Raw genomic sequence first — 57,671 nt, 5'->3', positions numbered from 1 at the left:
TCGCAAGGCCTAACATGTTCAAGGCCTTTTGCTTATCCATTACTAAAGAGCTCTTTTCTGGCTTTTTGGTGTTTCACATAATCAAGTAATTCTTGATAAAATTCATCACTTAAGTCGGTCTCTAACGTACGGTCTAAGATTTTCTTTTTCCAAGCCGTTTCTACTTCCGTAGGCTCCAACGCTACATAAGCGCCACGTCCAGGTTTCTTACCAGAAGGATCAATCGAAACTTCGCCTTCTTTTGACTTAGCAATACGGATCAAATCTTTTTTAGGGAACATTTCACCGGAAACGACCGATTTACGCAAAGGAACTTTTCGCTTTTTCATTTGCTTGTCCTCCAATACCTATTCTTCTGAATCAGAAACATTTGTTTGGACATCATCTGCTACGACTGTTTCTTCGACAGCGTCAGTTGTTGCCTCATCTTTTACTTCTGTTTCTTTTACTTCTTCGACAGCTGACTCATCATAGTTAGCATAAAATTCTTCCATATCAGATTCAGATTTGATGTCGATTTTGTGAGCAGTTAATTTTGCAGCTAAACGGGCATTTTGTCCACGTTTACCAATTGCTAGTGATAATTGATAGTCAGGTACGACTACTGTACAGAATTTTGTATTACGGACATCAAAGATAACATCTTCGACTTGAGCAGGGTTTAAAGAATTCGCAATGAATACTGCAGGATCTTCATTCCACTCAACGATATCCATATTTTCGCCTTTTAGCTCATTAACGATTGCTTGTACACGTTGTCCTTTTGGTCCCACACATGTTCCAACAGGATCAATGTTAGGATCAGTAGAACGAACAGCAACTTTTGCACGGTCTCCCGCTTCACGAGCAATGCTGACGATTTCGACGATTCCATCATAGACTTCAGGAATTTCTTGTTCAAATAAACGACGTAATAAATCTGGATGACTACGGCTCACAAAAACTTGTGGGCCTTTTGATGTGTTTTCTACACGAGAAACATATACTTTGATGCGATCATGTGGTTTGTAATGTTCATTAGGAATTTGATCTTGTTTTGAAAGAACTGCTTCAATCTTTCCTAAGTTTACATAGATGTAGCGATTGTCTTGGCGTTCTACTACACCTTGCATAATATCATTTTCATAGGCACTGTATTCGTTATAAATGATATTACGTTCAGCTTCACGTACACGTTGTAAAATGACTTGTTTCGCTGTTTGAGCAGCAATCCGACCAAAGTCTTTTGGTGTCACTTCAAAACGAATAGTATCTCCAATTTCATATGCAGGGTTGATTAACATTGCATCTTTTAGTGATACTTCTAATTGTGAGTCCATGACTTCTTCCGTCACTTCTTTTACAGCGTATACGTGGATATCGCCTTTTTTCTCGTTGAAATCCACTTCAACATTTTGTGATTGTCCATAATGACGTTTATAAGCAGATACTAAAGCTGCCTCTAATGCGTCGATCACGATTTCTTTTGAAATACCTTTTTCTGCTTCTAGAGTATCAAGCGCATTAAGCATTTCTTTACTCATTGTTTACTTCCTCCTAGTTCAAATTAACACATCATTAAAATGACCGTTAACATTTAAAATTCAATTGCAAAACGCGCTTTCGCAATGTTTTTACGATCAAAAACAATGTCTTTCGTACGTGTCTTGATCTTAACAGTTAATGTTAATTCATCTTCTGTTAGTTCTTTCAAGAAACCTTGATATTGTTTTTCACCATCGACATTTTGATAAAGCGAAACATTGATGTACTGTCCCATCGCTTTTTGATAATCCGTTTCTTTCTTCAATGGGCGTTCTGCTCCAGGTGAAGACACCTCAAAGAAATACGCCTGCGGAATTGGATCAGGATCAATCGAATCTAATTTGTCGCTAAGCTTTTCACTAACGAAGGCACATTCTTCAATATCAATACCGCCTTCTTTATCAATAAATACTCTCAAAAACCAACTTTTTCCTTCTTTGACGAATTCCACTTCGACCAACTCAAAATTTTGTTCATCTAAAATTGGTGTTACTAAGTCAGTCACTGTTTCGACTACACTGCTCAAACTGTCAGCCTCCTTTTATTCCATTAAAAAGAGTGAGCGAAAATTCCGCTCACTCACCATCTGTCTATGATTACTTATTTATAGTAGCATAAATTTTTTGAAAATTCAACCGTGTCATTTTCAAAACCAAGCTTTCTTTCATTTCAAACTTGAATTTATCTTTTTCTTTACATATCAAATAATGACAATTGATTTTCATCAGGTAAATCTTTTAACACTCCATGGGTATCCATGTACTCAATCAACGTCTTGGAAACTTTCCCTCGTGAAGCAAGATCTTCTTTTGATAAGAAAATACCATCTTTACGTGCTTCAACGATTTGTTTGGCTACGTTCAAGCCAAGACCAGGAACCGCTCGGAAAGGCGCGATTAATGTATCGCCATCGATCACAAAGTCTTGGGCATCCGATTTGTATAGATCAATCATCCCAAAATGGAAATCCCGTTCCAACATCTCATTACATAATTCTAAAACAGTCAATTGATTTTTTTCTTTCGTCGAAGCGTCCATGCCTTTATCAGTGATGGCTTTCATCGATGCTTTAACGGCATCTTTACCTTTAGCCATTGCTACTAAATCAAAATCATCCGCCCGGACAGAAAAGTAGGCACAATAATAAAGAATCGGGAAATAGACTTTAAAGTAAGCCACCCGCAAGGCCATCAATACATACGCTGCTGCATGGGCTTTCGGGAACATGTATTTGATTTTTGAACACGAATCGATATACCAATCAGGAACATTGTTTTCTTTCATCGCTGAAAGATATGTTTCGCGTAATTCATCAGGGATTTTATTCCATTGACCTTTACGGACGGTTTCCATGATTTTAAAAGCCATTCCGCTATCCAGTCCCGCATGGATCAAGTAGACCATGATATCATCCCGACAACCAATTACTTCTGCAAGATTGGCCTCGCCACGACTGATCAATTCTTCAGCATTCCCTAACCAAACATCCGTACCGTGAGAAAGACCTGAGATTTGTAATAATTCTGCAAAAGTCGTAGGTGCTGTCTCTTCTAACATTCCGCGAACAAAACGCGTTCCAAATTCAGGGATTCCTAATGTTCCGGTTTTTGAATAAATCTGATCAGGTTCGACATTCAATACTTGTGGACCCGAAAAAATTTTCATAACTTCTGGATCATCTGTTGGGATCGTTTTAGGATCAACACCGGATAATTCTTGCAACATCCGAATCACTGTGGGATCATCATGTCCCAAAATATCTAGTTTTAATACATTGTCATGAATCGAGTGAAAATCAAAGTGCGTGGTTTTCCATTCTGAGTTTCGATCATCCGCTGGATATTGGATCGGTGTAAAATCATAAACATCCATATAATCAGGAATAACAATGATCCCACCCGGGTGTTGTCCAGTTGTACGTTTTACTCCTGTAGCCCCTTTAACTAATCGATCCACTTCGGCATTTCGAAAATTCAAATTATGATCCCGTTCATATCCTTTAACAAAACCGTAAGCTGTTTTTTCGGCAACTGTACCGATCGTTCCAGCGCGATAAACATACTCTTCGCCGAATAATACTTTTGTATAGTTGTGGGCTTCCGCTTGGTAATCACCTGAGAAGTTCAAATCGATATCGGGAACTTTATCTCCATGGAAACCTAAGAACGTTTCGAAGGGAATATCATGTCCGTCCTTATTCAGACGTGCGCCACAATTAGGGCACGCTTTTTCTGGCATATCAAAACCAGAACCATAAGAACCGTCTTCAAAAAATTCTGAGTATTGACACTCTGGACAATAATAATGCGGTGGTAAAGGATTTACTTCCGTGATCCCGGTCATTGTTGCAACGAAACTTGAACCAACTGATCCACGTGAACCAACTAAATAACCGTCCGCATTACTTTTATGAACGAGCTTTTGAGCAATCAAATAGATAACCGAGAAACCATTCCCGATGATCGAAGTCAATTCTTTTTCAAGTCGTTTTTCGATAATATCTGGTAAAGGATCACCGTACAATTCACGTGCGCGATCGTAACTTAACTTTTTGATTTCCTCCTCTGAGCCAGGAATCTTAGGTGTATATAAATCATCCTTCACTGGAACGATTTCTTCACACGTATCAACGATCGTATTCGGTCCATCGATCACGATTTCTTTGGCTAATTCAGGCCCTAAGAAACTAAATGCTTGCAGCATTTCATCTGTCGTCCGGAAATGAACCTCCGGAAGACTGTGGCGATTCAATGGATTTGCTCCGCCCATGGAACTAATCAAAATTTTACGATAAATCGCATCTTCTTTGTTTAAGTAGTGAACATCACCTGTTGCAACAACTGTTTTATTCAATTCTTTCCCGATTTGAATCAAGTTACGTAAAATATCTTCCAAATCCGCTTCATTTTTGACCAATTCTTGTTCAATCAAAGGAGCATACACAGCTTTAGGCATGACTTCGATGTAATCATAAAAAGTCGCGCGATTCTTCGCTTCTTCTACCCCTTTTTGCATCATTGCTTCAAAAATCTCACCTTGAGAACAAGCAGATCCGATCAATAAATTCTCACGCATTTTATTTAACTGTGAACGAGGAATCCGAGGGACACGTTCGAAATAATCAATATTTGACATTGAAATTAATTTGAATAAGTCTTTTAGACCTGCTTGATTTTTCGCTAGAATCGTTGCATGGAATGGTCGAGCCCGCTTGTAAGAATCACCTTCACCTACATGATCGTTCAATTGATCATGGTAATTCATTTCGTGCTTTTCAATTGCCTCTTTAACAAAAATCCAAGCTAAATGGCCCGTTGCTTCTGCATCGTAGACAGCTCGGTGATGTTGTTCCAAGTTGATCCCAAATTTTTTCGTTAATACGCCTAATCCAAACCGTTTGAATTCAGGATATAGGTAACGTGCTAACTCCAATGTATCAATAACAGGATTAGGTGTCTCTTCCATGGCATGACGAACATAAGTTGTGTTAATAAAACCGATATCAAACGTAGCGTTGTGGGCTACTAAGATCGCACCGTCACAGAACTTTTCAAATAGTTCCATTACTTCTTTTTCCGGTTTAGATCCGCGAACCATTTCATCCGTAATTCCAGTTAAATTAATCGTCGTTTCAGATAGCGGATGTCCTGGATCAATGAATTCTTCAAATGTTTCAACTACGTTTCCTTTATGCATCTTCACCGCAGCTAATTCAATAATCGTATCATAGACAGCCGATAAACCAGTAGTTTCCACATCGAATACGACATAAGTAGCATCCGTCAATGACACATGTGCATCATTATAGGCGATGGGCACCCCATCTGAAACAACATTGGCTTCAACACCATATAAAATTTTTACGCCAGCTTTTTTTCCTGCCGCATGCGCTTCTGGGAACGATTGTGCGCCGCCATGATCGGTAATAGCAATTGCTTTGTGTCCCCATTTACCTGCTTGAGTAACTAAATCCGAGGCACTGTTGATCGCATCCATCGTACTCATATTCGTATGCAAATGTAGTTCAGATCTTTTTTCGGTAGAAGTATCTTGACGTTCTGGGTGTTTTACTTCTTGAATATCTTGCGCATTCATAACTAAATCACGCATAAAGGTGTCTTCTTGAACACTTCCTCGAACACGGATCCAACTATTGTTTGAGATGGCATCGAAAATAGCTTCGTCTTTTTCCCCATTCGAAAACTTCTTCACTACAAACGATGACGTATAGTCTGTCATTTTTAAAATCAGGATTTTTCGTTTAGAACGTAATTCACGGACTTCTTTATCAAAAATAAAACCTTCAATCGTGATGCGACGTTCTTCTTCGATGATATTACTCATCGGAGTGATTGCTTCGTCGGCAGGAATATTACGACCCATTTGGATTGGACCATCAAAATGGGTGGCACTTTCCTTCTTCTCTTTTTTCTTCGATTCATATTGCGCTAAACTTGCTGCAGCTTGCTCTTGCATTGCTTGGGCTTGCTCTTGCTTCCGAACTTCAAATTCTTTCAATTTCTTATCTGCTTGCTCTTTATCAACTTCGGGATCGATCCGTAAATGTGGGAAGCCATAGGAAACAAGATTTTCTTCAATCAATGGTAAGTATTGTTGCTTCAAAAATGGGATTACGGTTTCGTTATCAATTAGCAAAACGATTTTTTTTTCTTGAACCAGAGGCAATGTTTTGCTTAAGACTTGTTTCACTAAAGGGGTATCACAATCTTGTTCCCCTAAAGCAAATTGCCAGTATTGTTGCAATGCTTCCTCTGAAAATTGATTTTTGAGTGGGACAATATGTAATTTTACTTTCGCGATTGGTTGAAATGCGATTTGTAATTTTTGGTAAAACACATGGAATAATTTAGCTGGTAAAATCGCTGGTGTTTGGATAAAAAATTCCCATACCCGCGATTTTTCATGCACGACAACTTCTTTGATCTCTGATGTTTGGATCATCGGGTGTTGTTGTTCTGCTTCAGCCAGTTCAATTTGTCGTAATAAGTTTTCGAACAATTCACGATTTTTAGACAAAATGGCATCTCCTTCACTTTTTCAAGTATGTTCCAGTATACCTGTTTTTTTTTATGATTGCATTAGAAAAAGGTTTGTGACAAGTTAATGTCTCAAACCTTTTTTGCTTGTTCAAACTAAACGTTCCCTCAGTTAAAAAAAGAAGCGTTGGATATCATTCCAAGTAACTAAGATCATTAAGAACATAATAAACCCAAAACCGATCATTGTGATCATGCCCTCTTTATCGGGATCAAGGGGTTTCCCACGGATGCCCTCAATAAAGTTCAATAAAATTTTCCCACCATCGAAGGCTGGAATCGGCAATAGATTCACGATCCCTAAATTGACCGATAGTAACGCCATTAAGTAAATTACTGTCTTCACTCCTTGTTTTGAAGCCTCTGAAGACATTTGATACATCATTACCGGACCACCAAGTTTATCCAGACTAAACCCACTGAAAAGGGAACCTAGTGCACTGAATATCTGTTTGGTCATATCCCAAGACTGAGTCAAACCACCAATAACTTTATCACCAAAGCCCGTCTTGTAGTAAGGAGCTACACCGATTTGACCAATTTTTTCTCCATTACTTTTGACACTTTTTGCAGTCATCTCCACTGTCTTTTGTTTACCATCTTGATCAATGACCACTGAAAGCTTTGCACCTGGTTTCTTAGTGACTGAGTTCGTCAAATCTTCCCATTTATTGATTTTTTTCCCATCGATCGAAACAATCGTATCATTATCTTTCAAGCCAGCTACAGCTGCTGGGCTTCCAGCTTGAACTTCACCGATTTGGTTCGTATTGTAATCTGCCACGCCGCCTTGCAAAAAGGCTAAAGCAATAAATAAAATAATCGTTAAAATAAAATTGTTCATCGGACCAGCAAAATTCGTCATAATCCGAGCGCCTAGTTTTGCTGATTGAAATTGAACATCTCTTGGAGCGATGCGCACTTCAGTTCCATTTTCTTCGATGACTGTTGCATCGTGTTGAACGTGATAGAGAGTCTCTTGACTTTCATCACCATTCACATAACCTTTGATTGTTAAATCATCGACCAAATCCGCTGCGATCAATTCCATTGGAATACTGTTAGGCAAGTTCACTTTTTTGCTGACATTGATTCGCTTCACTTCATTTTTAGGTGTCAATTCTACTGAAAGCGGCATCCCAGGACTTAATTCTGTTTCTTCATCTTCTAAACCTGCCATTCGAACATAGCCGCCGATTGGTAATAGTCTGAGTGTATAGGTTGTCCCATCTTGAGCCATATGGGCAATTAATTTCGGACCCATCCCGATCGAAAATTCTCGAACTAAGATTCCTGCTCGTTTGGCAAAAAAGAAATGCCCAAATTCATGAACGATGACAAGAACACCAAAAACAATCAAAAACGTAATTATCGTACGTATCATTATCTTAATCCTACTTTCTTGAGTTTCTTAACGTTAGTTTATCATAGTCTCAAAAAAATTGATTCCATTCCTCATGATTTCATAGAAAATTTAAAATTACTCGATCTCTTAGAACGTCATTTATTATTTTATTAGTATAAAAAAAGAGCGTCTCCGCTCTTTTAGAATAAACCTAGTAGATGCATCATCGGAAAGACGAATAACATACTATCAAATCGATCTAAGATCCCCCCGTGGCCGGGTAAAATATTTCCTGAGTCTTTTACATCATAATGACGTTTGATTGCTGATTCTACTAAATCGCCAAATTGACCGACGATTGAAAAAATCAATGTAAAAATAATGATCGTTACTAAATTATGATGAAAAACAGCTGGTTGCACTAAGAAGAAGATGATTGCTACGACGACTGCTGAAGCAATCCCACCTAATGCACCTTCAATCGTTTTGTTGGGTGAAATTTCTGGCCAAAGCTTATGTTTACCAATTTGACGTCCAATCATGTAGGCGCCGATGTCTGTCGACCAGACGATAAAGAACGCAAACAATAAAATGGCTAAACTACTTGCACGAGCAGTAACTAAATTTTGGAATCCAACTCCAACATATAAACTTACGATGACTGGAAATCCAGCTTCATCGATCGTATACGTATTTTTAGATACTACTGAAAATCCTAAAATAATCATTACTGTCAAATAAAACATCATAAAATTGCTGTTATCCCCACTTAAAAAAGGCATCCAGCGTTCTGCCGGTAAAACTAGAAAAACTGCACCTAATATGGAGAGCACTCCTTCAAAACTTAGGATCGCTAATCCTTTCATGCGGAATAATTCGTACACACCGATTCCCGCTAATACAGCTGCCGCTACTTCTAGTACCACTCCCCCGACATATAATATCGGAATGAAGATCACTAACGCGATGACTGCAGTAATAACACGTTGTCTCATTTATTTTCCTCCTTATTTAATCCCCCAAAGCGACGATTTCGTTGTTGGAATGAAGCGATTGCCGCCTCCAAATGATCCCCGTCAAAATCAGGCCACAAAGCTTTGGTAAAATACAACTCACTATAGGCTAATTGCCATAGCAAGAAATTACTGATTCGTTCTTCACCACTCGTACGGATCACTAATTCTGGATCACGTAATTCTTTGGGTAAGAAACCGGTCATCAAATGATCCCCCACGACATCATCGTTGATTGAATCGACAGCCAGAGTTCCTGCTTTTACTTCCTGGGCTATTTCTTTGATTCCCGTAACGATTTCTGCCCGGCTACCGTAATTCAAAGCGAAATTCAAGACTAAACCATCATTTTGAGCCGTTTGTTCGATTGCTCGTTTCACTGCATCTTGAGTATGTGTAGGCAAATATTCTTCGTAGCCCATCACTTGCACTTGAACATTTTCTTCAATTAATTCTGGCACAAAAGTATCAAAAAAATCTACTGGTAGTTGCATCAAAAAGCTGACTTCTTCTTCTGGTCGTTTCCAGTTTTCGGTTGAAAAGGCATATAATGTTAGCACCTTTACGCCTAAACGATTCGCGTGCTTCGTAATCTTTTTAACCGTCTCCATACCTTCTTTGTGACCAGCAATTCTTGGTAGTCGCCGATTCTGTGCCCAACGTCCATTTCCATCCATTATAATCGCAATATGTTTCGGAATGGCTCCTTCATGGTTAAAAACAAGCGAGGTTGCTTCCGGAGTATATTTTTGTTTTTGTGGGAAAAATCGTAAAACCATGTTTTTTCCTCCTTCATTAATATAAGTAATCAAATACTTTTGAAAAGTCATCTGACATTATATCAATAAACGTAGGTGATTCCTATGGGAATTTCGATTCCTTTAGCCTTTTTCAATGATTCAGCCAAATAGTGTACTGGCTGATTTTCGATTTTGATCAAAAAAAAAGAAAAACCTAAAGAATAAATTCTTTAGGTTTTGATTGTGTATCCTTATACTTCTAATAATTCTTTTTCTTTTTCTGAGACGATTTCATCGATTGCTTTGATATTGTCATCAGTTAATGATTGGATGTCTTTTTCAAGACCACGTAAATCATCTTCAGTTAAATCGCCATTTTTTTGTTGTTTTTTGTAATCGTCCATCGCATCACGACGAATATTACGCACAGCAATTTTAGCTCCTTCAGATTCTTTTTTTACTTCTTTAGCTAATTCTTTACGACGTTCTTCTGTTAATTGAGGAATCACTAAACGAATCACGTTGCCGTCATTGGCTGGATTTAAACCAATATCACTAGCTAAAATCGCTTTTTCAACATCTTTGATCATGTTTTTATCGAATGGTGTCACCATCAAAACACGTGCTTCGGGAATTGTGATAGAAGCCATTTGATTTACTGGTGTCGGTACTCCGTAGTAATCTACTGAGATACGGTCAAGTAAACTTGCATTCGCGCGCCCAGCACGGATTTGACCCAATTGACGTTGTAAGGCCTCTTGTGCTTTTTTCATTTTATCTTTTGCTTCATTCATTACTGTATCTGCCATATTATTTCCCCCTTACGGTTGTCCCGATATTTTCTCCGAGCACGACCCGTTTAATATTTCCAGTTTCATTTAAGTTAAATACAACAAGTGGAATATCATTATCCATACTTAATGAGCTAGCTGTTGAATCCATGACTTGCAACCCTTTTGAGATTACATCTAAATGGGTTAATTCATCATATTTCACGGCATTTTCATCAAGTTTTGGATCTGCTGAATATACACCATCAACATTATTTTTCGCCATTAAGATAACATCCGCATTTACTTCTGCCGCTCTCAAAGCAGCAGTTGTATCTGTTGAGAAGTAAGGATTCCCTGTTCCTCCAGCAAAAATTACAATCCGGCCTTTTTCAAGGTGACGTTCTGCTTTGCGACGGATATACGGTTCAGCGATTTGACGCATTTCGATTGATGTTTGAACACGCGTTGGGACATCGATATTTTCTAATGCATCTTGTAATGCCAATGCATTCATAACAGTTGCCAACATCCCCATATAGTCTGCTTGTGCACGTTCCATACCCATTTGAGCACCGATTTGTCCACGCCAAATATTTCCTCCACCAACAATAATTGCCATTTCGATACCTAAATCATGGACTTCTTTGATTTCTTCAACGATTTCTTGGATCACAGGTGGGTTGATCCCGAATTTTTCATCGCCAGCTAAAGCTTCTCCGCTGAGTTTCAATACTACACGTTTATATTTTGGTTCATTCATCACAATACCTCCACTGTCACTCTACTGATATTTTAGCATATTCTGTTCTTGAAGCGGGCCTATTTTGAATTTGCTTAAAAAAAGGGAGCGCACAGTTATATGCGTTCCCGTCTGTTCGTTAAACAGAATTATTTTTTAATTTGGCTCATAACTTCTTCAACAAAGTTATCTTCGCGTTTTTCAATACCTTCGCCGACTTCAAAACGGACGAAACTTGCAACTGTAGCACCTTTAGAAGATACATATTTTTCAACAGTCATATCAGGATCTTTAACGAATGGTTGGTCAACCAAAGCGATTTCTGCTTTAAATTTATTCAAACGACCAACAACCATTTTTTCAACGATGTTAGCAGGTTTGCCTTCATTTAATGCTTGTTCAGTTAGGACAGTTTTTTCGTGTTCTAATTCTGATTCAGGAATTTGGCTTTCATCAACATAACGAGGGTTGATTGCAGCAACGTGCATAGCAACATCTTTAGCTACAGCTTCGTCAGTTGTACCGTTTAATAGAGCTAACACAGCAATACGTCCGCCCATGTGTAAGTAGCCACCAAATGCAGCGTTGTCGTCTTTTTCAACAACTTCAAAACGACGGAAGTTAATACGTTCACCAATAACTTGAGTAGCCTCGATTAATGCAGATTCTAAAGTTTCACCTTTAGAGTTAGTTAATTTCATTGCAGCATCCATATCCGCTGGTTTGTTTTCAGCAACTAAAGAAGCAATTTCTTTAACTAAATCTTGGAACATTTCATTTTTAGAAACGAAGTCCGTTTCAGAATTCACTTCTACGATTGCAGCAGTATTTCCGTTGATTGCAACTGAAGCTAAACCTTCAGCAGCGATACGGTCATTTTTCTTAGCTGCTTTAGCCATACCTTTTTCACGTAAAAGATCGACAGCTTTTTCAATATCGCCTTCTACTTCTACTAATGCTCTTTTAGCATCCATCATACCTACGCCAGTCATGTCGCGTAGTTCTTTTACCATTTTAGCTGTTACGTCTGCCATTTTAAGGGCCTCCTTAGGTTTTATAAAAAAAGCTGCTTCAAAGGATAATATTTACTTTGAAGCAGCATATGCTACGAAATTATTCAGCTGATTCAGTAGAATTATTGTTGCCTTCCACTACATCAACGATTTCTTCGATTGAAGTCGCTTGTCCGCCATCTTCAGTTGCGAAGTCTGCTTCTGCTACTTGATCTTCACCTTGGTTTCCTTCGATGAATGCATCAGCCATTTTAGCAGTGATTAATTTCACGGCACGAATAGCATCGTCATTTGAAGGGATAACTACGTCGATTTCGTCTGGATCGCAGTTTGTATCAACCATTGCAACGATTGGGATGTTTAATTTTTGAGCTTCTTGAACAGCAATACGTTCTTTACGAGGATCAACGATATACATAACATCAGGGATGCGAGGCATATCAGCGATACCGCCTAAGAATTTTTCTAAACGTTCACGTTGTTTGTTCAAACCAACAACTTCTTTTTTAGGCAATACTTCGAAAGTACCGTCAGCTTCCATAGCGTTGATTTGTTTCAAACGAGCAATACGTTTTTGGATTGTATCCCAGTTAGTTAAAGTTCCACCTAACCAACGGTGGTTTACATAGTATTGACCAGCGCGGATAGCTTCTTCTTTGATTGCTTCTTGAGCTTGTTTCTTAGTTCCTACGAATAATGCAACGCCGCCGTCTTCAGCAACATCTTTCATGTAATCGTAAGCAGCATCTACTAATTTAACTGTTTTTTGTAAGTCAATGATGTAGATTCCGTTTCTTTCTGTGAAGATATATTTCTTCATTTTTGGGTTCCAGCGACGAGTTTGGTGACCGAAGTGTACGCCGGCTTCTAGTAATTGTTTCATAGACAATACTGACATTTGTGTTTCCTCCAATTGGTTTTTTTGTTTTCCTCTTCTACTCTCTTCTTTATAAGGAACTGACAAGCAGCACCGCCTTATAAATCAAGTCAGAATGTGGATTTTTTATATGTAGTCGCCTACACACAATTAGTAATTATACAAGACTAATTATAATAAATCAATCTTTTTATTCCACTTTTCATGTTTAATATTTATAGTGGAATACTGCTTAAAAAAACTTTTTCTGCTATACTGAATGCATAAATATTATCTTGTATTATCATTTTATGTCATTGAAGACGTGGCAACTCTGTGTTATTCCTTGATTTAAAGAACTGATAATGACTTGATTCTGACTAATTTCAAACAAAAATTAGTTCATTACTATTAAGTAAGGAGCATTTTTATGCGAAAAAAAGACCGGCACGAATTAATCAAACAAATTATTTCTGAAAATCCTATTCGAAATCAAAATGAACTAATGGATTATCTCAATGCTCAACGCGTCTCGGCAACCCAAGCAACAATTTCAAGAGATATCCGTGATTTAAAGATTGTCAAAACAATCGATGAGACTGGCAAGCCCCGCTTTGAATTATTTCAAGAACATCAAGTTCCGACTGAAGACGATGATATCAAGCGTTTAATTCGGATGACAGATGAAGTGATCGTAAAAGTCGACACTGTTCAATTCATGACTATCGTAAATACTTTACCTGACAATGCACATTTACTAGCGGCTGTTTTAGATGATCTTTCCAGTGAATACATCGTTGCTACGATGGCTAGTTTCGATACAATCATCATTATCTCTCGTACGTCCACTGACGCAGAGAAAGTAACAGAATTTTTAAGAGATCCCACACAGCAATCTATTTTTAACTAAACTGATGCCTCACTAATGAAAAACGATCCTGATAATTTCGGATCGTTTTTTTAGTAGCTCACAAAAAAAGACAACGGCTCGTCAGATCCGTTGTCTCTCTCATTTTTATTACATTCTGTTTGGAGCATGAACCCCTAATAAACGTAGGTCTTCTTTTAAGATTACTGTTACAGCATGGACTAACGCTAGGCGAGCATCTCTTTGTTCGTCGTCGACCAAAATCTTTGTATGAGCATAATATTTATTGAATGCTTGAGCTAATTTAATTGAATGCTTGGCAATCACTGATGGTTCATATTGTTCCGCTGCTTGTATCACAACTTCTGGATAGCTTTGTAATAATTTAATGATTTCCCAGCTGTCTGCATCATTTAGTGCATAAACTGCTTCTGGATCGACCGTGAAGTCCGCTTTTCCTAAAACGGTCATCGCACGCGCATGCGTATATTGAACGTACGGGCCTGTTTCACCTTCAAAACGAACGACTTCTTCTAAACTAAAGTCAAAATTGTTTAGGCGATCATTTTTCAAATCATGAAATACAACGGCACCAACACCAACTTGATTAGCGATTTCTTCTTTATTTGGTAAATCAGGATTTTTCGCTTCGATTTGTGCTAATGCCGAATCTTTGGCTTCATTCAACACTTCTTCTAAAAGAACGATTTTTCCTTTACGTGTAGATAATTTTTTGCCATCTTTTGTAATCAAACCGAATGGTACATGGACCATTTCATCTGACCAATCGAAGCCTAATTCTTTAATGACCGCTTTTAATTGTTTGAAATGACCACTTTGTTCATTCCCTACGACGTATAATGACTTCACAAAATTATATTCACGTTTGCGGTATAAAGCCGCTGCTAAATCACGCGTGATATAAAGTGTTGCACCATCAGATTTTTTGATCAACGCAGGATTCAACCCATATTTTTCAAGATCAACAATTTCCGCGCCTTCATTGGTTTGTAGTAAGTGTTTTTCTTCTAATAAAGTGACGACTTCATCCATTTTGTCATTATAAAACGCTTCGCCGTTGAATGAATCAAAATCAATTTCTAGCATACCGTAGATTTTATTGAATTCTTTTAGTGATTCACTACGGAACCATTTCCATAAGCTTAAAGCTTCTTCATCGTTATCTTCTAGTTTTTTGAACCATGCACGAGCTTCATCATTTAATTCTGGTTCTTCTTCTGCTCTTTCGTGGAATTCTACATAAAGACGCAACAACTCATTGATTGGTTCGGCTTTGACTTTTTCTTCAGAGCCCCATTTTTTATAAGCAACGATCAATTTACCAAATTGCGTCCCCCAGTCACCTAAGTGATTGATCTTGATTGGGTTATAACCGATTTTACTAAGAATCAGGCTAATCGAATTACCGATCACTGTGGAGCGTAAATGGCCCATTGAGATTGGTTTAGCGATGTTCGGTGAGGACATATCAATCGTAACATTGCCTTCATTACCAATGTTGCTATCTCCAAAACTTTGATCTTCTTTAGCGATTTCTTTTAGAACCATGCTTGAGATCACTTCTTTTTTCATAAAGAAATTTAGATAAGGCCCTACTACTTCGATTTTTTCAAATGCGTCTGGATTAATTTTTTCTGCTAATTCCGCGGCGATTTGTTGTGGTGCTTTACGAAAAACTTTTGCTAATGAAAATGCTGGAAAGGCTACATCTCCATGATCGACTGATTTAGGATTTTCAAGCAAACGTTCAACTTCTGCTAAAGTTAATTGTTCTTCTACTACTTCATATACGGCTTGTGCAACGATTTCTTTATTATTCATCCAAATTTCCTCCCTTGAAATACAACTATCCGTGATTGTCTCAGTTCCGTGTACGAGCTTTTGTAAGTAAAACGAGCGAAAAAAAAATCCCTGATGCATCATGCATCAGAGACGAGAATTTCCCGCGGTACCACTCTTATTGTCGTAATTCGACCTACTCAGGCTATAACGGTAGCTGCCGGTTCATCTCAAAAGCGCGCCCTCTATTTTTGTTTATTCGGCTCTCACCTTCCCGAATTCGCTTTGAAACAGACCATAGACTTCTCTTTTTCATCGATGAATGATTTATCTGGCATTCATACTAACAGAAAAAATGATGTCTGGCTAGTCACGTATCAAAATTTTATACTTTTGGAATAAATAAATTTCCCAGCGTTACTGCCATAACTGCTTTGATCGTATGTAGACGATTTTCAGCTTGTTGAAAGTGTAACGCCTTGCTACTGCGGAAAACTTCATCCGTCACTTCCATCTCTGACAAACCATACGTTGTTTGAACTTCTTTAGCCACATCCGTTGCTAAATCATGAAAGGCGGGTAAACAATGTAAAAAAATCGTTTCCGGATTATGTGTTTTAGCCATTAACTGTTGATTGACCTGATATGGAAGTAACAAATCGATTCGCTCCTTAAACTGTTCTTCCTCACCCATCGATACCCAAACATCTGTATAAATGATATCTGCTTGATTAACACCTTGATCAATATCATCTGTCACTGACACTGTACTGTTCGTTGCTGTAGCATACTTTTTTGCTAATGAAATCAATTCAGGATCAGGATAAAGACTTTTGGGCGTGACGATTGAAATATTCACTCCTAAAATAGCACTAGTGACCAAAAGCGAATGAGCGACATTATTACGACCGTCGCCAACATAAGCCAAAGTTAATCCTGTTAATCTGTCAAAATGTTCTTTGATCGTCAAAAAATCAGCCAACATTTGCGTTGGATGCCATTCATCTGTAAGTCCATTCCAAACCGGAACACCGGAATATTCGGCTAATTCTTCAACGATGGATTGAGAAAATCCTCGATACTCTATCCCATCAAACATACTACCCAAGACTTTAGCTGTATCTTCGACCGACTCTTTTTTTCCAAATTGGATATCATTTTTTCCTAGATATTCGGCTTTAGCACCTAAATCATTCGCAGCAACGGTAAATGCAGCTCGTGTTCGTGTGGACGTTTTTTCAAATAGTAATGCAATATTCTTTCCTAATAAATAGTGATGCGAAATATTTTTTTGCTTTAATTCTTTTAAATGTCTAGCAAAATCAATCAAATAAAGCAATTCATCTTTTGTAAAATCGATTTCTTTCAAATAGCTTTTTCCATAAAAAATATTTTCCATAACAGCACCCCGTTTCTGTCTAAATGCTTTTAAAATGTATTTTTATTCATATTATACGAATAAAAAAGAAAAATCAACCGTGTAATTGAAATTTAATGCAAAAAAATAGCGTCGAATTTCTTCGACGCTAGCTTTTATTTTACTTGAGATAATTTGATTCGATTTAATTTGCAAGTTACAGCGCTTGCCACGACTCCCCCGTTTAGATTGATCGCCGTTCTCCCCATATCGATCAGTGGTTCGACTGCAATGAAAACACCGACTAATCCAACCGGTAAACCTAGAGCAGACAATGAGATAATAGTCGCAACGGTTCCACCGCCGCCCGTTCCTGCAATACCAAAAGAAGTCATAGCAATGATAAAACCGGCATACAATAAAAATTGTGGCGATAACGGATTGATTCCTTGGGTCAGCGCTACGATCGAGATGATTAATCCCGGATATACACCAGCACAACCATTCATCCCCATCGAGGTGGCAAAGGAAGCCGCTAAACCAGAGACGCCACGGGGAATATTTAATTCGTCTTGCATTTCAATATTCATAGGCATCGATCCGGCACTTGAAGCTGTAATAAATGAAAAGGATAAAACCGGAAACGCTTTTTGAAGATAGCGCACAGGTGGTAAGCCACAAATAGCTAAAATGGCTAACTGAATCAAAAACATAATAAACATTCCAATATAAGCGGCCGCAAAAAATTGCGCTAACTTCAATACTGCGGTCACATCATTGTTGACGATCGTAGCAATCATGATCGTCAAGACCGCATATGGAGCATAAGAAATAAACAAACGAACGACAGACATGATGATTTCGTAAGCACTGTCTAAAATATCTTTAAATAATTTTGCTTCTTTCACTTTTTTATCTTTGATTTTTAAATAAGCTACCCCTAAAAAGAAGGCAAAAATCACTACACCTAGCGTTGCGCTTGCTCGTTGTCCTGTCAGGTCAAAAAAAGGATTCGATGGGAAAATTGCAATGATTTTTTGCGGCATCGTTAAGGTTTTTTCACCGCCTGCAACATAATTTTGTTGAATTTCGTTGGCGGAATGCAAAGCAGTTTGCGAGATATTGAATGAATTCCCATCGATCTTTGAAAAATAACCGGTAACGATTCCGATCATCCCAGCAATTCCTGCAGTAACGATCAATGTACTAATGATCGTCATTCCTACCTTTAATACATTCGTCTTGATCTCGATTTTAGTAAATGCCAACAGCACACAGACAAAAATCAATGGAACAGCAATCATCTGCAATAATTTAACATAGACACTCCCAACTATTCCAATCCAATCAGCTAAGATTATGCCATCTGCTTGAGACAATACTTGATTAAAAATTAATCCTAAAATAATACCGAGCGCCATCGCTAATACCACACGTTTAGAAAAGGCCCATTTTTTCTTTTTTAAATAGATCAGTCCATATAACGATCCCATAATAATTAGAAAAGCTCCTGCTAACAACACCTAACCACTCCATTTCATTTCGATTTGTTTAATAAAGATCCACGATCTTTCTTTGAGTGCTAAGGAATGATTTTCAATAATATATACATTTACTTTCGTAAGTGACGAATTTCACATGACTAGTTGGAAGTCATTGAAAAAACGAATCACGATCCTTAGAAACTCTAAGTTTAATTCCTAATCAAAATCATTGATACGCCTTATTCATAGCTTCAACTCCCCTTTACAATTAATGGTCACTTACAACTAAAGTATAAAAATTAAATAGCGCTTTCACAACTAGAATGAGGAATCTATTAACGAATTCTTTACTTATTTTTAGTAGTAAAAAAATAAAAAAACAACATTTTTCGATAGCGAGTGAAAATTTCCTAAATAAAATTTTTCCTGATTCCTTCTCAAAGAAGAGAACTAGTGGATTTTCCGAATGATTTATCAAAGGAATCGATTATTTTTTTTACTTGTGAAATAATTTTATGCTGATAGATACAAAAAGAACAGCCCTTAAGAGCTGTTCTTTTGTGGTTACTAAATATGTTGAAAAGCCAAACTTGGATCAGCATTCAACGCCATCGTTGCAAAATGTTTTTTCTGTAATTCGATATGGGCTGCTGCACCGATCATAGCTGCATTATCACCACAAAGTCGCAAAGGTGGAACGATCAAGGTCATTTCGGGTAATTCGTTTTCGATCGCCGTAGCCATCGCTTCTCGTAAGCCTTTATTCGCTGCTACCCCACCAGCTACGATCAACTGTTTTACTGGATAGGCTTTGCATGCTTTGATTGTTTTAGTCACTAAGACTTCAACAACGCTTGCTTGAAAACTAGCAGCAAGATCATTTCGGTCTAATTGTTCATCCCGTTGTTCTGCATTATGTGTAAGGTTGATAAATGCACTTTTTAAGCCACTAAAACTGAAATCAAAATTGTCTTCTTTGATCATTGCTCGTGGAAAATTATACGTATCTTGCCCCTCATGAGCCAATGCATCGATTTCTTTCCCACTCGGATAATTCAAACCTAAAACGCGACCGACTTTATCATACGCTTCGCCGGCAGCATCGTCGCGAGTTTCACCGATGATTTCAAATGAACCATTTTCAGCCATATAAACAAGTTCGGTATGGCCACCGCTAACTAGTAGAGCCATTAACGGAAACTCTAGTGGCTGAACCAAACGAGCGGCATAAATATGACCCGCCATATGATTGATTGGCAATAATGGCAAGTTATTGGCCCAAGCAAAAGCCTTGGCAGCACTTAGCCCAATCAATAACGCACCTACTAAACCAGGGCCATAGGTAACTGCAACCGCAGTTAAATCTTCGACACACACATTTGCCTCAGTTAATGCCTCTTCGATACAAAATGTAATTTGTTCGACGTGGTGGCGACTCGCAACTTCAGGGACAACACCCCCAAAGCGTTTGTGACTTTTTATCTGTGAAGCCACGATATTTGAAAGGATCTTTTCGCCATTTTCGATCACAGCAACACTTGTTTCATCACAGCTACTTTCGATTGCTAAAATCAATTCTGTTTCATTCATTTTGTATTTCCTACTTTCAAGCTCATTAAAATCGCATGTTCTTGCGGATGGTGATAATAATTTTTCCGGATTCCAATCTCTTGGAACCCAAACTTTTCATAAAAAAGACGCGCCTCTTGATTCGAAGCACGAACTTCTAAAAAAATACTAGCCACAGCCTGGGATTCAGCTCGCTGTAGCAATTGCCCCATTAGCTTTCTGCCGTACCCTTGCCCTTTGTCTACGGAAGCAACATTTGTGATTTCTATTTCGTCACAGACTTGCTGAAAACTTAAGAACGCACAAATTTCGCTTCCTTCTGTTAGGTAATGGCTGTGCGGTTGTGCCAAGTCACTAGTAAATTGTTTAACTGTCCAAGGTGAGCCATATTGATAGGCCATTTGACTGATTTCAAAAAAGGTTTGAGCCAATTCTTTCAAAACTATTCCACTTCCAATTGTTTGATCATATCTAAGGCATCTTCATTATTCTCGGTATAATAATTTTTTCGAATATTACTTGCCACAAAGCCCAATCGTCGGTACAAACGCTGAGCATCTGCATTGCTTACTCTAACTTCCAACGAGAGCGTTTTACAATCGTTTATTATAGCGAAATTTTTTACTTCGTCAATCAGCAGATGACCGATGCCTCTATTCTGATACAAATTAGCTACCGCAATATTCGTAATATGCGTATCATTACCAATCAATCGACTCCCGATAAAACCAACAATTTGCTCTTCTTCTGTCAGCAGGCATAAGTAAAGATGTGGGATTGGCGAATGAATTTCTGATAAAAAAGCACTCTTTGTCCAAGGCGTTTCACCAAAGTAAACATCTCGCTCTAAAGCTATCAGTTCTTTGGTGTCACAATCCAAAATTTTTCTCAATAAATATTTGTCGTCTCCTAATCGAACAAATTTCGTTGCAAAAGGATATTGTTTCCCATATAAAATCGTTTTGACTAACCCGCTAAATTTTTTCAACATAATTTTCGTCCTCTGGATGATGGGTTTCCAACCATTTTTCCTCCGCTTCTACTCGTTTTAAATAAGCTGGTACTAATCCATGAATATCATCGATTGGTTGGGCCCGATAGCCTAGTTTTCCTAACGTTAAGCCATTCGGTAAGTTCAATGTATCTGACGTAGCGATTGTGGCAGAAGGCAGAGTTGCTTCGATCTGCTCAATAAATTTAGTTGTTTCTCCAATAAACAACGCCGGTTCCGTGATTTTTTCAATCAATGTTTCAAAGGATGTATGTTGATCTGGAATCAGATTAACCAACTGATTATTTTCCCAACGATAAGCTCCCGCATAGACATTGTTTCTACGAGCATCCATGAGAGGGACGATCCATTTATTTGTTTGCGCATTGGCAGCGATCACGGCCAAACTTGAGACTGTTGTTACCTCGATTTTTAAAGTTTCTGCCAGTGTTTTTGCAGTTGTTACCGCAATTCGAATACCTGTATAAGAACCAGGGCCCACAGCAACGACGATCCGATCTAAATCGGCCGGTTTTAACCCACTAGTTTGCATGACCGTTTCAATTGCTGGCATCAATGTCAAACTGTGATTCATTTTTCGATTCAGCTGAAATTGTGCCAATACTCGGTCATCTTCTAAGACCGCTACGGCTAATGTTTGATTGGATGTATCCATTGCTAATAGTTTCATATTGTTCATTTCCTCGCATTTAAGATAGCCATATTTTAACATAAACTAGAAATGCTTTCCTACTAACTGTTTAAAGATTAATCGTTTCAAAATAAAAAAGAGCTGCCATGTTGGCTGCTCTTCTTTTAATTCATTGATCCACGTTAGACTAAAGTTGTTCTCAACGTGATTTTTCGTGTTACTGGTCTCCATAGAAAATATCTGGATTTCCAAGATTTAAATAGTACCCTCGATGCGGCTTACAGCGCTTCGATAAAACGTGTAAATCCTTCTTGTCCTTCAACGTCTCGCTTATACACTCCCGCATCTTCTAGTACTCTAGTAAAGATATCTCCTACAGATTGTTGAATAACTTCCTTAACATTTTCATGGGTGATATTCTGTGTTGCCTTTAACTGATTGGCCCATGCAACATGATATTCAGCAATCGTATTTTCTTCATCTAGTAAATAATTGGCGACTTCTTTTAATTCCCCATTTAAACGTGGTGGTAAAATTGCGAGACCCATGACCTCGATCAAGCCAATATTTTCTTTTTTGATGTGTTGGACATCACGATGCGGATGAAAGATCCCTTCTGGAAATTCTGCCGAAACATTATTATCACGTAATACTAAGTCTAATTCAAATAAATCAGCATTGCGACGAGCAATCGGCGTAACCGTATGATGCTGGATGTCATCAGCAGTTTGCGCGACGATATTCAGTGCCTCATCAGAATAATTTTGCCATTTTTCAAAAATATGATTGGCCGCCTCAATTAACTCATTTTGATTTTTTCCTTGCAAACGAATCACAGACATTGGCCACTTCACGATACCGGCAGTAACCGTTGGATATTCGTTTAATTCGATCGTACGCTCAATCTCAGCCACCGCCATTGGAAAAGTGTGCCTTCCACCTTGGTAATGATCGTGCGAAAGAATCGAACCTCCTACAATTGGTAAATCAGCATTGGATCCCACAAAATAATGTGGCAAAACTTCAATAATTTTTAACAGACGTTGGAAAGTCGCTTTTGTTATTTGCATTGGACGATGTTCTTCAGAAAGAATAATACAATGTTCAGCGTAATAAGCATACGGCGAATACTGGAAGCCCCAGCTTTCACCATTTAAATTCATCCGGATGATTCGATGATTGGTTCGAGCAGGATAATTTGTTCGACCTTTATAACCTTCATTTTCCATACACAATAAACAATTTGGATAAACTGAGTTTACTTCCTGGCTTGCTGCAACAATTTCTTTTGGATCTTTTTCTGGTTTTGAAAGATTGATTGTAATTTGTAATTCTCCATATGCTGTTTTTGCTGGAAAGTGAATGCTACGCGCAATTGATCGCGTTTTGATATAATCGTTGTCTGTACTGATTTTATAAAAATAATCCGTTGCTTGAATAGGGTCTTTTGAATAATATTGTGCAAAATAGGCGTTGACCACAGAAGGTGGTGGCGTCATAAAGTCCATTAATTGGGCAGCTAAAATATCTTTTTCAGTCCCATTGTCAGCAATCTGTTGGTTTTTGATTGCTTGCTCAAGTAAGACATCGACCAATTCGACTGCTGGAACGGTCACTGGCCGTACTTCTGATTTTTCTAAAGTCGTCTCACCGATCAAAGCGATCACACGATTTTCTAAATAGATTCGATCCATTTCCATCCAGCCACCCGATTGGATCGCTAAGGTAATAAAATCTCTAACTGTTTGACTAATTGACACACTATTTCCTCCTAAGTCGTTTCAAAACACTTATTTTTCAAACTAATTATTCTGCTGATTACTAAAACGATTAATCTTCATAACCGTGCGGATGACTGACATGCCAATCCCAAGCAGTTTGAATAATAGTTTTGATATCGGTATATTCTGGATTCCAGCCCAACGTTGCTTTTACTTTTTCACTTGATGCGACTAAACGGCTAGGATCGCCTGCACGACGTGGTCCCACTTCAGCCGCGATTTCTTTTCCTGTCACTTCACGGGCAGCCTCTAACATTTCTTTCACTGAGTAGCCGTTATTTGATCCAAGGTTAAAGAAGTTACTTGGGTTTCCAGCTTTTAAATAGTCTAACGCTAAAATATGAGCAGCTGCCAAATCTTCTACTTGGACATAATCCCGAATACAAGTACCATCCGGTGTATCGTAATCTTCACCAAAAATTGTTAAATGATCACGTTGGCCTAAGGCTACTTGTAAAATGATTGGGACTAAATGAGTTTCTGGATCATGATCCTCACCAATAGTTGCATCTGATTTTGCTCCAGCAACATTGAAATAGCGCAATGCTACGTAACGCATTCCGTAGGCTTTGTCACACCATTTCATCATTTTTTCCATTATCAATTTACTTTCGCCATACGGATTGGTTGGATTGGTTGGGACCTCTTCTGTAATCGGCGATACTCCCGGTTCGCCATAAGTAGCCGCGGTTGAAGAAAAGACGATATTTTTTACGTTGAACTCTTCCATTACTTCTAATAAATTTTCCATTCCTACAACGTTATTGTTAAAATACTTCAGAGGCTTTTCCACCGACTCGCCTACTAATGAACTTGCAGCAAAGTGCACCACGCCTTCGATCGCTTCTTGGCTAAAAACTTTGCGCATGAATTCTTTATCGCGACAGTCGCCTTCATAGAAAGTTGCGGCTGAATGAACCGCCATTCGATGCCCTGTCAATAAATTATCGACGACAACTACTTCATAGCCTTGTGAAATTAATTTGTCAACTGTATGTGAGCCTATATACCCTGCTCCCCCTAAAACTAAAATAGCCATTTAATGAACTCCGATCAATTTTATTTAGTAAACAAATTATAATTTTTTTACTAAATTTCCGCAAGGTATGACATGCCTTAAGCTTTTCATTTTGATGTTTTTGCTTCATAATGAATATATCAGATAAAGGAGTGGTGTAAATGCGTAGATTTGCTTCTGGCTTTGTTACAGGTACTTTAGCTGCAGCCGCAGTAGTTACAGGTGTCGTAATGAGCGTGAAAAAGAAAGTCATTGACCCAATCGAAGAAAAAGAATCAAAAGTCGATGAAAATCGTAAGAAAGCTCAAAGAAAAAGAATCGCAAGATAAAAAAGAACGCCATGATGGCGTTCTTTTTTATTTCAAAATTGATTGAGCAATGTTTTTGGCTAAATAAAAAATACGATCTGAATTTTTAGGACGTGGTGAAGCAGCCGTCAACCAATCTAGTCCTTCTAAAGGAATACCATAGCAATAGACGTGTTGTAAAACGTGCTTTTCTTGATCGATAATTTGGTGTGTTTCGCGTTTTACCTTCAGCGCACCAGTAAAATGATCCTTTCCTTCGAAGTAAAGGTTATGCGGCGTGAGATAGCCGGCTTCACGCATTTGAATAAACACTGGATTTAGTGTTTTCTCAAGACTTGTTGCTGGTAAGCGTGCTTCAATCAAATTAGTTCCCTTGTAACATTCGTCTGGTTTTTGTTTACTATAAGCAGTAAAGTGGCTATCTGTTTTTCCCACGGTCATTTGGGGTGCTAAAAATGTAATAATGCCCGCTTCCGTCAACGCTAGTAATTGCTTTTGACGGATCACAGGTGCCCCGATCGTTAAAAAACTATATTCGCGATCAAAGGATCCAAAAAATTCTTCAAACAAATCTTTTGAAGTAAATTTTTGGTGGTCAAGCATCCAATTCCAAGGATCTTGCAATTCTTTATACGTATCAATCGCGGCCCCGACAGCGCCTGTCTGGTTGCCTTGCTCTGCAGCTTTAATGTCTTTTCTTAAATAATCCTGAATAAATGTTGAAAATTGTTCTGGTTCTACCTCTTTAGCTGGATCCAATAACAGTTGCCAATCCAATCGCTGAGATTTTGGTATCTTGTATCGTTCTAATACATCCTCGGAGTCACCTAATCGGTAAGCGGTTAAAAAATCCGCTAAATTAATTTGCACAACGCTTTTTAGCTTCTGGTGATAATAGGCTAATTCAGCTTCTTTCCGCACTAATTTAACAAAAGTCTGAACATCCCCCTCAAAGGTCTCCATAAATTCTGGTGTCAGTATTTGAGGTTGCGCTTCTTCACCGGGACGTTTTTGATTGTTTGGACGTGCATGATAGGGAATTCCTCTGCCTGAGCCTACAATGACCGGCTGTTCTTTGCCTGTTTTTTGATAAATTAGATGGCCTCCATCTTCAATAAATGACCCCTTCCAATGATTTACTAGTAAAGCCAAATAATCAAAAAAACTCAAGCCTAATCCTCGAATCAAAATAGCTCCCTTTGGATTCAAACGAGTCAAATCTGTATCCGCCGGATTTCCAGGTCCTTGATAAAATAAACCATGTTCCTGCGCAAATTGATGATTTTCTTGCTCCGCTTGTTGTAATTCATTTTGCGATTGCCCTGTTGCAAGGATCACATCGTCAACTCGGAAAGAATTTGTTGTTTGTAAAATAATCTGATCCTTTTGTAACTTTACGCTACTTACTTTTTCTGTGATCAATTCTATCTGAACATTTTTAGGCGCTGTCTTTTTTATTTGTTCAAAAAACCAATTTTGATAAACGCTATAGTAGCGACGTTGACAATAGTCATTTACACCTAATGCTAGTTCTGGCAAAAAGTCAGCAATAAGATTAACTTTCTTCAAATAATTTCTAGCTTCCCTTTGGTTCCATTCAGCAAAATTTGGTCCGTCATCTTCCGAAAAAAGAGTTACATGTTGCATGACGGTATTCATAATAACTTGATTGGTTTGATTTTTTCGCCAAACTTTTCCGCCAGGACCATTGGGATCAAAAATTAATAGTTTGATCTCAGAAGTTGTGGGTACTTGTTTAACTAATTGATCTAATACAATCAAACCATAGGGACCCGCACCAATAATCGCAATTTTTTTCATAAGTCTGCCTTCTTCACTTAGTTGATAATTTTAGCTTAGAGAAGAAATGCACATTTGGCAATTAAAAAGCCGCTGAAAGATCCCAGCGGCTTCTAGTGCTTATTTTTTTAATACAAAACGGTCAAACGCTTCTTTTACGCCATCTTGTGCATTTGTTGCTACGGTGTAGTCAGCCGCCGCTTTAATATTTTCAGTGGCATTTCCCATCGCAATCCCAGTCCCAGAGAATTCAATCATTGAAAGGTCATTTTCGGCATCGCCGATCGCCATCACTTCGGATTGTTGAATTCCTAAATGTTCACTTAACTCTTTTAAAGCCATTCCTTTGCTGGCTTTTGGATTCAACCACTCAACGAAAAATGGTGAACTCCGGACAATCGTGTATTTTTCAAAATATTCAGCAGGAATTTTTTCAAACGCTACTTTCAATACTTTCGGATCATCAATCATCATCATTTTGACTGGTGTGACTTCACGAGCGATTTCTTCAGGTGTCCGGAAATGAAGCGGCATATTCACTAAATGTGACTCTAAAACAGTATAAGGACTGATATCACGGTTAGATGTGTACATCGCCTTCTTATCTGCACTGTGCAAATGAATATCTAGTGTTCGTGCTAAATGATCGATCTCTAAATAGTTTTCACGAGTCAAGCTATGCTCAGCAATAACTTCCCAAGTATTCGTATTCAAGACTAAACCGCCATTATAGGTAATGATATAATCATCGACTTGATTCAATTCCAATAAGTCTAGCTGTGCACGGGCTCCAGTAAGTGGGCGGCCAGTACAAAGAACCACATAAACGCCATTTTTCCGTGCCGCTTTGATCGTCTCGATCACAGGTTGGGTGATTTCATGGTTCTCATTCAATAACGTTCCATCTAAGTCGATGGCAACAAGTTTTATAGTCATAACATCCTCCTGAAAAAGTTTTCATCTAATATAATAAATGTATTTTAATTTACAGTCAATCGCATGAAAAATTACCTTACATGGCGCATAATGATGATTTTTATATAGAAAAACAGTTAGACATTTGTCTAACTGTTTTAAATTAATCGATCTTCTTTTGTTTCACTTTTCCTGTCCAATCTTGCATGCCGCCTTTTAGAATGAATAAGTTAGTGAAGCCATTCTTACGTAATAAATTAGCCGCGCGTGCGCTGATTGATTTATTTTGATCATAGATATAGATAGGTTGATCTTTGCGTAGTGAACTCATTGTTTCTTTTAACATTGTGTAAGGAAAGCTACGTGCTCCTAAAATATGCTTTGAATTAAATTCATCCCGTTCACGAACATCAATGACTTGTGCTTTACGCATACCTGATTGAAATTCTTCTTGTGTGATCACTTTTGCAGAACGTTTCACCATAATGCGAACAAATAATTCATACAACCCGTATAAAACGATTATTGTAATTAATACAATATTGATTTTCCACCAAATTGACATAAATCGATTCCTTCCTTGCTGCTTTTTCTATTTAGCCAATGATGCAGCGCCGATCACGCCCGCTTCATTTCCTAATTCTGCTAATTTGATTTTTGTACTTTCACGAACTTGTGGGAAAGTAAATTCTTTAAAGTATTTTTCTACTCGGCTACGTAAAAATTCACCGGCTGCTGAAACACCACCACCAATAACAATTGATGAAGGGTTTAATGTATTTCCTAAGTTACCGCAAGCTAAACCAAGATAGAAAGTAACTTTATCAATGACCATCAATGCTAGGTCATCTTGTTCTTCTTCAGCTAATTCAAAAACATCTTTACTTGTGATGTCTTCACCATTATCTAGACGAGCTTTTAATTTAGAACCGCCAGCATACTCTTCGGCTAATTGACGAGCCACACGTACAACACCGGTTGCACTTGCTACGGTTTCTAGACAGCCACGTTTGCCACATGTACATTCAAACCCAAGAGGATCTACAGTAACATGTCCAATCTCACCGGCACAACCAGCTGCTCCATGAAGTAATTCACCGTTCATGATAATGCCGCCACCAACACCTGTTCCTAACGTCATGAAGATCACATCAGGTTCATTATCACCGGCACCTTTCCAACGTTCGCCTAATGCAGCAACATTGGCATCGTTATCAATCGTAAATTTGATATTAGTCCCTTTTTCGATTTCTTTTTTGACTTGTTGCAAGGTTGTCCAGTTTAAGTTGTAAGCCCCGATAACTGTTCCAGCCTCGATATCTACACTCCCAGGAGTTCCCATACCGATACCAACAAATTGATCTGAAGTCATTCCATATAAAGACAAATGATGATTAATTGAACCAATGATATCTGGTACAATATGTGAGCCATCATCTAGAATATTGGTCTCAATACTCCATTTTTGTTGGATTTCTCCGTCTTCAGTCAAAATTGCAAACTTAACCGTTGTCCCGCCTAAATCAATTCCTAATAATTTTTTATCCATACTAGTCACCTTCTCGACTTTCTTCAATGTGATGTTCCCGTTTTAAGATGCTCCAGCCTTGTAGATAGGTATCACGATCGATCAGCCGCCCCTCATACAAATTCTTCAGTTCGAGCTGCATCAATTCAATATCATAGATTCTTTTTCCGACGTAAACATAAATGCCGAATTGTTTCAATAACTGTTGTACATCATATAAACTTTCCATCAAAACACATCCCCAGTATTATACAGAAAAAATTGCTATTTTTATAGCCCAAATTTCTAAAAAAATTTTTCTTCAAATTGTATTTTATAGTATTGTCTCATCCCTAGCAAACCGAAAAAGATTATTTTTGAATAAAAAAGCGGTCCTTTAGCTCTTTTCAATCCTATTTATTTAAGGCATTAACTTATTTCAATAAAAAAATACGAGCCTAATGCTCGTATTAATTTAATAAGCCGAATTTTCTAATTCCAAAAAGAATACAAATGACTGCAACAAAAACAAATAATAAAGCGGCGGTCACCCGTTCTCTCGTTGTAAAACGATCTTTAGAAAAAGGAACTGCTAATGCCCAGCCTGAGAAAAGCCCTCCAGCGATACCGCCTAAATGACCCCAAATATCAATCGTAGAATCAAATACCCCGAAAGCAAGATTCATTAAAATGAATAAACCAAACTGACGAGTCAACGCTTGAATATTAGGATTATCGCGATAATGTAATCCCACAATCAAAAAGGCACCAAACAAACCAAAAAGTGCCGTACTGGCTCCTCCTGATAAAGTTGTTGGTTGATTAAAAGCAAAACTAGCTAAATTTCCCATTACACCGCTTAGCAAGTAAATAATCGCGAAACGCCAGTGACCAAAAATCGCTTCACACTGTTGCCCCATGTAATAAAGGACTACACTATTCAAGGCAAAATGCATCAAACCGAAATGAATGACCATCGGTGTAATGAACCGCCAATACTGATGCTGAAAAACGATTGATGGAGCAAACATCCCTAACTGATTCTCAATCGCTAAATTAGGTAATAGATACTGCAGTAAAAAAACAACTGTATTTATTGCGAAAATCGTATACATAACATAAGGTTTATTTCTTCTCATGCTGTCCCTCTTTCAATTTTTTAGCCAAAATCAACTGATCGATCGCTTGATCAAATTTTTCTGGCTGCCAATTCTCAAAAATTTGTTCTTTAAAAACGAAACTGACCGTATGGCCTTGATAATTTTCTAAATAGCGATCATAATAGCCACCACCAAAACCGATCCGATACTTTTTATGATTAAAACATAGACCAGGAACGATCAATAAGTCGATTGTCTCAGGCAGTGCGACTGCCTCAACTTCAGGTTCTTCGACACCGAATTTCGTTGTTTGATAGTCTGTCGCAGGATCCACCCAATGAAAAACCATTTTTCCTTTAGGTAAAGATTTCGGCACAGCGATTTTTTTTCCTGCTGCAAAAGCTTTTTGGATCAATATTTCTGTCGGAAATTCGATTTTGGTTGCTTTTGTCACCCCAATTGTCTCGGCTGACTTCCAAATAGAACTTTCAAAAAAATGGTCATATATTTGATTGACTTGGATTTGACGTGTTTCACTTTTTGCTAACTCAATCAATCGTTTGATTGCTTGTTGGCGTAATACATCTTTTTCCACCCTATCACCTTCTTAGTAAAAAGAATAGCAAAGTCTGAGCAAAATAAAAAGGGGATCACTCCCCTTTAAAGAAATCACTAGAAATTTGACGTGCGATTACCAGACCACCAATTGCATTAAGATGCAAATGATCACCACTGTCATAGCTTGAAAACAATTGACCCTTTTCTTCAACCATCGCCGCAAAATCCCACAATGTTTCTTGTTTTTTCCGTAACCAGTGATTGATTTGTTGCCGGGTATTTTCTTTAGTTGCATCCATTCCTGGATAACCTAAACATGGCGTCAGCGTACACAGTCGGTAATCAATACTTCTTTCTATACAATAATCAATCAATTGGTTAATCGCTGCTTGAAAACGCTGCAGATCCAATTCTCCATGGATCAGATCATTCGCTCCCAAAAAGATAATCACTTTTTTTACATTTTGATGACTGTCTAAACATCTTTTTAAACGTTTAAAACTAGCATAACCGTAGAATAAGCTATTGTTACTAGTAGTCGCTTCATTTCCACTACTGTCCTTTAATAGAAAACTTCCATTGATTCCTTGATTGACTAAAAAAAGATTTTTTTGACGTAATTGACGTTGCAAGGGCGCTGTCCAAGTAGCACCTTCTGTCAGAGAATCACCTAAAGCAAGGATACATTCTCCTTCGACATCCGCTTCGATCGTCAGTAAACCAGTACAAAAATCAGCTCTTCCTTTTTCTGGTAAAAAATCAGCATCATTAAAGGCATAACCACTTTCTAGTGGTGTTGCTTCAAAACTAATTTTCCATTTTGAAGCCTTCGGATCAATTGGAATAGTTTGCGTTTGATAAAACTCCCCTGGCGCAAGCGAGAATGATTTAACTCGTTCCATACATTCATTTGATTGAATTGTTAATCGCCGAATCGATTGGATTTGATCTCCGTAATCATTCGCAAAAACCAAGCGTATTTGTTCAATCGGAGTGATTTGTTTAAGCAATATCTCCACCGTCTCTTGGTGCTCGCTGTACGCAAAAACACCGCGTTGAGCATGACTCCAAATCGTTGTCCAAACCATCTTCTAGTACTCCAATCTATACACGTTTAAGCAATTGTAAAATAAAGTATGGTGCCCCAATCAATGACACAATAATTCCCGCGGCCATTTCGCCGCTAGGCAAAATCACTCGCGCTAACACGTCACTAAATAATAACAAGATCCCGCCGATCAAAGCTGTCATTACCAACGTTTGATTATTTTTTCTTCGTGTGATCTGACGGGCGATATGTGGAGCAATCAACCCGATAAAACTAATGCTACCAGCGATTGAAACACTCACTGCAGCTAAACAGACGGCACAAATTAAAAAGAATAATTGTGTCTTTTTAAGTTTCACACCTAATCCAACCGCTACATCATCACCCAATTCCAATACTTCTAAATAGCGGCCTCTGGACATTACTAATGGTATCAAACAAACGATCCATGGTAGCAATAAAAAAACATGCTGCCAAGTCGTTCCCCAAATAGTTCCAGATAACCATGAAGTAACGAATTGATAATTGTCTTTTGACACACGGATCGTTCCTAATAAAGTTAAAGCTGAGATCCCCGCATTGACTGCGACCCCTGACAATAATAAACGATTAGGAGTGATTCGCTCCGATTGGCGACCAAAAAAATAGACCAATATTGTAGCAAAACAACTACCCAAACAGGCAATAAATGGCAATAACCAACTGCTCTCTCCACTCGCATAAAATCCTAAATAGATCAAAACAGTCAGACCCGCTCCGGCGTTAATCCCAAGAATTCCAGGATCGGCTAAATCATTGTGCGTGATCGTTTGAAAGATATAACCAGAAACAGCCAGTCCCATTCCGGCCAGGATCGAAACCAATAGCCGTGGAAAGCGAAAATCAAAAATAATCAATTGCTGGCTTCTACTTCCCGTTCCTTGAAAAACTTGCATTAAATCATAGAAAGAAAGTTTATTCGTTCCAACTGTTAAACTTAAAAAAATCCCGATGATCATCAATAATAACAAACAAAGCCATCCGATTTTTTTTCTCATAAGCTTCCCTTCCTTATTTGTAAAAGTAAAAATGGTACACCGATGATCGTGATGATGACTCCAGTTGGTGTTTCAAGTGGTGGGGCTACTAGACGAGATGCGACATCTGCCACTACGAAAAATAAAGCCCCAAATACCGCCGAAGCGGGTACAACATAACGATAATCATGACCAACAAAATAACGAACGATATGAGGAACGATCAACCCGATAAAACTGATTGTTCCAACTAACGATACCGCGCTCCCTGCTAATAATAGTACACAAAACATGCTAAGCCGCCGAATTCGATTCGGGTTTCGGCCTAAATTAAGAGCTGTCTCATCACCCAAACTTAATAAGGTGACTTGAGAGCTGATCATGCACGAGCCAATCAGACCAATAAGTACGATTGGAAAAATAATTCTTACTTGTTCCCAAGTGATATTACTTGTTCCTCCAACAAACCAGAACGTCATCGATTGATTCAAGTCAAACATCAGATTGATGCTTTGACTGATGGCTGAGAAAAACGCACTCAATGCGGCTCCCAATAAAACAATCCGTACCGGTGATAAGCCAAACGAAACTCGGGTGGATACTAAATAGATCAATAAGATCGCAACTAACGCACCCAAAAATGATCCTGCTAAGCCAACTATCGGGGCTGGATTGGCCGTCAGTGCAAAAATCAACGCTAACCCCAAACTAGCACCTGAATTGATGCCCAATAGGCCTGAATCAGCGATTGGATTGGATGTAATGCCTTGCATTAATGCTCCTGATACTGCAAAACCTGCTCCGACTAATACTGCTCCAATCATTCTTGGTAATCTCAAATATCGAACCAATTGTTCCCCCTGATTGCTAGCATTAAAATGCAGCAACGCCTGACTTACGTCTGTCCACTTACTGGTTACTGCTCCATATCGCAAAGAAAGAAACATCGCAATGACCAATCCTAAAATCACAATAGGAAAAAATACTTTTCTTTCCGTCATTCGTCAGCTCTCCTTTACTAGATCGTAAGTTAGCACGATAGGCTTATCACTATTAGGTAACGTCGCAAAGGTTGCTTGGATATCAAAAAGATTCAATAATTTGTCCGCTGTAAAAATTTCTTTCGGTGTGCCTTGAAAAATCAATTCACCCTTTTTCATTCCTAATAAATAATCAGAAAAGCGTGAAGCATGATTCAAATCATGAATCGTCATCAAAATCGTTTTTCCTTGATGATTGATTTCTTGCAATAATTCTAAAATTTCTAATTGATGCGCTGGATCTAAAAACGTGATCGGTTCATCCAAAATTAAAATATCTGTATCCTGAGCCAGAGCCATGGCAATCCAGACTCGTTGTTGTTGCCCACCAGACAATGTCAGTAAAGTCCGCTGTCTTAATTTTGTTAGATTCGTTGATTCTAGGGCCCACTGGATCAATTGATGATCTTCTTCTTTCAACCCAGCAAAACCTTTTTGATAAGGAAAACGGCCGTATGCCACGATTTCCTCAACTGTTAAACCATTCACTTGTGTAGCTGTTTGAGACAAGGATGCAATCTTTTGAGCAACTGTTTTTGTATCTAAGTGTTGGACATTTTCACCATCTATGTAAACATCGCCTTTAGCCGGTTCTAAAATCCGGGCCAAAGCTTTTAAAAAAGTTGATTTTCCACTTCCATTTGGGCCAATCAAACTAGTGATCTTTCCATCTGGAATATCTACTGTAATATCATTCACAATGATTTTTTTGTCGTACCCAATTGAAAGATCATTTGTTTTCAATTTTGTCATCGATCTTCCTCATTTCTTTGATAATCGTTCTCAATTATCACCTTATTTTATCTTTACGTCAACTGCAATTTAATTAAAATTACTTATTGACAGGTGCTAGACTTTCAGCAATAATAACAATTGAGAAGTGTTCTCAATTAACTTTAAAGGGGTTTTTTTATGTTCAAGAAAATAATTTTAACAACCGTTTCAGTGTTAACGCTTTTAAGTTTAGCCGCTTGTGGGCAAAGCAGCGAAACTAAAGATACATCAAGCGACGTGCGTACGTTAACAGATGCACAAGATCATAAAGTGGACGTTCCAAAAAAACCTAAACGAATCATTGCTTCTTACTTAGAAGATTATTTGGTGGCTCTAGATGAAAAACCAGTTGCTCAATGGACTGTTGGTGAAGGAAAGATTCAACATTACTTACAAGATAAACTAGATGGTATCCCCACTATCAATTATGACCTTCCTTATGAAGACGTTTTAAAATTTGAACCTGATTTACTTTTGATTGGTTCCGATGGCACATTAGAAGGTGGCAAATACAAAGAGTACGCAAAAATCGCTCCTACTTATGTAGTTAAAAATGGTGAAGATGTGACTTGGCGTGAACAATTAGAAGATATCGCCAAGGTACTAGGTAAAGAAGACAAAGCAAAAAAAGTCGAAACTGACTATGATGACTTAGTGAAACAAACTAAAACAGATTTAAAAGATAAGATCGAAGGCAAATCGGCTGCTGTATTATGGGTAACGAACAATTCTGCCTTTATGGTTGCAAGTAACCGTTCCAGTGGTGAATTAATCTATAAAGAGTTAGGTTTTGAAGTTCCTACATTAACCAAAGACATCAGCGAAAAAGCAACTTCTGATTTCTCACAAGTTTCATTAGAAAGTCTTTCTCAACTAGATGCTGATTATTTGTTCTTAGTCAATAGTGATACTGGTGCTGCGATGTTTAAAGACCCATTATGGAGCAGCATTCCTGCTGTTAAGAACAATCACTTGTACGAATTCGATGGCAATTCAAGTTGGTTGTATAACGGACCAATTGCTTATACTAAAATTATCGAAAATATCAAAGACGTCCTTAAATAAAAAAGTCGTTTGACCGAGCACTCCTTTGTTTAGGAGTGTTCTAGTCAGACGACTTTTATTTTTTACTTCGACGGCTTCGGGTAACGGGTTCCGTGGTTTTCGCTAAAAATTTTAGTTGATAAGGTTCATGATAACGAATCCCCTGTTTAACAAAATCTCCACCAACAATAAATAAACCAATGGGATTTAACGGTTCTACTTGGCGAATCACTCCGACGGTTTCTAATTCTCGATAACTTTTTCCAATCTGCAGCTGATACGTTTGATCATCTACTTGTTTAACATAGTAATAAGGATATAGTGTGTTTTCTTCGATCAAAAATCCCTCATGCTTAGTCAAATCATTGGTAAGTATTTCTCGCTTATCAACCAATGATTGGATGTTTTCAACCAACCTCAATTGATAATCTTCATCAAAATCTACCGCAACTTCTTTCGCATGTTCAAATAACTTTTTATTTTGTTTTGTCTGTTCACTTTGAATATTGAATGCATCATCCGGCAAATATTTAACAAACAATTGTGTGATATCTATTTTTAAGTTTTTATCTAAAAAGTAATAGAAAAAATTTAATACCGAAAAATAGATTAGAGCTAAAAAGACTAAACTATATAAGAAAAATTGAAGATAGTTTTGATTGTCCCATAGGCCATAAACAATGCGTAAAACGTAAAGTGTCGGTAAAATGCTTAATATTGTATAAGCTCGATTCAGATATTTAGGACTGATATCTAAGAACCCTAAAAATTTATTTAACCCATTAATAATATCTAATAACAATGTCATTGGCTATCACCTGTTTCTGTTTCTGTCGCTGCTGCCCCATTTGTAGGTTGTTGTTGCGTAGCTACGGATTGCGATTCTTCTGTCGATGTTGATCCTTCACTAGATGATGTATCTGAATCTACAGAACTTTCTACTGTGCTGACCGCACGATTCTCAGCATCATTGTCATCACTAGTAACAACTTCACTCGTAGAAGGTTCCTCACTTATTGTATTTGAGGAAGCGGTCGTCTCATTTTCACTTGAAAAGCTATCGGAAGGTTGAGAAGAATCGCTGGTTTTTGTTGTAACTGTTTCGACCGTGGTACTTGGTGTTGTAGTACTACGATAACTCGAATGATTGAATACACTAGTAGTAGTCGCAATCAAAATCGATACCGTCAGTAATGCGATCGGCTTTAAAATTGGTGGAACTTTACGCATCGAATTCTTCCTTTCTGAATAGATGATTTATTATACTGATAGTTGTACCATTTGAAACTTATCTTTTGCTTAGGAATATGTGAAGATTTTATGTAGTTTTAAAAAAAAGCCAGCGTCCGCGAACGGACGCTGGCTTTTTAATGTAATTATTTTACTTCTTTATGCAAAGTAACTTTACGTTCGCGTGGGCAATATTTCATTTTTTCCAAACGATCTGGGTTGTTACGTTTGTTTTTGTTTGTTAGGTAGTTACGTTCTTTACAAGAAGTACATTCTAAAGTGATGTTTACGCGCATGATTTTCCCTCCCTAGTAATAACGGTTTTTCCAAGATATTTCTCAGACTTTGATATCATATCATGTTTTTTTCTTGTTGACTAGCTTTTTTGCAAAATTTGTTAAGTAAATTTACTTGACGATTTTACAATTGAGCTTCAATGTCTTTAGCGATCTCTTCTGGTTTTGTTTGCGATGCATAGCGCTTGATGACGTTTCCTTCACGATCAACTAGGAATTTTGTAAAATTCCATTTGACCGCTTTGTTAAGTAATCCACCTTGCGCGCTCTTCAAATAACTGTATAACGGATCTTCATTTTCACCATTCACATCGATTTTAGCAAATGTTTGAAATGTTGTATGATATTTCAACTGACAAAAATCTGCGACTTCTTCATTCGAGCCAGGCGCTTGATGTCCAAATTGATTACATGGAAAATCTAATACTTCAAATCCTTGTGCTTGATATTGTTCATACAAATTTTGTAGCCCTTCATACTGAGGGGTAAATCCACACCCAGTCGCGGTATTAACGATCAAAAGAACCTGACCCTTATACTCTGCTAATGCCTTTTCACTGCCATCGGTTGTTTTTACTTTAAAATCATATACTGTCATTGATTCCACTCCTCAAAAAAAACTAAGGAGCAAAAGCTCCCTAGTTTTATTGTACGCCATATGTGTCAGCAAATGCATCAATTATCTCTTTTGCAATTGCTTTATTTTCACTATCATGTGCTTCATCCAAGTTAGGAAGCATCACACTGATAGCAATTTGTGGTTTATCATACGGGGCATAGGCCACGATATTACTATTGATCGTACTTGCTCCATTTTCGGCCACTGTTTCGGCGGTACCGGTCTTAGCTGCAGGATCTAGTTTTGCTGAAGCAAGATCACGAGCAGTCGTATTTCCATCAGTTCCGTGAACTGCTTGATAGAAACCTTCTTTAATGATACCCATCTGATCTGAAGTAATTTTTACTTGGTTTAGTTTCTTACCCGTGACTTCTTTTTCCAGACTGCCTAATCCACCACTATCATTATTTCCATAAATACCTTTGACTACATGTGGGGAGATCCGTGTTCCACCATTTGCTACCGTTGCCGCATACTGGGCTAACTGCATCGGTGTGTACGTATCATATTGCCCAAATGATAAATCGAGTAAGTTACCGCCACCAGGTCCATTTTCTTCACCAAAATTAGTATTCTTAATCCCGGTTGATTCATTTGGCAAATCAATCCCTGTACTTACACCCATCCCGTACTCAGCAAAAGCGTTACGTAATTTATCATAACTTTCTTTCGTCGACGCACTGTCTGGCAAGCTCATATTCTGTTGGTAAGTAACACCTAGCATCCGTAATACCAATTGCATCATATAGGCATTGGATGACCACTCTAACGCTTTGACTGTATTTAAAGGAATCTGATTTCCTAGAACCTGATTATAGATTGAGCCTTTAAGCGACGTTCCCGCTAATTTAATTGGCTGATCAATCAATGTATCATTCCCGGTAATAACACCTGTTTGATACCCCGCAGTAACCGTCCCACCTTTGACAACCGAACCTGGTACAAAAGCATTGGTGATTGTTCCGAGTGCATTTTCAGTTAATGTTTTACTATTGGTATCGTGGCTGAAGCCGGCCATCGCATAAACTTCTCCATCATTCGGATTCATTGCGACTACATAAGCACCTGGTGAATATTTAGCTACGCCACTATCGACCATTTTTTGATAATGTGTTCGTAAAATATCTTCTACTTTTTGTTGAAATTCTGCATTGATCGTTAGAACAACGTTCGAGCCTTTTTCGCCTTTTTTAACTTCGGTTTGTTTTTCGATATTCCCTTGCTGGTTCAAAGTGACTTTATATTCGCCCTTTTTCCCTTGCAAAACATCTTCATATTGTTTTTCTAAATAACTTTTTCCGACACGATCGTTGCTGGCATAGCCTTTTTTTAGATAAGCTGCTGCTTCTTCAGCCGGCAATCCTTCTTTTTCCGTCGTGATCGAGCCTAAAATACTTCTTAGTGAACCGTCTAAATTATCATTGTATGAACGATCCCAATCAGTTCCGGTGGAAACACCTGGTAAATCTGCTGCACGTTCAGCCACGACAGCCAATTCTTCATCCGTAACATTTTCATTTTTAACAAAAACGGTGCTTAATGCTGAAGCACTATTCATGCGTTTAAAGATCGTCGCGATTTTTAATTGCTCATCGCTGAATTGGATTTCACTGTCTTTGACTTTATCAACTAATTTTTGATATTCATCTGATGTATCGAGATTCTTTTCTTTAAACGATAAACGATCTTCTGCTTCTTTCAAATGATCTGCATCTGCTAACCAAAAATCTTTTTTATCGCGGGTAGTTAACGTGTCATCTGCTGGCACATCGATCAGTTTATTCAACTTTTCAGCCAATTTAAGAATATCTTTGGCCTCCATTGAATTTCCCCGCGTAAAAGTAATTGCTGGATTGGCAGCATTATTGACCAATGCGGTTCCTTTCGCATCATAGATAACGCCTCGTGGTGCATTTTCTTTTACGGTGATCGTAGTAGATGCCTTCATTTGTGCCTTCATTTTGTCGCCCTCCACGATCTGCAAATAGCCCAAACGTGAGACTAAAATGACAAATAACGCGAAGATGACGAAGAATAAGATATTTAGCCGAAATGGCACATGGCTCTTACTTTTGCTGCGGCCAGATTCGTCCGCTTTTTTTAAATGATCAAAAAATTTCTTTAATGGATTCGTTGGTTTCATTCATCTGTTCCTTCCGTTCAACAGTTCTTTTTTTATTGTAGCCGAAAAAAGAATTTTTCAAAAGGATTATTCTTAGTTCCTTTACCATAGTTTAAACATTTTAATAATTTAAACCCGTTTTGTCTGCATCAATGTTTCACAGTTTCATGATAAAAAATTTAGTTGACGAAATTTTATCCTTTAAAATCTCGTTTCGTGATTAAAATAATCCTCATTTATCGTGAAACATTTCAACTATAAAATTTCTGTGGAAAAACACTGCAGTCAAAATACTTTGGTGAACGCGTTGTTTATATATTCTTTTCCACAAGCTTAATACAAACAAAAAACCGGTGAGAAAACTCACCGGTTTTATTTTTAATGGCGGCTCATGTTCGCAATATCATCTTTGATTGCTTCGATAAACATGTTCAAATCTTGTGCTTCTTGATATTCGCTACCATAGCGACGAACATTAACAGAAGCACTTTCGACTTCTTTGTCTCCGATAACCAATAGATACGGCACTTTTTGTGTTTGGGCTTGACGAATCTTATAGCCTAATTTTTCATTACGGTCATCAACTTCCACACGAACACCTTCACGAACTAAACGATCTTTCACTTCATACGCGTAATCCCCATGATGTTCAGGCGAGACTGGTAAGATCGCTACTTGTTCTGGTGCTAACCATGTTGGGAATGCCCCTTTGTATTGTTCAATCAAGTAAGCAGTGAAACGTTCCATTGTTGAAACTACACTACGGTGAACAACGACTGGGCGATGTTCTTTACCATCTTCACCAACGTACGTTAAGTCAAAACGTTCTGGTAACAAGAAGTCAAATTGGATCGTTGACAATGTTTCTTCTGTTCCTATAGCTGTTAATACTTGCACGTCAAGTTTAGGACCATAGAAGGCTGCTTCGCCATCTGCTTCAAAGTAATCAAAACCAGATTCATCCATTACTTCTTTTAATAGACCTTGAGACGTTTCCCACATTTCATCGTCATCGAAGTATTTTTCTGTATTTTCTGGATCACGATAGCTTAAACGGAATCGGTAATCTTCAAAGCCAAAGTCTTTGTATACTTCTAAGATCAAATCTAACGTACGACGGAATTCGTCTTTGATTTGATCCGGACGAACAAAGATATGGGCATCGTTCATTGTCATTTCACGAACACGTTGCAAACCAGATAAGGCACCAGATTTTTCATAACGGTGATCCATTCCAAGTTCCGCTAAACGAATTGGTAATTCACGGTATGAGTGAATATGGTTTTTATAGATCATCATGTGGTGTGGACAGTTCATTGGGCGTAATACTAATGATTCTTCACCATCACCCATATCCATGATTGGGAACATATCTTCTTTGTAATGATCCCAGTGACCTGAAGTTTTGTATAAAGTTGTATCGGCTAATACTGGAGTATATACATGTTCATACCCCATTGAGATTTCTTTATCCACGATGTAACGTTCAATCGTACGACGAATTGTAGCACCTTTTGGTAACCAGAATGGTAAACCTGAACCAACTTCTTGTGAAATCATGAATAGGTCTAATTCTTTGCCTAGTTTGCGATGATCGCGTTCTTTTGCTTCTTCACGCATTTTCAAGAAATGATCTAAATCTGCTTGGTTGAAGAAGGCCGTTCCATAAATACGTTGCATCATTTTATTGTCTGAATTTCCGCGCCAGTAAGCACCTGCTACAGATAATAATTTAACGATTTTGATTTTTCCTGTTGAAGGAACATGTGGTCCACGACATAAGTCAGTGAATTCACCTTGTGTATACGCTGTGATAACTTCATCTTCAGGAAGATCACTGATCAGCTCCACTTTATAAGGGTCATAGCTGAAGAAATCTAACGCTTCTTGACGGCTCATCACTTTACGTTCGATTGGTAAGTTTTCTTTGATGATTTTTTTCATTTCTTTTTCGATTGCTGGGAAATCTTCTTCACTTAATTGGTCTTCCCCATTATCAGTATCATAATAGAAACCAGAATCGATCGCTGGTCCTACACCAAAATGCATATTTGGGAATAAACGGCGGATCGCTTGCGCCATCAAGTGCGCACTTGAATGACGAACAAGTGGTAATGCTTCCTCATCTTTATCGGTCACAATTTTCAATTCCGCATCTTCATCGATTGCACGATTTAAATCTTCTAATTGACCATTTACTACGACAGCTAATGCTTTTTTTGCTAATGAACTAGAAATACTTTTGGCGATTTCTAACCCAGTAATGCCTTTATCAAATTCTTTTGTTGATCCATCTGGAAATGAAATTTTTACCATCCTGTAGTTCCCCCTTATGATTTTTGATCGATAATAAGAAAGCTTCACTATTCCTCAAAAATTAAGTATAAAAAAAGTCCTAGTACCCTGACGGTACTAGGACGAATAAACGTGGTTCCACCTAATCTTTGAGCAACGATCGTGCTCCTCACAAGCGATAACGGCGCTGTCCGCTCTTGCATTTAACAAGAGTCCTTCAGAAAGTGGTCATCCCTTGCGCTCATCTGGAAAAGTTTCAGCCATGCTCTTCCTCTCTTTTAAATAGCTTTCAAGTTCAGGTGTCTTTCTTCATCGATCAATTACAAATTCATTATAAACATGGATCAATTTAAAAAGCAAGTATAATATTAAATATTATCTCCACTTTCCACCTTGAGCATATTTTCCTTTTTGCATTTCATTAATAATTACGTGGATATTTTCTTTAGGTGCACCTGCTGTTTTAGATACAGCTTCAGTCACTTCTTTGACCATTTCTGTTAGCTGTTCTTCTGTTCTTCCTTCAAGTAATTCAATATGAACAAATGGCATATCAATCGCTCCCTTGATCTTAAATTTAATTCTCTTAATTTTATCACAAATGAAGGTAAAAGAACCATTTGTTATTTAGCTATTTTAACTATTATGATAAATATATTCCCACTCCAGGGCCTAACGGTAATTTAAAGACATAAAAAGCAATAAATAGCAGAATCCAAGTCACAAATAAAACAATCGTATGCGGCAGCATCAACGCAATGATACTTCCCACACCTGTCTTTTTGTCATACTTCGCAGCAAAAGTTACGATTAGCGCAAAATACGGCATCAGGGGAGTGATGACATTCATTGGAGAATCCGCTACACGATACGCTGCTAAGACTGCTTCGGGTGCGATTCCCAACTGATACAATAATGGAACAAAAATCGGTGTCAAAATCGCAAATTTTGGTACTGCTCCAACTAGAATAATATCCAGTCCCGCAATTAGCAAAATGAAGCATAGCAACAATGCTAAACCGCTCATTTGTAAGCCTTCGATAAAATCTGCCGCATTTACTGCCAACACTGTTCCTAAGTTAGTAAAATTAAAGTATGCAATAAATTGACTGATGATCAATAGCAAGAAAATCATTCCGCTCAAGTTAGCAAATACTTTGATGATCGGTGTTACGACATCTAAACTTGATTTGATTTTTCCCATTGCCCGACCGTAGAAAATCGACGGGATTAAGGCCACTAACATAATAATAGTAATCAAACTATCCATAAATGGCGTCGATCCAATGATTTTTCCTGTTTCTGCATGTCGTAATGGCGCACCACTTGGTAATGTCACCATCATGATGATCGCTGTCAAACCTAACAATCCAATTAAGGCCCAACGTAAGCCTTTTGATTCATTCGCATCGTCTTCTTCAGGGAAAAGATCTTTATCCGACTTGTATTCCCCCAAACGAGGTTCAATAATTTTTTCATTTACTAACGTACAAACAATAACTACTAGGACAGTTGAAACAATAACTACTAGGACAGTTGAAACAATCGAGAAAAACATATTTGAAACTAAATCAACCGTATAGGTAGGATTTACAGTATGGACTGCTTCATTTAAAATCTCCGTCAACATCCCATCGATCGGCGTGATAATGATATTTACACCAAACCCAGCTGATACTCCGGCAAAGGCCGCTGATAATCCTGCAATCGGATGACGACCAACTTTATAGAAAACAGCTGCCCCTAAAGGAATCAATACTAGATAGCCTGCATCTGAAGCAACGCTTGAAAGGACCCCAATAAATACAAGAACACTAGTCATCATTGCTTTAGGAACGACTTTGACCAATTTATGGATCAGCGCACTGATCAAACCAACCTCCTCAGCAAACCCAACTCCAACCATCGCGACTAACGTCACACCCAAGGCATTAAAACTCATGAAATTGGCAACTGTCGACGTAAACATAAAGCGAATACCTTCAGCACTCAATAAACTTTCAACTGCCATCGTAGTCATTTCCGCTTTATTCGTTTCAGCATTCAACGTTTCAAATGTCGCTTGAGCCCCAATTGACGCAAAAATATGTGACAAAACAACAACCAACAAAATTAAAATAAGAAAAATAATTGAAGGATGCGGAACCTTGTTCCCGATTCGTTCAATCGTATTTAGCATCTTATCAATTCGCGTATGCGGCTTAGCACCTGGTTTCTCTCGTTCTAAGTCTAGCTTCTGATCCATTTTAATAGTCCTCCTATAAAAAAATGATTTTGATCCGTTGTTTTTTTGCCGGGCCCTTGACATCTATCAAACAACTAATCTAAGTGTTTTTAAATAACACTAATGAAAACACTTACTTATATATCCAAAATAACAACATTAACTACCAGTGTCAACATTATTTTTAAATTTTTTTTAATAAATTCAATGTTTAAAAATTCTGAAAATACTGATAAACATTGATTTAGTCGCGGTTTATTATGAACATAAATAATCTCATAACTAATAATTATTAATTTAAATTAAAATAAAATGAATTCATTAGATTTTTTATAATAATTTTAAAATTCTATAAATAACAATGTATATCGTAGATTGGCATAGACCTGAGCTAAATACCACTTATGACCATCCCAACTAAAATGCTGTTAAATCAACATTTAAATCAATCACGCCCCTTTCTCCACAAATACCTCGTTTTTATTTTGATGTTATTTTAAAAGCTGCTATAAAATTATCGTATTCATCTTTCTGTTTCATTGTTGAATTTATTTATTTTTATGAATATTTACTTATCTTGTCAAATTTGATAATTCCATCTTTTTGCTTCTAACCATGCTTGTGTGCTATACTATTATGCTGTTAAAAACAATGAATGGTAGAAAAAGGAGGATGCTCAATGAACGCAAGAGAGTATGAACAAGAGCACGTCCAACAGACAAGCGCTTTGATCCAACAGGAACTTACTTTTTTGGATCGTCAAAAACAAGAAACAAAATCAAAATTCGATACCAATATGCGGGAAAATGCTGAACAAAAAATTCAAGCAGGTTCTTTTGAAGCGTTAGCTGATACAATGGCGGAAACTCGCCAACACGAAACCGAATTATTGATGCGCTATCAAACACTAGCATCTCAGGAAAAGCGCCAAAAAGTATTACGCTTAATGGAAGAAAATCCCTACTTTGCACGGATTGATTTCAAAGAAGATCAAGAAGCGGAAACACTTTATTTAGGGATTGCTTCTTTACGCGATACCCAAGAAGAAACAATTGTGATCGACTGGCGTGCACCAATCGCCAATCTCTATTATGAAGGAACTTTAGGTCAGACATCTTATGAAGCCCATGATGCGATCATTCCAATCGAATTATTATTGAAGCGTCAATTTAAAATTCGTGAAGGCAATATCCTTTCAATGGTCGACACCTCCGAAGCGATCAACGACGATTTCTTATTAGAAATTTTAGATGAAGCCTCTTCTAATCATATGAAAAATATCGTAGCTACGATCCAACGTTCGCAAAATGAAATTATCCGTGATACCAGAAGTAAAGTTTTGGTCGTCGAAGGCATCGCTGGTAGCGGAAAGACCTCTGCTCTTTTACAACGTGTTGCTTATCTTTTGTATCACAATCGAAAATGGTTGGAAAATGACCAAGTACTGCTGTTTTCTCCTAACCATATTTTTTCTGATTATATCTCTACTGTCTTACCTTCCCTTGGTGAGAGTGGCATCCCGACTGAAACCTTTAAAACTTTCTTAGACGCATTATTGCCAGCTTATCAGATTCATACAGAAGAAAGTCATGAAGAAGTCTTTCTATCTGGCCAGGATGATCGTGTCCTTAGGGCAAAAAGTAGTTTTTTGATTGTTCAAGAATTGCATAAATATATCGAACGAATCACCGGATTTGGTCCCCTATTTCGTGACTTAAAATTGAAAGACCAAGTATTAATCTCAAAAAAACAAATTCGGAATTGGTATCAAGAAGCGAATCCAGAATTACCGATGTATCAACGGATGCAATTACTACAAACAAAACTATTGAAAAAACTCGGTGGCTTGGAAAAAGATGAAATGAAAAAAGATTGGGCAAAGAAAGCTGCAGATGAATTGGTTGATGCTGTTTTCGTTAACAATCCTGATATGGAAGATTCTGAAAAAGCCGAAAGACGATTGCGCCGTCAAATGACTCAAAAAGTCGTACGCAAAAAAATGCGTCCTTTACGTCGGCAAATCAATCGATTTGGCTTTGTTAATTATGCAAAACAATACCTTCACTTTTTACAAAATGTACCAACTAGTCTATTAACACATTATCAATTGACAGAAGAAAACTGGGCAGCGATGTTAGAAGAGCTCTTAACAGATTTCAAACAAAAAGATCTTAGTTTAGAAGACGGAACGCTTTTATTCCTATTGATGAAATCAATCCATCCAATGGATGTTCAGCAAAAAGCCCGTTTTATTTTCATCGATGAGATGCAAGACTTTTCACCCGCCCAAGTTGCTTTATTGAAACAGCTTTATCCAAAAGCAACCTACACTTTATGTGGAGACTTGAATCAAAAAGTCTTTGGTAACGAAAGCATGGTCCATTCTCTAGCACAAATTTTCCCAGACGAATCCTTGACGCATTTTGAATTGACTACTAGCTACCGTTCAACTGAAGAAATCACAAACTTTGCCAACCAATTCTTGACCCAAGAAAACCGAGTTGAGTTAACGGCACGAGTTGGTGACTTGCCAAGTATTTATTATACGAATGATACCCGGCAAATGATCGATGGCTTGATTCATGAGATCGATGAAACCAAAGAAGCCGCTCGTTACTGGCGAACAGCGATTATTGCTAAAACGGTTGAAGAATGCCAGGCATTATATGATCAATTGTCTATCGAACAAAAAGAACAAGTCCAGTTGTTGACCGATGAAGAAGACTTCATGAAAAAGAATTTGATCATCATTCCAACTTATTTAGCCAAAGGACTAGAATTCGACCGCGTCTTTGCCTGGAATATTTCACCAGAAAATTACTATACTGAGCAAGATAAATTGATTCTTTATACTGTCTGTACGCGGGCCATGCATGAACTGAATCTATTAGTGATTGGAAAACAAAGCCCACTATTAGAGACGATTCCCGAAACACTCTATCAAACAAAAACAGTCTAAAAAAAGACCAGCCAATAGTTTATTGGCTGGTCTTTTTTGATGATTATTAGTCGTCTAATTCAACGTTATGATAAATTTGTTGTACATCTTCTAATTCATCTAACACGTCAATCATTTTTTCAAATTTTTCTAGATCTTCACCGGTTAAAGTGATTTCGTTTTGTGGAATCATTTGCATTTCAGCAACAGAGAATTCTGTGATTCCTTTTGCTTTAAGTGCTTCTTGGATCGCATTAAAATCTTCCGGTTCACCGTAGACGATGATTTGTCCATCTTCTTCTACAATATCACGAACATCAATATCTTGATCCATCAAATATTCTAAGATTTCATCGGCATCTTCACCCGCAAAACCAAACAAAGCTGTATGGTCGAACATATAAGCAACTGCACCAGAGACACCCATGTTCCCACCGTTTTTACCAAATGCAGCCCGAACATCTGAAGCCGTGCGGTTTACATTATTTGTCAAAGCATCCACGATGACCATTGAACCATTTGGTCCGAAACCTTCATAACGTAATTCTTGGAATGTTTCATCGCCAGAACCTTTGGCTTTTTCGATTGCACGATCAATGATATGTTTTGGAACATTATACGTTTTAGCACGTTCAATAACGAAACGTAACTTTTGATTCGCATGCGGATCTGGTTCTCCTGATTTTGCCGCTGCATAAATCTCAATCCCAAATTTAGCGTAAATTTTACTATTGTTTGCATCTTTCGCAGTCTTCTTAGCTACGATATTTGCCCATTTACGTCCCATGTTTTCACTTCTCTTTCGTTAATTTCATACTTTCTCATTATAACGACTCCGACAAACTTTGCAAAGTATTTTTTATACCCGAATCGGAAATCGTCCGATTGTTTGCTCACTCGGATGAATCAATTGGTAGATTTGATCCGCACGATAGGTTAGAAAATGCTTTTCTTTTTCTTTCTGACCTATTTTAGCAGCCACAGGTAGCGTAAATTGCTTTTTCTTCTGATTTAAGTAGTGTTGGCCTTTTTCAGTAAATCCTAAGATATGTAACATCGTTTGTTCTTGTTCAGTCTGTATTTCTAACGGACTGACTTGTAACAATAAATAAGCCAATAAGCGCTGTAATCGTGGTTTTGTATAACGCTTAGTGCTAATCAAATCAATATATTCAGCAAAATTTTTCGCATTCGTTTCCACTAAACGATGTTCTATTCCTTCTACCATTTGATAAATTTTTCGCATTCTGTCTATCGGTAATGCTCGCAACTGATAATTTAAATATGGCCAAAAAGCTTCCCAAGATATTTGCGTTTTAGCTAATTCTATTGCGGTCTGCGAAGGTACGAATGATGAAACCGTTCGACCTGCAAGTACCGCTTGACGAATTCCTGTTGCACTAGCAAATTGATCTTTGATCAAAGCTTCATCGTGGTACCCTTGATCTTTTCGCAAAAGTGGGAAGATTTCCATTGGCCCTTCATAGGTGGCATTCTCCTTTGCATAACTCAATCCTAAGATGTGATTTGGCGGAAATGCTTGTGCCTGTGGATACAATCTAGATACGGCTTCAGCCATTTTTTCAGGGTAACTCCATCCAATCGGCAATTCATGAAATATTTGATCGATTGCTGCTTTTTCTTCAATAAAAAAACGTCCATAATCGGCATAATCAAATGCGGCTTTTCCATCGGTGCCAAAGCATAAGGCGTCGCACATCAAAGCTTGCAACAACTTAATGCTTCCTTTAGCAAAATAATCAGCTGATTGGACAGCCCAAGCAAAAGGCAGTTCTATGACTAAATCGACACCATTTTCTAAAGCCGTTTGGGCACGTGACCACTTATCAATGATCGCTGGTTCTCCTCGTTGAAGAAAGTTACCACTCATTACTGCAACAACAACATCCGCTCCACTTAACTCGCGGGCTTTTTGAGCGTGATATTTATGCCCATTATGAAATGGATTGTACTCTACCACGATGCCACAACTACGCATATTTCCCCTCCTAAAAATTGATAAACAAAAAACCGAGATTGCTCTCGGCTATTTTTTACAGACAAAAAACCAGCGTTTACTTGTCTCATTAGGTGCTTGATCTGTGAAATCAGCAAAAATTTCTGTTTCAAAACCGGCTGCTTCCAACATTTTTTGATAGATTGCTAATGGATATGTCCGTTCTTGATGCAATTCATCGAATCGTTCAAATCGCTCGTTTTCTTGTTTAACAAAAAATGTCAAAAAGTGTTCAATACTATGCGGAACTTCTCCCGGATAACTATCCCACAAGAAAGCAAACTCTTCAGTTTGTTCATGGAAACTATACTCTGGAAAAATTTCATCTATTTGATACGTCGAATGAACATCAAAAATGAACGTTCCTGATTTTTCTAAGAGCTCATACACACCATTGAAGACTTGTTGGACTTGTTCCGGTGTTTGCATATAGCACAATGAATCTGAAAAACAGGTTACTGCTTGATAATGACCCAATTCAGTCAGATCTAACATATCCCCTGCGACCCAATTAATCGTAACTTCTTCTTCGAGTCCGCGATTACTAGCTAAGGTCAACATTTCTTCCGATAGATCTAAACCAGTTACTTCATACCCGGCTTTAGCAAACTCTACAGCTAAAGCTCCCGTGCCACAAGCCAATTCAAAAATCTGATTAGTATCCTTGGGTAAATGACGAATCGAAAAGTTTAACCATTGTTGATACAACGAGTCATCCATCACTTCGTCATATACGAAAGCAAATGTTTCATACGCCATTAGTCGATCCAAGCCTCGATATTTTCAAGCGGTGCATCAGACCATAATTTTTCTAGATTATAGAATTCACGTTCTGAAGGACTGAACACATGGACGATTACGTCGCCAAGATCGATCAAGACCCATTTTCCGCCATTTTTACCTTCTACACGTTTGACTGTTACTTGATGTTCTTCTTCTTTATCAACGATTTCATCGACGATCGCATTAATTTGACGATCTGAATTTGCTGAACAAATCATAAAATAATCCGCTAATAATGATACTTGTGTTACATCTAAAGCCACAACGTCTACTGCTCGTTTTGAATCGGCTGCCTTAACAGCGATTTCCAACATTTTTTTACTATCTATGATAATTCTCCTCCTTGATTGTACTACCATGTTTCATTCTATTCTTCTCTGCTAACACTGTACAGTGTCGATACTATTTATAAGACTTATTTAAAAACTAATTATTCAATCCCGACGACCCAACGATTATAAGTTTCAATCGTTTTAGGATAAACCGGCGTTTCACTTTCAATCAGGTGCGCTAAGGTATGTTTTGTTTCAAACGCTACCGCTTGGTCCAAATCACTAAAAGCAATCACCCGTGCATCTTCCACTCCCGGGAAATTTCTGCCAGGTTCGATATAATCTGCTACATAAATAATTTTGTCTAACAAACTCATTTCAGCTCCACCAGTGGTGTGCAAGCGAATCGCACTCAAAATCTCTTGATCCGTAATTTGCAGCTCATGAGCCACAAAATCTGCGCCGACCACGCCATGCCAAATCGCATTACCATATTTCAATAACTCAGATTTATTTGAATAGCTTCCTTGTTCAATCGCAAGTTGAAACTCTTCATCTGAACGCTCTTTTGCATAATCATGAGTCAAAGCGGCAATACTCGCTTTTTCTGGTGAAGCACCAAAACGTTCTGCTAATGCTACGGCGGTTTCTTCCACACCTAAGACATGTTTGAACCGTTTTTCGCTCATGCGCATTTGAACAGCTTGCATCAAAGCTTCTCGCTTCAACGCTGTATATTCATCACTATAATTCATCAAGATACAATCCTTCTTCCATAATATATTCTCGTACTCGTTCTGGAACAAGATAACGGATCGAACAACCTTGTTTGACTTGTTTACGGATATAAGTAGAAGACAATTGAATCTCAGGAACGTCGACCCAAATAATCGGATAAGGGCTCTCAAGCTCATACCCAGCGCGTTTCACACCGACAAAGCTTACGAGTTGAACTAATTCATCGATTCGGTGCCACTTAGGCAGATAGGCCACCTCATCGCCCCCGATAATGAAATAATATTCTGTATCCGGATTTTCAGCTGTCATCTCTAGCATTGTATCAATCGTATAACTTTTGCCTTTGCGTGTGAATTCCCTAGTGTCTACCGATAAAAATGAATTATCCTCTATCGCTAGTTTCACCATCGCTAGACGACGCTGACTATCGATGGTCTGCTTTTCATTCACATGGGGTGGAAGATAACTTGGTAACAGATGCACTTCATCAAATCCCATTTTTTGACCCACTTGTTCGGCAATCATTAAATGCGCATTATGGATTGGATTGAAATTACCACCTAGTAGTCCGATCTGCTTTTTAGGCATAGTAGTATCTACTATTGGTTCAACTTTTGGAATTGTTAAGCAATCTTGAAACAACCGTTATTCCTCCTTTTTATAAATTCAGAACTTAAATCGCTTTTACTTCTTTTGAAATTCGTTGATACTTTTCTTTGCTTGACGGTTTGTATAAAACCAACACGCGACCGATAACTTGAACCACATCACAGTGAACACTTTTTTCGATTACTTGTGCGACATCATCAGCGATTTCATCGGTATTTTGGAGTAAATTGATTTTGATCAATTCACGTTTTTCTAACGCTTCAGCGATTTGAATTAAAACAGCATCGTTGATTCCATTTTTTCCGATTTGAAAAATAGGTTGTAAATGATGTGCTTTGCTTCGCAAGAAACGTTTTTGTTTTCCTCTTAATTCCATTAATAGTCTCCTTCTTTAAACGGTGGTTTTCTTACCTGACCGTCTCATACATCCAATAGATAGTTAAATGATGCTAGATAATCAACTATCAGTCCTTTTATTTATTTTAGATCAATGCTTTGCGTGTTAAAACATCGACGCCTTTTGGTGCCCAGCCAGCTACAACAGCTGGTGTTGTAACAGTGACCCAGCCAAGTCCAGCAAAAACAATGTCGGTTTTTTCTTTAATCGAATATTCAAAACGAACCAACTCAGGAAACGCTGATACTTCATCCGGACGTGGTGGCTGCAATAATCCACCTTTATGTTTATCATAAAACGCATCGGCTTTTTCCAATTTCGTCCGATGCGGCTCGATATCATTTGAGACATACGCGACAAAAGAAGCACGCTCGCCTTGGATAAAATCAAAACGCGCTAATCCGCCTAAGAATAATGTTTGACCAGCATTCAATTGGTAGACTTTCGGTTTGATTTCTTTATGCGGAGCAATAATCTTCAAATCTTTTTTCCCTAGGTAATGCGCCATTTGATGACGGTGGATGATCCCTGGCGTATCAAATAAATAGTGGCCATCATCTAACGGAATCTCGATTTTATCTAATGTTGTTCCCGGAAATTGCGAAGTCGTAATCAAATCTTGCACTCCTGCAGTTTGTTTGATGATTTGATTGATCAATGTAGATTTACCAACATTGGTTACACCGACGACGTAGACATCACGTCCATCACGATACTCTTCGATTTTGGCTAGTAAATCAGTCATTTCATTCGACTTACGTGCACTGGTCAATAAAATATCGACTGGGCGTAAGCCTTCTTCATGAGCACGTTCGCGCATCCACTGAGTCAAGCGACCTCGTTTTAATGATTTAGGCAATAAATCAACTTTGTTTCCGACTAATAACACGGGGTTATCACCAACAAAACGATGCAATCCCGGAATCAATGAACCGTTGAAATCAAAGATATCCACGACATTCACGATCAATGCATCGGCTTTCCCTAATTCGTTCAATAAACGTAAAAAATCATCATCCGTTAATGAAACATCTTGGATTTCATTGTAGTGACGTAATCGGAAACAACGTTGGCAATAGACTTCACCATTTTCTAGCCCTTTTTCTAAAGCTGATTGTGGAGTATAACCTAACTCTTTCGGTTGCTCTGTTTGGATCTTCGCGCCACAACCGATACAAAATAATTCTTCTTCCATTTATAATCCACTCTTCCATTTCATTTCAGAATCTTTACGTAGCAACGTACGCATGATACGACGTTCAAAGAAACGATTGATGCGAGTATTCCAACCATCAGTATCTACAATTGGCCGAACCAAAATACTTCGGATTCCTGCGGCATTTGCTCCGCGGACATCTGTCATAATTTGATCACCGATCATCACGATTTCGTTTTTTGATAGACCCAACTTTTGTTGAGCACTTTTTATTCCAACAGAAAAAGGCTTCATTGCACGCGAAACAAAATCGAGCTCAAAACTTTCAATCGCTTTTGCGACACGACTCGCCTTATTATTCGATACGACGACAACTGGAATCCCAGCTTTATCCATCATTTTTAACCAATCAATCAATTCTTTTGTGCCGTTGGGATTGTCCCAGGCAATCAACGTATTATCCAGATCAGTCAGAACAGCTTTTAATCCATGCGCTTCTAATTGTTCAGGGGTTATTTGATAAATGGCCTCGACCATCCATGTTGGTTTGTATTTGTCTAACATGGCAGCTCCTAAATTTTTTTTATACTTCTACAAAACCTGATTATAACGCAATTTTTCTGAAAACTCTACATTTCACTCCAAAGGTTTAAAAAAAAGACTAGGCTTTTTCAGCCTAGTCTACTATTTCTACAATACTTTCGATAGAAAATCGATTGTCCGAGCATTTTTTGTGTGATCGAAAACTTCTTCTGGCGTACCTTCTTCAACGATTACGCCGCCATCCATGAAGATGACACGATCACCAACTTCTTTGGCAAAGCCCATTTCATGGGTAACGATCATCATCGTCATTCCCTCTTTAGCCAATTGTTGCATGACTGCTAAAACATCACCCACCATTTCTGGATCTAACGCTGATGTGGGCTCATCAAACAACATCACATCTGGTTTCATGGCTAATGCACGAGCAATTGCGATCCGTTGTTGTTGGCCACCTGATAATGATTGCGGATACGCATCGGCTTTTTCTGATAAGCCGACTTTTTCTAGCAATTCTTTTGCAATCACTTCTGCTTCTTTTTTTGATAGTCCTTTGACTTTAATTGGTGATAACGTAATATTGTCTAATACCGTCATATTAGGAAATAAATTGAATTGTTGGAAAACCATTCCCATTTTTTCACGGGTTTTAAAAATATCATTCTTTTTGTTAGTAATATCTGTACCTTCAAATTTGATTGAACCCGAAGTCGGTACTTCCAATAAATTCACACAGCGTAAGAAAGTACTTTTACCAGAGCCTGACGGTCCAATGATCACGACTACTTCCCCGGAAGTGATTTCAGCAGAAATATCTTTCAACACTTCATTGTCACCAAATTTTTTATTTAAATGTTCGATTTGAATCAATGCTTCTGTCATCATTTCCACCTCTATCCTATCGTTGATATCCTTTTCCAAGTTTTTTCTCCCATAGATTCAACAAACGTGACGTCGCAAAAGTCATTATGAAATACAAAATTGCGGCTACGAAATATGGCTCTAATGGAATATATGAATTAGAAATAACGATCTGAGCTGAACCCATTAACTCATTGATCCCGATTGCTGTCAATAAAGAGGAATCTTTGATCAACGTAATAAATTCATTGCCCAGTGGAGGCAAGATATTTCTTAGGGCTTGCGGCAAGATCACGTAACGCATTGTTTGCGCTGGGCGTAAGCCTAGTGAATGCGCTGCTTCTGATTGACCATAATTGACCGCCGTGATTCCACCACGAATGATTTCAGCAACATAAGCCCCTGAATTTAATGACAAGACGATCATCCCTGGGAAAAGACGTCCTAAGTCAACGGTCAATACACCGACACTGACATCTTTTGAAGGGAAAAAACCTTGGAGAAGTAAGAATCCGATCATAATTTGTAACAACATCGGCGTTCCACGAAGAATTTCGATGTAAATATTAGCTAACCAATTCAATGGTTTGTGTTTAGAAAGTTTCAATAACGCCATTACTAAGCCGATGAACGTTCCTAAGCAGACCGTAACTAGCGAGATCATGATTGTGATCCCGGTCCCTGAGACAAAATAAGACAGGTATTTATCTAAAAATGAAAAATTCAATGCATGGTCCCTCTATTCTGCTGATTTTTCGGCTAATTCATGGTTTGTTTTTACATATTCATCAATTTTGCCTTCGTCATTCAATTTTTTGATGATTTTATTTAATTCAGTTTGTAATTCTTCGCTGCCTTTTGGTAAAGCAATCGCGAAGGCTTCATCAGAAGATGGTTCTAAATCGATATTGGCTACCATTAAATCGGGATTTTGTTGCACATAAGATTCCGCAATTGTTTTTTCAACAACCATTGCATCTAATGATCCACTATTTACTTCAACGACCATATTCGGTACTTTTTCGATTGAGACTAATTTGGCATCTTTGATTTGTGTTTTTACGATATCCTCTTGGATTGAACCTTTTTGGGCCCCCACTTGTTTGTCTTTCAATGAATCTAAGCTAGTGAATGTATCTTTGTTCTTCTTGTTGATAATCACTACTTGTGGTGGATTGTAATAATTGTCCGTAAAGTCAAATTGTTCCTTACGTTCTTTGGTTGCTGAGATCGCTGAAATCGCAATATCAGATTTTCCTTGATTCAATGATGCTAACACTGTGTTAAAGCTCATATCAGAAACTTCAGCTTTTACACCTAATTGCTTTGCAATTTCGTTGACTAAATCAATGTCCGCTCCAACAACTTTATCTTTTCCATCAACCATTGTATGAAATTCAAAAGGTGCATAGTCAGCTGAAGTCGCTACTTTTAATACACCTGACTTCTTGATGTCCGCTAATTGATCTTCTGTTTTAGCACTTGATGACGAGTCTGTACTACTACTACTACTTCCACCACATGCTGCTAAGGTAAATAATGCTGCTAGAGTTATTACTAAGCCGGTAATCTTTTTCATCCTATTTCCCCCTAAAAAATTAAACTTCTTATTTCGATGAATTTATTATAGCATGAACTTTTTATAAAACAAGTATTTTCTGTATAAATATTAAATTTTATTTGGATATACGCCATTTTAATGTATATATTCAATTATAAAATGTATAAAACAATCAATTACCACCCGTTTGCGCAATTTGATTGTTTTTCGTTACTAATTTGTCAATCGTTCCATCTTGCTTCATTTCTTTGATATATTTATTTAATTCCTTCACTAATTTTTTATTTCCTTTTGGTACGGCAATGCATAAAGCATCTTCCTTCATACTTTTTAACGGAACGTTTGCGATCATTAAATCGGGATTTTTATCTACATAAGCATCTGCGACCGTTTTTTCGACAACTAAGCCAGCTAAAGTATCATTTTTAACTTCTACAAAAATATTTGGTAATTTTTCAATCGAAATCAATTTGGCATCCGTTAATTGTTCTTTTACAATACTTTCTTGGATCGTTCCTTTTTGAGCACCAATTTGTTTATTTTTAAATGAATCAAGTGAAGTAAATTCAGCCGCATGCTTTTTATTGATCACAATTACTTGCGGAGAAGTATAATAATCCGTCGTAAAATCAAAACTTTTTTCACGTTCGCTAGTAACAGAAATTGCCGATACAGCCACGTCCGCTTTTCCTTCTTTGGCAGCTGCTAAAACTGCATTAAAACTCATATCAATCCAATCAACTTTTACGCCCATTTTTTTAGCGATTGCTTCCATCATTTCAATATCAGCTCCAACAATTTTATCTTTCCCATCAATTTTTGTATGAAAGCCAAAAGGAGCATAGTCTGGAGAAGTCGCTACTTTAATGACTTTTTCTTTCTTTATTGTAGCTAACTTATCCGTTGCTTCTTTCGTTCCACACGCACTTAGTGATAATACTACCAACCCTGCTAAAATAATTTTTATCGCATTTTTCATCTAGATACCTCCAATATCATTTTTCATAGCATAGCATATTATTTCATTTTTAATAGGCTTTAATGAATAATTATTTATTTAAGTTTGATTATTTGCATAAAAAAAAACGACAGCATCTGCTGTCGTTTTTTTCTAGAATTTCCGGAAACGTTGATACCGTTTTTCCAACAATTCCTCTGTTGAATAGTTCGTTAATTCATTAAGTTTTTCAACTAATGATTTTTGCATCATACGAATAATTTTTTCTTCACTCAATTTTTTACCTTTAAGCGTTTCAGGAAGCACACGATCGATGACATCAAGTTCTAAAAGTTCAGCAGCGGTGATTTTCATCAACTCTG

At 37.8% G+C, this 57,671-nt stretch carries 58 protein-coding genes (2 of these 58 cut by a window edge); 4 read left to right on the top strand and 54 right to left on the bottom strand.

The genetic code is table 11. The features are described 5' to 3' along the window. The 12 genes from RV04_RS10000 to rpsB all read right to left on the bottom strand — a co-directional run. Nucleotides 1-40 carry the start of a L7Ae/L30e/S12e/Gadd45 family ribosomal protein gene (locus RV04_RS10000; protein ID WP_071858322.1) on the bottom strand. The gene continues 263 nt to the left of window position 1, outside the view, so 40 of the gene's 303 nt are visible here — the first part of the coding sequence; it begins with the start codon at nucleotides 38-40; the stop codon falls past the left edge of the window. Beyond that, on the bottom strand, nucleotides 33-329 hold the full coding sequence (gene rnpM / locus RV04_RS09995) for an RNase P modulator RnpM (protein WP_071858321.1): 297 nt from the start codon (nucleotides 327-329) through the stop codon (nucleotides 33-35). The genes RV04_RS10000 and rnpM overlap by 8 nt, the downstream gene beginning before the upstream one ends. A gap of 18 nt (nucleotides 330-347) precedes the next feature. Further along, a complete protein-coding gene (gene nusA, locus RV04_RS09990) occupies nucleotides 348-1,523 on the bottom strand; it encodes a transcription termination factor NusA (protein WP_071858320.1) in 1,176 nt (391 codons plus the stop codon). Between the two features lie 53 nt (nucleotides 1,524-1,576). Next, entirely contained in the window at nucleotides 1,577-2,050 is a 474-nt protein-coding gene (gene rimP, locus RV04_RS09985; RefSeq protein WP_071858319.1) for a ribosome maturation factor RimP, read from the bottom strand. Nucleotides 2,051-2,217: 167 nt separating this feature from the next. Then, nucleotides 2,218-6,561, bottom strand: coding sequence for a PolC-type DNA polymerase III (locus RV04_RS09980; protein ID WP_071858318.1), 4,344 nt, complete (start codon nucleotides 6,559-6,561; stop codon nucleotides 2,218-2,220). Between the two features lie 132 nt (nucleotides 6,562-6,693). Beyond that, complete coding sequence (gene rseP, locus RV04_RS09975; RefSeq protein ID WP_071858326.1) at nucleotides 6,694-7,962, bottom strand: RIP metalloprotease RseP; 1,269 nt, start codon at nucleotides 7,960-7,962, stop codon at nucleotides 6,694-6,696. A 164-nt stretch (nucleotides 7,963-8,126) separates the two neighbouring features. Next, nucleotides 8,127-8,921: a phosphatidate cytidylyltransferase gene (locus tag RV04_RS09970; protein WP_071858317.1), complete on the bottom strand. Its 795-nt coding sequence runs from the start codon at nucleotides 8,919-8,921 to the stop codon at nucleotides 8,127-8,129. Next, nucleotides 8,918-9,718 carry an undecaprenyl pyrophosphate synthase gene (locus RV04_RS09965; protein WP_071858316.1) on the bottom strand — a complete coding sequence of 267 codons (801 nt, stop codon included), beginning with the start codon at nucleotides 9,716-9,718 and terminating at the stop codon, nucleotides 8,918-8,920. The genes RV04_RS09970 and RV04_RS09965 overlap by 4 nt, the downstream gene beginning before the upstream one ends. A gap of 212 nt (nucleotides 9,719-9,930) precedes the next feature. Next, nucleotides 9,931-10,488, bottom strand: coding sequence for a ribosome recycling factor (gene frr, locus RV04_RS09960; protein WP_071858315.1), 558 nt, complete (start codon nucleotides 10,486-10,488; stop codon nucleotides 9,931-9,933). 1 nt (nucleotide 10,489) lies between these two features. Further along, the gene (pyrH, locus tag RV04_RS09955) at nucleotides 10,490-11,212 is read right to left on the bottom strand and encodes a UMP kinase (RefSeq protein ID WP_071858314.1); all 723 of its coding nucleotides are present in this window, start codon (nucleotides 11,210-11,212) and stop codon (nucleotides 10,490-10,492) included. 128 nt (nucleotides 11,213-11,340) lie between these two features. Then, entirely contained in the window at nucleotides 11,341-12,225 is an 885-nt protein-coding gene (tsf, locus tag RV04_RS09950; protein WP_071858313.1) for a translation elongation factor Ts, read from the bottom strand. 79 nt (nucleotides 12,226-12,304) lie between these two features. Then, nucleotides 12,305-13,102 carry a 30S ribosomal protein S2 gene (rpsB, locus tag RV04_RS09945; RefSeq protein ID WP_071858312.1) on the bottom strand — a complete coding sequence of 266 codons (798 nt, stop codon included), beginning with the start codon at nucleotides 13,100-13,102 and terminating at the stop codon, nucleotides 12,305-12,307. A gap of 388 nt (nucleotides 13,103-13,490) precedes the next feature. Here rpsB and RV04_RS09940 point away from each other — a divergent pair, with 388 nt between their 5' ends. After that, nucleotides 13,491-13,970 (top strand): arginine repressor, encoded by a 480-nt coding sequence (locus RV04_RS09940; protein WP_071858311.1) that lies wholly within the window; start codon nucleotides 13,491-13,493, stop codon nucleotides 13,968-13,970. Nucleotides 13,971-14,078: 108 nt separating this feature from the next. Here the strand turns inward: RV04_RS09940 and argS are convergent, their stop codons facing one another. From argS to galE, 9 genes are all read right to left on the bottom strand, one after another. Then, nucleotides 14,079-15,770: an arginine--tRNA ligase gene (argS, locus tag RV04_RS09935; protein WP_071858310.1), complete on the bottom strand. Its 1,692-nt coding sequence runs from the start codon at nucleotides 15,768-15,770 to the stop codon at nucleotides 14,079-14,081. Nucleotides 15,771-16,113: 343 nt separating this feature from the next. Then, nucleotides 16,114-17,127 carry an ornithine carbamoyltransferase gene (argF, locus tag RV04_RS09930; protein ID WP_071858309.1) on the bottom strand — a complete coding sequence of 338 codons (1,014 nt, stop codon included), beginning with the start codon at nucleotides 17,125-17,127 and terminating at the stop codon, nucleotides 16,114-16,116. A gap of 134 nt (nucleotides 17,128-17,261) precedes the next feature. Further along, a complete protein-coding gene (locus tag RV04_RS09925; protein WP_084405603.1) occupies nucleotides 17,262-18,608 on the bottom strand; it encodes a cation:dicarboxylate symporter family transporter in 1,347 nt (448 codons plus the stop codon). A gap of 528 nt (nucleotides 18,609-19,136) precedes the next feature. Beyond that, on the bottom strand, nucleotides 19,137-20,159 hold the full coding sequence (gene tsaD / locus RV04_RS09920; RefSeq protein WP_071858308.1) for a tRNA (adenosine(37)-N6)-threonylcarbamoyltransferase complex transferase subunit TsaD: 1,023 nt from the start codon (nucleotides 20,157-20,159) through the stop codon (nucleotides 19,137-19,139). Further along, the gene (gene rimI / locus RV04_RS09915; RefSeq protein ID WP_071858307.1) at nucleotides 20,156-20,578 is read right to left on the bottom strand and encodes a ribosomal protein S18-alanine N-acetyltransferase; all 423 of its coding nucleotides are present in this window, start codon (nucleotides 20,576-20,578) and stop codon (nucleotides 20,156-20,158) included. The genes tsaD and rimI (RV04_RS09915) overlap by 4 nt, the downstream gene beginning before the upstream one ends. 2 nt (nucleotides 20,579-20,580) lie before the next feature. Beyond that, nucleotides 20,581-21,129, bottom strand: a complete 549-nt coding sequence (gene rimI / locus RV04_RS09910) for a ribosomal protein S18-alanine N-acetyltransferase (protein WP_071858306.1) — start codon at nucleotides 21,127-21,129, stop codon at nucleotides 20,581-20,583. Further along, nucleotides 21,113-21,820, bottom strand: coding sequence for a tRNA (adenosine(37)-N6)-threonylcarbamoyltransferase complex dimerization subunit type 1 TsaB (gene tsaB, locus RV04_RS09905; RefSeq protein ID WP_071858305.1), 708 nt, complete (start codon nucleotides 21,818-21,820; stop codon nucleotides 21,113-21,115). Before tsaB ends, rimI (RV04_RS09910) begins: the two co-directional genes overlap by 17 nt. A 239-nt stretch (nucleotides 21,821-22,059) precedes the next feature. After that, the gene (gene galT / locus RV04_RS09900) at nucleotides 22,060-23,541 is read right to left on the bottom strand and encodes a UDP-glucose--hexose-1-phosphate uridylyltransferase (protein WP_071858304.1); all 1,482 of its coding nucleotides are present in this window, start codon (nucleotides 23,539-23,541) and stop codon (nucleotides 22,060-22,062) included. A gap of 70 nt (nucleotides 23,542-23,611) precedes the next feature. Continuing rightward, complete coding sequence (gene galE / locus RV04_RS09895; RefSeq protein WP_071858303.1) at nucleotides 23,612-24,601, bottom strand: UDP-glucose 4-epimerase GalE; 990 nt, start codon at nucleotides 24,599-24,601, stop codon at nucleotides 23,612-23,614. A gap of 140 nt (nucleotides 24,602-24,741) precedes the next feature. On the opposite strand from galE, the gene RV04_RS09890 reads away from it, so the two are divergent. Further along, a complete protein-coding gene (locus tag RV04_RS09890; RefSeq protein WP_071858302.1) occupies nucleotides 24,742-24,909 on the top strand; it encodes a DUF3042 family protein in 168 nt (55 codons plus the stop codon). A gap of 27 nt (nucleotides 24,910-24,936) precedes the next feature. Here the strand turns inward: RV04_RS09890 and RV04_RS09885 are convergent, their stop codons facing one another. The 11 genes from RV04_RS09885 to RV04_RS09835 form a co-directional block, all read right to left on the bottom strand. Continuing rightward, a complete protein-coding gene (locus tag RV04_RS09885; protein ID WP_071858301.1) occupies nucleotides 24,937-26,709 on the bottom strand; it encodes an FAD/NAD(P)-binding protein in 1,773 nt (590 codons plus the stop codon). Between the two features lie 99 nt (nucleotides 26,710-26,808). Continuing rightward, nucleotides 26,809-27,624, bottom strand: coding sequence for a sugar-phosphatase (gene yidA, locus RV04_RS09880; RefSeq protein ID WP_071858300.1), 816 nt, complete (start codon nucleotides 27,622-27,624; stop codon nucleotides 26,809-26,811). 142 nt (nucleotides 27,625-27,766) lie between these two features. Then, nucleotides 27,767-28,168 carry a rhodanese-like domain-containing protein gene (locus RV04_RS09875; protein ID WP_071858299.1) on the bottom strand — a complete coding sequence of 134 codons (402 nt, stop codon included), beginning with the start codon at nucleotides 28,166-28,168 and terminating at the stop codon, nucleotides 27,767-27,769. 27 nt (nucleotides 28,169-28,195) lie between these two features. After that, the gene (locus RV04_RS09870; RefSeq protein WP_071858298.1) at nucleotides 28,196-29,152 is read right to left on the bottom strand and encodes an ROK family glucokinase; all 957 of its coding nucleotides are present in this window, start codon (nucleotides 29,150-29,152) and stop codon (nucleotides 28,196-28,198) included. Between the two features lies 1 nt (nucleotide 29,153). Further along, complete coding sequence (locus RV04_RS09865) at nucleotides 29,154-29,360, bottom strand: YqgQ family protein (protein ID WP_071858297.1); 207 nt, start codon at nucleotides 29,358-29,360, stop codon at nucleotides 29,154-29,156. A 220-nt stretch (nucleotides 29,361-29,580) separates the two neighbouring features. Then, nucleotides 29,581-30,249 carry a rhomboid family intramembrane serine protease gene (locus tag RV04_RS09860; RefSeq protein WP_071858296.1) on the bottom strand — a complete coding sequence of 223 codons (669 nt, stop codon included), beginning with the start codon at nucleotides 30,247-30,249 and terminating at the stop codon, nucleotides 29,581-29,583. Then, the gene (locus tag RV04_RS09855; RefSeq protein WP_071858295.1) at nucleotides 30,236-30,805 is read right to left on the bottom strand and encodes a 5-formyltetrahydrofolate cyclo-ligase; all 570 of its coding nucleotides are present in this window, start codon (nucleotides 30,803-30,805) and stop codon (nucleotides 30,236-30,238) included. The genes RV04_RS09860 and RV04_RS09855 overlap by 14 nt, the downstream gene beginning before the upstream one ends. Before the next feature lie 55 nt (nucleotides 30,806-30,860). Then, nucleotides 30,861-31,856: a GDSL-type esterase/lipase family protein gene (locus tag RV04_RS09850; protein ID WP_071858294.1), complete on the bottom strand. Its 996-nt coding sequence runs from the start codon at nucleotides 31,854-31,856 to the stop codon at nucleotides 30,861-30,863. 16 nt (nucleotides 31,857-31,872) lie between these two features. Beyond that, nucleotides 31,873-32,853 (bottom strand): FecCD family ABC transporter permease, encoded by a 981-nt coding sequence (locus RV04_RS09845; protein WP_071858293.1) that lies wholly within the window; start codon nucleotides 32,851-32,853, stop codon nucleotides 31,873-31,875. Then, nucleotides 32,850-33,833, bottom strand: coding sequence for a FecCD family ABC transporter permease (locus tag RV04_RS09840; protein WP_071858292.1), 984 nt, complete (start codon nucleotides 33,831-33,833; stop codon nucleotides 32,850-32,852). Before RV04_RS09840 ends, RV04_RS09845 begins: the two co-directional genes overlap by 4 nt. A gap of 3 nt (nucleotides 33,834-33,836) precedes the next feature. Then, the gene (locus RV04_RS09835; protein WP_071858291.1) at nucleotides 33,837-34,625 is read right to left on the bottom strand and encodes an ABC transporter ATP-binding protein; all 789 of its coding nucleotides are present in this window, start codon (nucleotides 34,623-34,625) and stop codon (nucleotides 33,837-33,839) included. Between the two features lie 159 nt (nucleotides 34,626-34,784). Between RV04_RS09835 and RV04_RS09830 the strand changes: the two genes are divergently transcribed. Continuing rightward, nucleotides 34,785-35,711 carry an ABC transporter substrate-binding protein gene (locus RV04_RS09830; RefSeq protein ID WP_071858290.1) on the top strand — a complete coding sequence of 309 codons (927 nt, stop codon included), beginning with the start codon at nucleotides 34,785-34,787 and terminating at the stop codon, nucleotides 35,709-35,711. 55 nt (nucleotides 35,712-35,766) lie between these two features. On the opposite strand, the gene RV04_RS09825 is transcribed toward RV04_RS09830, so the two are convergent. From RV04_RS09825 to RV04_RS09790, 8 genes are all read right to left on the bottom strand, one after another. Then, nucleotides 35,767-36,498, bottom strand: coding sequence for a DUF6681 family protein (locus tag RV04_RS09825; protein WP_071858289.1), 732 nt, complete (start codon nucleotides 36,496-36,498; stop codon nucleotides 35,767-35,769). After that, nucleotides 36,495-36,920, bottom strand: a complete 426-nt coding sequence (locus RV04_RS09820; RefSeq protein WP_071858288.1) for a hypothetical protein — start codon at nucleotides 36,918-36,920, stop codon at nucleotides 36,495-36,497. Before RV04_RS09820 ends, RV04_RS09825 begins: the two co-directional genes overlap by 4 nt. A gap of 146 nt (nucleotides 36,921-37,066) precedes the next feature. Beyond that, complete coding sequence (gene rpmG / locus RV04_RS09815; RefSeq protein ID WP_010740369.1) at nucleotides 37,067-37,216, bottom strand: 50S ribosomal protein L33; 150 nt, start codon at nucleotides 37,214-37,216, stop codon at nucleotides 37,067-37,069. 124 nt (nucleotides 37,217-37,340) lie between these two features. Then, a complete protein-coding gene (locus tag RV04_RS09810; RefSeq protein WP_071858287.1) occupies nucleotides 37,341-37,814 on the bottom strand; it encodes a glutathione peroxidase in 474 nt (157 codons plus the stop codon). A gap of 46 nt (nucleotides 37,815-37,860) precedes the next feature. Beyond that, a complete protein-coding gene (locus RV04_RS09805; RefSeq protein WP_071858286.1) occupies nucleotides 37,861-39,978 on the bottom strand; it encodes a penicillin-binding transpeptidase domain-containing protein in 2,118 nt (705 codons plus the stop codon). A 357-nt stretch (nucleotides 39,979-40,335) separates the two neighbouring features. Continuing rightward, entirely contained in the window at nucleotides 40,336-42,273 is a 1,938-nt protein-coding gene (thrS, locus tag RV04_RS09800) for a threonine--tRNA ligase (protein WP_071858285.1), read from the bottom strand. 354 nt (nucleotides 42,274-42,627) lie between these two features. Then, the gene (locus RV04_RS09795) at nucleotides 42,628-42,804 is read right to left on the bottom strand and encodes a 2-hydroxymuconate tautomerase (protein WP_071858284.1); all 177 of its coding nucleotides are present in this window, start codon (nucleotides 42,802-42,804) and stop codon (nucleotides 42,628-42,630) included. A gap of 91 nt (nucleotides 42,805-42,895) precedes the next feature. Beyond that, complete coding sequence (locus RV04_RS09790) at nucleotides 42,896-44,497, bottom strand: AbgT family transporter (protein ID WP_071858283.1); 1,602 nt, start codon at nucleotides 44,495-44,497, stop codon at nucleotides 42,896-42,898. Between the two features lie 658 nt (nucleotides 44,498-45,155). Here RV04_RS09790 and helD point away from each other — a divergent pair. After that, the gene (gene helD, locus RV04_RS09785; RefSeq protein WP_071858282.1) at nucleotides 45,156-47,435 is read left to right on the top strand and encodes an RNA polymerase recycling motor HelD; all 2,280 of its coding nucleotides are present in this window, start codon (nucleotides 45,156-45,158) and stop codon (nucleotides 47,433-47,435) included. 46 nt (nucleotides 47,436-47,481) lie between these two features. On the opposite strand, the gene RV04_RS09780 is transcribed toward helD, so the two are convergent. The 14 genes from RV04_RS09780 to RV04_RS09715 form a co-directional block, all read right to left on the bottom strand. Next, complete coding sequence (locus tag RV04_RS09780; RefSeq protein ID WP_071858281.1) at nucleotides 47,482-48,201, bottom strand: YebC/PmpR family DNA-binding transcriptional regulator; 720 nt, start codon at nucleotides 48,199-48,201, stop codon at nucleotides 47,482-47,484. A 72-nt stretch (nucleotides 48,202-48,273) separates the two neighbouring features. After that, on the bottom strand, nucleotides 48,274-49,413 hold the full coding sequence (locus RV04_RS09775; RefSeq protein WP_071858280.1) for a nucleotidyltransferase: 1,140 nt from the start codon (nucleotides 49,411-49,413) through the stop codon (nucleotides 48,274-48,276). Between the two features lie 48 nt (nucleotides 49,414-49,461). Further along, nucleotides 49,462-50,190, bottom strand: a complete 729-nt coding sequence (locus RV04_RS09770; RefSeq protein ID WP_071858279.1) for a class I SAM-dependent DNA methyltransferase — start codon at nucleotides 50,188-50,190, stop codon at nucleotides 49,462-49,464. Beyond that, complete coding sequence (rsfS, locus tag RV04_RS09765) at nucleotides 50,190-50,546, bottom strand: ribosome silencing factor (protein WP_211271194.1); 357 nt, start codon at nucleotides 50,544-50,546, stop codon at nucleotides 50,190-50,192. The genes RV04_RS09770 and rsfS overlap by 1 nt, the downstream gene beginning before the upstream one ends. A 98-nt stretch (nucleotides 50,547-50,644) precedes the next feature. Further along, entirely contained in the window at nucleotides 50,645-51,241 is a 597-nt protein-coding gene (yqeK, locus tag RV04_RS09760) for a bis(5'-nucleosyl)-tetraphosphatase (symmetrical) YqeK (RefSeq protein WP_071858277.1), read from the bottom strand. Then, complete coding sequence (locus RV04_RS09755) at nucleotides 51,231-51,866, bottom strand: nicotinate-nucleotide adenylyltransferase (RefSeq protein WP_084405601.1); 636 nt, start codon at nucleotides 51,864-51,866, stop codon at nucleotides 51,231-51,233. The genes yqeK and RV04_RS09755 overlap by 11 nt, the downstream gene beginning before the upstream one ends. 31 nt (nucleotides 51,867-51,897) lie before the next feature. Next, the gene (gene yhbY, locus RV04_RS09750; RefSeq protein WP_071858276.1) at nucleotides 51,898-52,209 is read right to left on the bottom strand and encodes a ribosome assembly RNA-binding protein YhbY; all 312 of its coding nucleotides are present in this window, start codon (nucleotides 52,207-52,209) and stop codon (nucleotides 51,898-51,900) included. A 106-nt stretch (nucleotides 52,210-52,315) separates the two neighbouring features. Then, entirely contained in the window at nucleotides 52,316-53,425 is a 1,110-nt protein-coding gene (yqeH, locus tag RV04_RS09745; protein WP_071858275.1) for a ribosome biogenesis GTPase YqeH, read from the bottom strand. Continuing rightward, entirely contained in the window at nucleotides 53,426-53,950 is a 525-nt protein-coding gene (locus tag RV04_RS09740) for a YqeG family HAD IIIA-type phosphatase (protein ID WP_071858274.1), read from the bottom strand. Nucleotides 53,951-54,076: 126 nt separating this feature from the next. Next, a complete protein-coding gene (locus tag RV04_RS09735) occupies nucleotides 54,077-54,811 on the bottom strand; it encodes an amino acid ABC transporter ATP-binding protein (RefSeq protein WP_071858273.1) in 735 nt (244 codons plus the stop codon). A gap of 16 nt (nucleotides 54,812-54,827) precedes the next feature. After that, nucleotides 54,828-55,517, bottom strand: a complete 690-nt coding sequence (locus RV04_RS09730) for an amino acid ABC transporter permease (RefSeq protein WP_071858272.1) — start codon at nucleotides 55,515-55,517, stop codon at nucleotides 54,828-54,830. 12 nt (nucleotides 55,518-55,529) lie between these two features. After that, nucleotides 55,530-56,369, bottom strand: coding sequence for a transporter substrate-binding domain-containing protein (locus tag RV04_RS09725; RefSeq protein ID WP_071858271.1), 840 nt, complete (start codon nucleotides 56,367-56,369; stop codon nucleotides 55,530-55,532). A gap of 154 nt (nucleotides 56,370-56,523) precedes the next feature. Beyond that, nucleotides 56,524-57,330, bottom strand: a complete 807-nt coding sequence (locus RV04_RS09720) for a transporter substrate-binding domain-containing protein (RefSeq protein ID WP_071858270.1) — start codon at nucleotides 57,328-57,330, stop codon at nucleotides 56,524-56,526. A 132-nt stretch (nucleotides 57,331-57,462) separates the two neighbouring features. Then, a protein-coding gene (locus RV04_RS09715; RefSeq protein WP_071858269.1) for an acetyl-CoA carboxylase carboxyl transferase subunit alpha crosses the window boundary here: on the bottom strand, nucleotides 57,463-57,671 show its final stretch. The gene runs 577 nt beyond the window's last position; the window shows 209 of its 786 coding nt (coding positions 578-786); its start codon lies beyond the right edge, outside the window; the stop codon is at nucleotides 57,463-57,465.

It is taken from the genome of Enterococcus hermanniensis (assembly GCF_001885945.1).
Taxonomy (GTDB): domain Bacteria; phylum Bacillota; class Bacilli; order Lactobacillales; family Enterococcaceae; genus Enterococcus_A; species Enterococcus_A hermanniensis.
Note: the sequence above shows the minus strand (reverse complement) of the source record. Positions and strands in the feature narration are given on the sequence as shown.

What these genes read in the sequence shown, in the direction of transcription:
- rnpM (WP_071858321.1), bottom strand. Translation starts at nt 329, where the DNA reads ATGAAAAAGCGAAAAGTTCCTTTGCGTAAATCGGTCGTTTCCGGTGAA.
- nusA (WP_071858320.1), bottom strand. Translation starts at nt 1,523, where the DNA reads ATGAGTAAAGAAATGCTTAATGCGCTTGATACTCTAGAAGCAGAAAAA.
- RV04_RS09970 (WP_071858317.1), bottom strand. Translation starts at nt 8,921, where the DNA reads ATGAGACAACGTGTTATTACTGCAGTCATCGCGTTAGTGATCTTCATT.
- RV04_RS09965 (WP_071858316.1), bottom strand. Translation starts at nt 9,718, where the DNA reads ATGGTTTTACGATTTTTCCCACAAAAACAAAAATATACTCCGGAAGCA.
- frr (WP_071858315.1), bottom strand. Translation starts at nt 10,488, where the DNA reads ATGGCAGATACAGTAATGAATGAAGCAAAAGATAAAATGAAAAAAGCA.
- pyrH (WP_071858314.1), bottom strand. Translation starts at nt 11,212, where the DNA reads ATGAATGAACCAAAATATAAACGTGTAGTATTGAAACTCAGCGGAGAA.
- tsf (WP_071858313.1), bottom strand. Translation starts at nt 12,225, where the DNA reads ATGGCAGACGTAACAGCTAAAATGGTAAAAGAACTACGCGACATGACT.
- rpsB (WP_071858312.1), bottom strand. Translation starts at nt 13,102, where the DNA reads ATGTCAGTATTGTCTATGAAACAATTACTAGAAGCCGGCGTACACTTC.
- RV04_RS09940 (WP_071858311.1), top strand. Translation starts at nt 13,491, where the DNA reads ATGCGAAAAAAAGACCGGCACGAATTAATCAAACAAATTATTTCTGAA.
- argS (WP_071858310.1), bottom strand. Translation starts at nt 15,770, where the DNA reads ATGAATAATAAAGAAATCGTTGCACAAGCCGTATATGAAGTAGTAGAA.
- argF (WP_071858309.1), bottom strand. Translation starts at nt 17,127, where the DNA reads ATGGAAAATATTTTTTATGGAAAAAGCTATTTGAAAGAAATCGATTTT.
- tsaD (WP_071858308.1), bottom strand. Translation starts at nt 20,159, where the DNA reads ATGAATGAAACAGAATTGATTTTAGCAATCGAAAGTAGCTGTGATGAA.
- rimI (WP_071858306.1), bottom strand. Translation starts at nt 21,129, where the DNA reads ATGTTGAAAAAATTTAGCGGGTTAGTCAAAACGATTTTATATGGGAAA.
- tsaB (WP_071858305.1), bottom strand. Translation starts at nt 21,820, where the DNA reads ATGAAACTATTAGCAATGGATACATCCAATCAAACATTAGCCGTAGCG.
- galE (WP_071858303.1), bottom strand. Translation starts at nt 24,601, where the DNA reads ATGGCTATTTTAGTTTTAGGGGGAGCAGGGTATATAGGCTCACATACA.
- RV04_RS09890 (WP_071858302.1), top strand. Translation starts at nt 24,742, where the DNA reads ATGCGTAGATTTGCTTCTGGCTTTGTTACAGGTACTTTAGCTGCAGCC.
- RV04_RS09885 (WP_071858301.1), bottom strand. Translation starts at nt 26,709, where the DNA reads ATGAAAAAAATTGCGATTATTGGTGCGGGTCCCTATGGTTTGATTGTA.
- yidA (WP_071858300.1), bottom strand. Translation starts at nt 27,624, where the DNA reads ATGACTATAAAACTTGTTGCCATCGACTTAGATGGAACGTTATTGAAT.
- RV04_RS09875 (WP_071858299.1), bottom strand. Translation starts at nt 28,168, where the DNA reads ATGTCAATTTGGTGGAAAATCAATATTGTATTAATTACAATAATCGTT.
- RV04_RS09870 (WP_071858298.1), bottom strand. Translation starts at nt 29,152, where the DNA reads ATGGATAAAAAATTATTAGGAATTGATTTAGGCGGGACAACGGTTAAG.
- RV04_RS09865 (WP_071858297.1), bottom strand. Translation starts at nt 29,360, where the DNA reads ATGGAAAGTTTATATGATGTACAACAGTTATTGAAACAATTCGGCATT.
- RV04_RS09860 (WP_071858296.1), bottom strand. Translation starts at nt 30,249, where the DNA reads ATGAGAAGAAATAAACCTTATGTTATGTATACGATTTTCGCAATAAAT.
- RV04_RS09850 (WP_071858294.1), bottom strand. Translation starts at nt 31,856, where the DNA reads ATGGTTTGGACAACGATTTGGAGTCATGCTCAACGCGGTGTTTTTGCG.
- RV04_RS09845 (WP_071858293.1), bottom strand. Translation starts at nt 32,853, where the DNA reads ATGAGAAAAAAAATCGGATGGCTTTGTTTGTTATTATTGATGATCATC.
- RV04_RS09840 (WP_071858292.1), bottom strand. Translation starts at nt 33,833, where the DNA reads ATGACGGAAAGAAAAGTATTTTTTCCTATTGTGATTTTAGGATTGGTC.
- RV04_RS09835 (WP_071858291.1), bottom strand. Translation starts at nt 34,625, where the DNA reads ATGACAAAATTGAAAACAAATGATCTTTCAATTGGGTACGACAAAAAA.
- RV04_RS09830 (WP_071858290.1), top strand. Translation starts at nt 34,785, where the DNA reads ATGTTCAAGAAAATAATTTTAACAACCGTTTCAGTGTTAACGCTTTTA.
- RV04_RS09825 (WP_071858289.1), bottom strand. Translation starts at nt 36,498, where the DNA reads ATGACATTGTTATTAGATATTATTAATGGGTTAAATAAATTTTTAGGG.
- RV04_RS09820 (WP_071858288.1), bottom strand. Translation starts at nt 36,920, where the DNA reads ATGCGTAAAGTTCCACCAATTTTAAAGCCGATCGCATTACTGACGGTA.
- rpmG (WP_010740369.1), bottom strand. Translation starts at nt 37,216, where the DNA reads ATGCGCGTAAACATCACTTTAGAATGTACTTCTTGTAAAGAACGTAAC.
- RV04_RS09810 (WP_071858287.1), bottom strand. Translation starts at nt 37,814, where the DNA reads ATGACAGTATATGATTTTAAAGTAAAAACAACCGATGGCAGTGAAAAG.
- RV04_RS09805 (WP_071858286.1), bottom strand. Translation starts at nt 39,978, where the DNA reads ATGAAACCAACGAATCCATTAAAGAAATTTTTTGATCATTTAAAAAAA.
- thrS (WP_071858285.1), bottom strand. Translation starts at nt 42,273, where the DNA reads ATGGTAAAAATTTCATTTCCAGATGGATCAACAAAAGAATTTGATAAA.
- RV04_RS09795 (WP_071858284.1), bottom strand. Translation starts at nt 42,804, where the DNA reads ATGCCATTTGTTCATATTGAATTACTTGAAGGAAGAACAGAAGAACAG.
- RV04_RS09790 (WP_071858283.1), bottom strand. Translation starts at nt 44,497, where the DNA reads ATGGATCAGAAGCTAGACTTAGAACGAGAGAAACCAGGTGCTAAGCCG.
- helD (WP_071858282.1), top strand. Translation starts at nt 45,156, where the DNA reads ATGAACGCAAGAGAGTATGAACAAGAGCACGTCCAACAGACAAGCGCT.
- RV04_RS09780 (WP_071858281.1), bottom strand. Translation starts at nt 48,201, where the DNA reads ATGGGACGTAAATGGGCAAATATCGTAGCTAAGAAGACTGCGAAAGAT.
- RV04_RS09775 (WP_071858280.1), bottom strand. Translation starts at nt 49,413, where the DNA reads ATGCGTAGTTGTGGCATCGTGGTAGAGTACAATCCATTTCATAATGGG.
- RV04_RS09770 (WP_071858279.1), bottom strand. Translation starts at nt 50,190, where the DNA reads ATGGCGTATGAAACATTTGCTTTCGTATATGACGAAGTGATGGATGAC.
- yqeK (WP_071858277.1), bottom strand. Translation starts at nt 51,241, where the DNA reads ATGAATTATAGTGATGAATATACAGCGTTGAAGCGAGAAGCTTTGATG.
- yhbY (WP_071858276.1), bottom strand. Translation starts at nt 52,209, where the DNA reads ATGGAATTAAGAGGAAAACAAAAACGTTTCTTGCGAAGCAAAGCACAT.
- yqeH (WP_071858275.1), bottom strand. Translation starts at nt 53,425, where the DNA reads ATGGAAGAAGAATTATTTTGTATCGGTTGTGGCGCGAAGATCCAAACA.
- RV04_RS09740 (WP_071858274.1), bottom strand. Translation starts at nt 53,950, where the DNA reads ATGTTAGACAAATACAAACCAACATGGATGGTCGAGGCCATTTATCAA.
- RV04_RS09735 (WP_071858273.1), bottom strand. Translation starts at nt 54,811, where the DNA reads ATGACAGAAGCATTGATTCAAATCGAACATTTAAATAAAAAATTTGGT.
- RV04_RS09725 (WP_071858271.1), bottom strand. Translation starts at nt 56,369, where the DNA reads ATGAAAAAGATTACCGGCTTAGTAATAACTCTAGCAGCATTATTTACC.
- RV04_RS09720 (WP_071858270.1), bottom strand. Translation starts at nt 57,330, where the DNA reads ATGAAAAATGCGATAAAAATTATTTTAGCAGGGTTGGTAGTATTATCA.